This is a genomic window from Nocardia sp. CY15 (assembly GCF_009829295.1).
GTDB classification, from domain to species: domain Bacteria; phylum Actinomycetota; class Actinomycetes; order Mycobacteriales; family Mycobacteriaceae; genus Nocardia; species Nocardia sputi.
Genome location: NZ_VUOT01000015.1, coordinates 1 through 57671, shown reverse-complemented (window position 1 = coordinate 57671; position 57671 = coordinate 1). Strand labels below are relative to the sequence as shown.

At 68.8% G+C, this 57671-nt stretch carries 47 protein-coding genes and 1 pseudogene (1 of these 48 running past the window's edge); 26 read left to right on the top strand and 22 right to left on the bottom strand.

Annotation, left to right across the window (positions count from 1 at the left end):
- The 7 genes from recC to GVY39_RS18090 form a co-directional block, all read left to right on the top strand.
- On the top strand, positions 1–834 hold the 3' end of the coding sequence (gene recC / locus GVY39_RS18120) for an exodeoxyribonuclease V subunit gamma (protein ID WP_159925996.1). It extends 2535 nt beyond the left edge of the window; 834 of the gene's 3369 nt are visible here — the last part of the coding sequence; its start codon lies beyond the left edge, outside the window; the stop codon is at positions 832–834.
- A gap of 226 nt (positions 835–1060) precedes the next feature.
- Positions 1061–4459: a UvrD-helicase domain-containing protein gene (locus GVY39_RS18115; protein WP_370523803.1), complete on the top strand. Its 3399-nt coding sequence runs from the start codon at positions 1061–1063 to the stop codon at positions 4457–4459.
- Positions 4456–6354 (top strand): exodeoxyribonuclease V subunit alpha, encoded by a 1899-nt coding sequence (recD, locus tag GVY39_RS18110; RefSeq protein WP_159925992.1) that lies wholly within the window; start codon positions 4456–4458, stop codon positions 6352–6354. The genes GVY39_RS18115 and recD overlap by 4 nt, the downstream gene beginning before the upstream one ends.
- A gap of 46 nt (positions 6355–6400) precedes the next feature.
- Positions 6401–6874, top strand: a complete 474-nt coding sequence (locus GVY39_RS18105; RefSeq protein ID WP_159926225.1) for an RNA polymerase sigma factor — start codon at positions 6401–6403, stop codon at positions 6872–6874.
- Positions 6874–7491: a methylated-DNA--[protein]-cysteine S-methyltransferase gene (locus tag GVY39_RS18100; RefSeq protein ID WP_159926223.1), complete on the top strand. Its 618-nt coding sequence runs from the start codon at positions 6874–6876 to the stop codon at positions 7489–7491. Before GVY39_RS18105 ends, GVY39_RS18100 begins: the two co-directional genes overlap by 1 nt.
- Complete coding sequence (locus tag GVY39_RS34990) at positions 7488–7793, top strand: 2OG-Fe(II) oxygenase (protein ID WP_255466210.1); 306 nt, start codon at positions 7488–7490, stop codon at positions 7791–7793. The genes GVY39_RS18100 and GVY39_RS34990 overlap by 4 nt, the downstream gene beginning before the upstream one ends.
- A gap of 515 nt (positions 7794–8308) precedes the next feature.
- On the top strand, positions 8309–9082 hold the full coding sequence (locus GVY39_RS18090) for a hypothetical protein (RefSeq protein ID WP_159925990.1): 774 nt from the start codon (positions 8309–8311) through the stop codon (positions 9080–9082).
- Between the two features lie 332 nt (positions 9083–9414).
- Here the strand turns inward: GVY39_RS18090 and GVY39_RS18085 are convergent, their stop codons facing one another.
- Positions 9415–9951: a hypothetical protein gene (locus tag GVY39_RS18085; RefSeq protein WP_159925988.1), complete on the bottom strand. Its 537-nt coding sequence runs from the start codon at positions 9949–9951 to the stop codon at positions 9415–9417.
- 203 nt (positions 9952–10154) lie between these two features.
- Here GVY39_RS18085 and GVY39_RS18080 point away from each other — a divergent pair, with 203 nt between their 5' ends.
- The gene (locus tag GVY39_RS18080) at positions 10155–12767 is read left to right on the top strand and encodes an AAA family ATPase (RefSeq protein ID WP_159925986.1); all 2613 of its coding nucleotides are present in this window, start codon (positions 10155–10157) and stop codon (positions 12765–12767) included.
- Positions 12768–13124: 357 nt separating this feature from the next.
- Positions 13125–14543, top strand: a complete 1419-nt coding sequence (locus tag GVY39_RS18075) for an MFS transporter (protein ID WP_159925984.1) — start codon at positions 13125–13127, stop codon at positions 14541–14543.
- A 63-nt stretch (positions 14544–14606) separates the two neighbouring features.
- Here GVY39_RS18075 and GVY39_RS18070 read toward each other — a convergent pair whose 3' ends face one another.
- Positions 14607–15128: a hypothetical protein gene (locus tag GVY39_RS18070; RefSeq protein WP_159925982.1), complete on the bottom strand. Its 522-nt coding sequence runs from the start codon at positions 15126–15128 to the stop codon at positions 14607–14609.
- Between the two features lie 175 nt (positions 15129–15303).
- The gene (locus GVY39_RS18065; RefSeq protein WP_159925980.1) at positions 15304–17502 is read right to left on the bottom strand and encodes an MMPL family transporter; all 2199 of its coding nucleotides are present in this window, start codon (positions 17500–17502) and stop codon (positions 15304–15306) included.
- A gap of 268 nt (positions 17503–17770) precedes the next feature.
- Here GVY39_RS18065 and GVY39_RS18060 point away from each other — a divergent pair, with 268 nt between their 5' ends.
- From GVY39_RS18060 to GVY39_RS18050, 3 genes are read left to right on the top strand one after another with little or no spacing between them, the layout of a single operon-like run.
- A complete protein-coding gene (locus GVY39_RS18060) occupies positions 17771–24187 on the top strand; it encodes a type I polyketide synthase (protein WP_159925978.1) in 6417 nt (2138 codons plus the stop codon).
- A 31-nt stretch (positions 24188–24218) separates the two neighbouring features.
- A complete protein-coding gene (locus GVY39_RS18055) occupies positions 24219–25616 on the top strand; it encodes a condensation domain-containing protein (protein WP_159925976.1) in 1398 nt (465 codons plus the stop codon).
- 10 nt (positions 25617–25626) lie between these two features.
- Complete coding sequence (locus tag GVY39_RS18050; RefSeq protein WP_159925974.1) at positions 25627–26310, top strand: hypothetical protein; 684 nt, start codon at positions 25627–25629, stop codon at positions 26308–26310.
- 142 nt (positions 26311–26452) lie between these two features.
- Here the strand turns inward: GVY39_RS18050 and GVY39_RS18045 are convergent, their stop codons facing one another.
- The 8 genes from GVY39_RS18045 to GVY39_RS18010 form a co-directional block, all read right to left on the bottom strand.
- On the bottom strand, positions 26453–28567 hold the full coding sequence (locus tag GVY39_RS18045) for an MMPL family transporter (protein ID WP_159925972.1): 2115 nt from the start codon (positions 28565–28567) through the stop codon (positions 26453–26455).
- Positions 28564–29763, bottom strand: a complete 1200-nt coding sequence (locus GVY39_RS18040; protein WP_159925970.1) for a peptide synthetase — start codon at positions 29761–29763, stop codon at positions 28564–28566. The genes GVY39_RS18045 and GVY39_RS18040 overlap by 4 nt, the downstream gene beginning before the upstream one ends.
- Positions 29764–29789: 26 nt before the next feature.
- Entirely contained in the window at positions 29790–30836 is a 1047-nt protein-coding gene (locus tag GVY39_RS18035) for an NAD(P)-dependent oxidoreductase (protein WP_159925968.1), read from the bottom strand.
- The gene (locus tag GVY39_RS18030; RefSeq protein ID WP_223513770.1) at positions 30833–31117 is read right to left on the bottom strand and encodes a hypothetical protein; all 285 of its coding nucleotides are present in this window, start codon (positions 31115–31117) and stop codon (positions 30833–30835) included. Before GVY39_RS18030 ends, GVY39_RS18035 begins: the two co-directional genes overlap by 4 nt.
- Entirely contained in the window at positions 31117–32790 is a 1674-nt protein-coding gene (locus tag GVY39_RS18025) for a fatty acid CoA ligase family protein (protein ID WP_159925966.1), read from the bottom strand. The genes GVY39_RS18030 and GVY39_RS18025 overlap by 1 nt, the downstream gene beginning before the upstream one ends.
- Positions 32787–33701, bottom strand: coding sequence for a hypothetical protein (locus tag GVY39_RS18020; RefSeq protein WP_159925964.1), 915 nt, complete (start codon positions 33699–33701; stop codon positions 32787–32789). Before GVY39_RS18020 ends, GVY39_RS18025 begins: the two co-directional genes overlap by 4 nt.
- An 8-nt stretch (positions 33702–33709) precedes the next feature.
- On the bottom strand, positions 33710–34786 hold the full coding sequence (locus tag GVY39_RS18015) for a 3-oxoacyl-ACP synthase III family protein (RefSeq protein WP_159926219.1): 1077 nt from the start codon (positions 34784–34786) through the stop codon (positions 33710–33712).
- A gap of 566 nt (positions 34787–35352) precedes the next feature.
- Positions 35353–36015, bottom strand: coding sequence for a TetR/AcrR family transcriptional regulator (locus tag GVY39_RS18010; RefSeq protein ID WP_159925962.1), 663 nt, complete (start codon positions 36013–36015; stop codon positions 35353–35355).
- 104 nt (positions 36016–36119) lie between these two features.
- Between GVY39_RS18010 and GVY39_RS18005 the strand changes: the two genes are divergently transcribed.
- The 4 genes from GVY39_RS18005 to GVY39_RS17990 are packed head-to-tail and all read left to right on the top strand — an operon-like array spanning position 36120 to position 40484.
- The gene (locus tag GVY39_RS18005; protein ID WP_159925960.1) at positions 36120–36995 is read left to right on the top strand and encodes a metal-dependent hydrolase; all 876 of its coding nucleotides are present in this window, start codon (positions 36120–36122) and stop codon (positions 36993–36995) included.
- Positions 36992–38062, top strand: coding sequence for a PDR/VanB family oxidoreductase (locus GVY39_RS18000; protein ID WP_159925958.1), 1071 nt, complete (start codon positions 36992–36994; stop codon positions 38060–38062). The genes GVY39_RS18005 and GVY39_RS18000 overlap by 4 nt, the downstream gene beginning before the upstream one ends.
- A 38-nt stretch (positions 38063–38100) precedes the next feature.
- On the top strand, positions 38101–39567 hold the full coding sequence (locus GVY39_RS17995) for an NAD(P)/FAD-dependent oxidoreductase (protein WP_159925956.1): 1467 nt from the start codon (positions 38101–38103) through the stop codon (positions 39565–39567).
- Between the two features lie 5 nt (positions 39568–39572).
- A complete protein-coding gene (locus GVY39_RS17990) occupies positions 39573–40484 on the top strand; it encodes a short-chain dehydrogenase/reductase (protein ID WP_236565523.1) in 912 nt (303 codons plus the stop codon).
- 15 nt (positions 40485–40499) lie between these two features.
- Here the strand turns inward: GVY39_RS17990 and GVY39_RS17985 are convergent, their stop codons facing one another.
- Positions 40500–41183, bottom strand: a complete 684-nt coding sequence (locus tag GVY39_RS17985; RefSeq protein ID WP_159925952.1) for a TetR/AcrR family transcriptional regulator — start codon at positions 41181–41183, stop codon at positions 40500–40502.
- Between the two features lie 149 nt (positions 41184–41332).
- On the opposite strand from GVY39_RS17985, the gene GVY39_RS17980 reads away from it, so the two are divergent.
- Together GVY39_RS17980 and GVY39_RS17975 are read left to right on the top strand one after the other, a co-directional pair.
- Positions 41333–42904 carry a succinic semialdehyde dehydrogenase gene (locus GVY39_RS17980; protein WP_159925950.1) on the top strand — a complete coding sequence of 524 codons (1572 nt, stop codon included), beginning with the start codon at positions 41333–41335 and terminating at the stop codon, positions 42902–42904.
- Between the two features lie 33 nt (positions 42905–42937).
- A complete protein-coding gene (locus GVY39_RS17975; RefSeq protein WP_159925948.1) occupies positions 42938–43768 on the top strand; it encodes an SDR family NAD(P)-dependent oxidoreductase in 831 nt (276 codons plus the stop codon).
- 6 nt (positions 43769–43774) lie between these two features.
- Here GVY39_RS17975 and GVY39_RS17970 read toward each other — a convergent pair whose 3' ends face one another.
- Entirely contained in the window at positions 43775–44578 is an 804-nt protein-coding gene (locus GVY39_RS17970; protein WP_159925946.1) for a putative protein N(5)-glutamine methyltransferase, read from the bottom strand.
- A 96-nt stretch (positions 44579–44674) separates the two neighbouring features.
- A complete protein-coding gene (locus GVY39_RS17965) occupies positions 44675–45544 on the bottom strand; it encodes a YdcF family protein (RefSeq protein ID WP_159925944.1) in 870 nt (289 codons plus the stop codon).
- A 181-nt stretch (positions 45545–45725) separates the two neighbouring features.
- On the opposite strand from GVY39_RS17965, the gene GVY39_RS17960 reads away from it, so the two are divergent.
- Complete coding sequence (locus tag GVY39_RS17960) at positions 45726–46571, top strand: bifunctional 5,10-methylenetetrahydrofolate dehydrogenase/5,10-methenyltetrahydrofolate cyclohydrolase (protein WP_159925942.1); 846 nt, start codon at positions 45726–45728, stop codon at positions 46569–46571.
- Positions 46572–46635: 64 nt separating this feature from the next.
- On the opposite strand, the gene GVY39_RS17955 is transcribed toward GVY39_RS17960, so the two are convergent.
- The 5 genes from GVY39_RS17955 to GVY39_RS17935 all read right to left on the bottom strand — a co-directional run bounded on the left by GVY39_RS17955 (position 46636) and on the right by GVY39_RS17935 (position 49752).
- Positions 46636–47376, bottom strand: coding sequence for a hypothetical protein (locus GVY39_RS17955; protein ID WP_159925940.1), 741 nt, complete (start codon positions 47374–47376; stop codon positions 46636–46638).
- 300 nt (positions 47377–47676) lie between these two features.
- On the bottom strand, positions 47677–48015 hold the full coding sequence (locus GVY39_RS17950) for a hypothetical protein (protein ID WP_159925938.1): 339 nt from the start codon (positions 48013–48015) through the stop codon (positions 47677–47679).
- 99 nt (positions 48016–48114) lie between these two features.
- Positions 48115–48324 (bottom strand): nucleotidyltransferase domain-containing protein, encoded by a 210-nt coding sequence (locus tag GVY39_RS17945; protein WP_159925936.1) that lies wholly within the window; start codon positions 48322–48324, stop codon positions 48115–48117.
- A gap of 54 nt (positions 48325–48378) precedes the next feature.
- Positions 48379–49131: a L,D-transpeptidase family protein gene (locus GVY39_RS17940; RefSeq protein ID WP_159925934.1), complete on the bottom strand. Its 753-nt coding sequence runs from the start codon at positions 49129–49131 to the stop codon at positions 48379–48381.
- 189 nt (positions 49132–49320) lie between these two features.
- Positions 49321–49752 (bottom strand): helix-turn-helix domain-containing protein, encoded by a 432-nt coding sequence (locus GVY39_RS17935; protein ID WP_159925932.1) that lies wholly within the window; start codon positions 49750–49752, stop codon positions 49321–49323.
- 65 nt (positions 49753–49817) lie between these two features.
- Between GVY39_RS17935 and GVY39_RS17930 the strand changes: the two genes are divergently transcribed.
- Entirely contained in the window at positions 49818–50720 is a 903-nt protein-coding gene (locus tag GVY39_RS17930; RefSeq protein WP_159925930.1) for an NADP-dependent oxidoreductase, read from the top strand.
- Positions 50721–50760: 40 nt separating this feature from the next.
- Here GVY39_RS17930 and GVY39_RS17925 read toward each other — a convergent pair whose 3' ends face one another.
- Positions 50761–51420, bottom strand: a complete 660-nt coding sequence (locus GVY39_RS17925) for a cyclodeaminase/cyclohydrolase family protein (protein WP_159925928.1) — start codon at positions 51418–51420, stop codon at positions 50761–50763.
- Between the two features lie 149 nt (positions 51421–51569).
- On the opposite strand from GVY39_RS17925, the gene GVY39_RS17920 reads away from it, so the two are divergent.
- Positions 51570–52607: an LLM class F420-dependent oxidoreductase gene (locus GVY39_RS17920; protein ID WP_159925926.1), complete on the top strand. Its 1038-nt coding sequence runs from the start codon at positions 51570–51572 to the stop codon at positions 52605–52607.
- A gap of 49 nt (positions 52608–52656) precedes the next feature.
- On the opposite strand, the gene GVY39_RS17915 is transcribed toward GVY39_RS17920, so the two are convergent.
- Positions 52657–52995: an STAS domain-containing protein gene (locus GVY39_RS17915; protein WP_159926218.1), complete on the bottom strand. Its 339-nt coding sequence runs from the start codon at positions 52993–52995 to the stop codon at positions 52657–52659.
- Positions 52996–53920: 925 nt separating this feature from the next.
- On the opposite strand from GVY39_RS17915, the gene GVY39_RS17910 reads away from it, so the two are divergent.
- From GVY39_RS17910 to GVY39_RS17890, 5 genes are all read left to right on the top strand, one after another.
- Entirely contained in the window at positions 53921–54124 is a 204-nt protein-coding gene (locus GVY39_RS17910) for a hypothetical protein (protein WP_159926217.1), read from the top strand.
- Between the two features lie 197 nt (positions 54125–54321).
- Positions 54322–55140 (top strand): RNA polymerase sigma factor SigF, encoded by an 819-nt coding sequence (locus GVY39_RS17905; RefSeq protein ID WP_159925924.1) that lies wholly within the window; start codon positions 54322–54324, stop codon positions 55138–55140.
- 454 nt (positions 55141–55594) lie between these two features.
- Positions 55595–55999 carry a hypothetical protein gene (locus GVY39_RS17900; RefSeq protein ID WP_159925922.1) on the top strand — a complete coding sequence of 135 codons (405 nt, stop codon included), beginning with the start codon at positions 55595–55597 and terminating at the stop codon, positions 55997–55999.
- 350 nt (positions 56000–56349) lie between these two features.
- On the top strand, positions 56350–57105 hold the full coding sequence (locus GVY39_RS17895) for a TetR/AcrR family transcriptional regulator C-terminal domain-containing protein (protein ID WP_321209963.1): 756 nt from the start codon (positions 56350–56352) through the stop codon (positions 57103–57105).
- A complete protein-coding gene (locus GVY39_RS17890) occupies positions 57102–57512 on the top strand; it encodes a DUF5994 family protein (protein WP_159925920.1) in 411 nt (136 codons plus the stop codon). The genes GVY39_RS17895 and GVY39_RS17890 overlap by 4 nt, the downstream gene beginning before the upstream one ends.
- 10 nt (positions 57513–57522) lie before the next feature.
- Here the strand turns inward: GVY39_RS17890 and GVY39_RS17885 are convergent.
- Positions 57523–57671, bottom strand: a pseudogene (locus GVY39_RS17885) (TetR/AcrR family transcriptional regulator); the annotation flags it as partial.

Sequence of the window (57671 nt, the reverse complement as noted above, 5' to 3'; positions counted from 1 at the left end):
GACGAGCGGCTGCCCATCGAACTCGACGGCCTGGCCAAATGGGAGCTGGGCGAACGCCTGCTCGCGGCCCGCCTGACCGGCGCGGACCCGGCCGGATTGCGGGCGGCGGAGTGGCGCCGCGGCACGTTGCCGCCCTTCGGTTTCGGCGCCGCCGTGCTCGACGAGGTCGAGTACACCGTGGACCGTTTGGTGCGCGCCGCGCAGGCGGACTACGCGGGCGCGGCGCGGGCGGTGGACATCGCGATCGATCTGGGCAACGGACGCAGGCTCACCGGCACCATCCCGCAGGTGCGCGGCGAAACACTGGTCCGCACCACCTTCTCCCGATTGGCTCCCAAACACCGCATCGCAGCGTGGGTCTCGCTGCTGGCGCTGACCGTCACCGAGGACCGGTCCTGGCGCGCCGTGAGCACCGGGCGCGGCCAATTCGGTCGTCCCACCTGGCGTTGCGAGCTCACCGCGCCCGATGTGCCCGCGGCCAGGGAGATCCTGCGCGAACTCGTCGCGCTGCGCGACGCGGGCCTGACCGAGCCGCTGCCGGTCGCGCCCACCGCCACCGCTGTCTACGCCGAGCGTCGTTTCCGCGGCGCCGGAGTCGACGACGCGATCGCCGCGGCCGAGCGCGAATTCAACGGCGGCCCCAACGGTCCGGGGCCGTTCGGCGACCACACCGACCGTCATCTGCGCTATGTGTGGGGCCCGGCGCCCCGGCTCGACGACCTCATGGCCGCGCGGGCCCCGGCGGGCGAGCCCGGGGAGAGCACCCGCTTCGGCGCGCTGGCCCGGCGCGTGTGGGTTCCGCTGCTGGCCGCGGAAAGCCAGGGCCAGCCGTGACCGATCACGAGACCGATCGCAGACTACGGTGCCGCGCGATCCGGCGCGGAAAGCCGGCTCACACCGCCACGGCGCGTGTCGGTGGCCGGTGGGCGGCCGGGAGCGCGGCAGAATGTCAGCGCGGACAGTCGGATCGGCACCGGGACCGTGCCGAGGGGCCGGTGGCTCGGGCGCTCGCGACGTCCGCAGATCGCGTGAGCGCAGGCCGCGCAGGAGGGAGATCCGCGTGACTGTGCAGCAGACCTCCTTCGACGCCGCGTTCGACGCGGCCGCGTTCGAGCCGTACGGCCCGTTACCCACCGGCACGACCGTGCTGGAGGCCAGCGCGGGCACCGGCAAGACCCACGCCATCGTCGGTCTGGCCGTCCGCTACGTCGCCGAGGCCGGGATCGATGTGTCCCAGCTGCTACTGGTGACGTTCAGCCGGGCCGCGACCCAGGAACTGCGGGAACGCACCCGCGACCGATTCGTCGCCGTCGCCGCCGGGTTGGCCGATCCGGCCGCGGCGCGAGCACACGCCGACGAACTGGTCCGGTATCTCGCGCAGGCAGGCGAAGCCGAGGTCCGGCTGCGGCAGCGGCGGTTGCTGACCGCACTGTCGGATTTCGACGCGGGCACCATCGCCACCACACACAGCTTCTGTCAGCGCATGCTGGACGAGCTCGGGCTCGCGGGCGAACACGACCCCGGCACCCGACTGGTGGAGACCGTCGATGACCTGGTCGGCACGGTTGTCGATGACCTGTACCTGAACCGCTACGCCCGCGCCGAACCGCCGTGCGCGCTGAAAGAGGCTCGCACGCTGGCGCTGGCCGCGGTGCGGGACCGGCACGCGGCCCTCGTGCCCGACGGCGAATCCGGGGCGGGCGAGCGGGTGGCGTTCGCGCAGGCAGTGCGCGCGGAGACCGAGCGCCGCAAACGGCTGGCCGGGTTGCGCGACTTCGACGACCTGCTGGTGCTGCTGCACGACGTGCTCGCAGATCCCGAGCACGGCCCGCTCGCGTGCCGCCGTATCCGCGCGCGCTACCGGGTCGCCCTGGTCGACGAGTTCCAGGACACCGACCCGCTGCAATGGGACATCCTGCGCAGGTCGTTCCACGGACACACCACCTTGGTGCTGGTCGGCGATCCCAAACAGGCGATCTACGCCTTCCGCGGCGCGGAAGTGCTCAGCTATCTGGACGCGGTCGCGCACGCCGACACCCGGAAAGAGCTCACCACGAACTGGCGCAGCGACGCGGGACTCCTGGCCGCGCTGGACCACCTGCACGGGGGCGCGGCGCTGGGGCACGAGGAGATCCGCGTCTATCCGGTCGCCCCGACCAGGCCGTGGTCGCGGCTGTCCGGACCGGCCGAGCTCACCACGCCCATGCGGTTGCGGTGCCTGCCGCGCACCGGCGCGGGGCCGCTGAACAAGTCCGGTTTCCCGGCGGTCGGCCGCATGCGGGCCAAGGTCGCCGACGATCTCGCCGCCGACATCGTCCGCCTGCTGGAATCCGGCGTGCTGCTGGACGCGAAGGCCGAACCCGCTCTCGCCGAAGCGGATTCGGTCTCGGACCGGGCCGTGGAGGCGGCACGCAGGCCGGTCGGGCCCGGTGACATCGCGGTGCTGGTGCGCACCCGCTCGCAGATCGACGTCGTGCGCGCCGCGCTGGATCGCGTCGGCGTCGCCTCCGTGCTCGCCGGCGGGGTCAGCGTCTTCGCGACCGCCAGCGCCACCGACTGGCTGTGGGTGCTGCGCGCGCTGGAACAGCCGCACCGGGCCGACCGGGTGCGGCTGGCCGCGTGCACACCGTTGCTCGGCGTCACCGCCGCCGAGATCGACAGCGGGGGCGCGGATCTGGTCGGGCGGGTCAGCGCCCAATTGCGGGAGGCGGCGCGTCTGTTCGCCCGCGCGGGATTCGCGGCCGTCTTCGAGAAGATCGCTGCCGAAGCGCGCCTGGCGCAGCGACTGCTCGCCGTGGAGAACGGGGAGCGGCAGCTCACCGACCTGCGGCACATCGCGCAGTTGCTCGACCAGGTCGCGCTCACCGAGGGCCTGGGGCTGACCGCGCTGACCCGGTGGCTGGCCGACCGGGTGCGCGATCCCGCCTCCGGCGCCGTCGCCGACCGCAGTCGCAGGCTGGACCGCGACGCCGCCGCCGTGCAGATCGCTACCGTGCACGCCAGCAAGGGACTCGAATTCCCGGTGGTCTACTTGCCCTTCGCGTGGGACAGCGCGAAGAACCCCTATCCGGCGACATTGCTGTTCCACGCCGACGACGGTGCGCGCGTGCTGGACGTCGGCGGTCCGGATGCTCCGGGATACGCCGAACGCAAGGCGCGCAGCGAAGCCGAGGAGGCGGGGGAGGAGCTGCGGCTGCTCTACGTCGCGCTGACCCGGGCCATGTGCCAGATCGTCGCCTGGTGGGCGCCCGCGATCACCACCGCGGCCTCGCCGCTGCACCGAATGGTCTTCGGCCGCGCCGATCGCGGCGCCGTCATCGCCAACCGCGCCCCAGTGCCCGTTGATGCCGTTGCCGCGCAGTCTCTTTCGGCATGGGCACAGGACGCGGCCGTCGCCATCTCCGTAACCGCGGTGGCCGGAAGCGACGACGTCGCGATCCGGTGGGCCCGCACCGAGCCCGCGCAGGGCGAACTGGCCGCCGCACGCTTTCACCGGGTGCTGGACCAGCAGTGGCGGCGCACGTCGTACTCGGCGCTGACCGCCTCCGCCCACGGTCCGGTGGTGCCGGCGTCCGACAGCGAACCGGAGGACCCCCGGGGACCGGGCGACGAGCCCGCCGGCACCTCCCTGGTGGGCGCGGGGGAGCCGGAGCTGACCGGCGCGGCCTCGCTGATGAACACGCTGCCCTACGGCGCTGAGTTCGGCACGCTGGTGCACGGCGTCCTGGAGCGGATAGACACCGGCTGCGCGGATCTGGCAGCCGAGGTGCACGACCGGTGCCGCGAGGCGGTGGGCGAGCTCATGGCCGAGATTGACCCGGAACTGCTGGCCACCGCGTTGCTCGCGGTGCTGCGTACCCCACTCGACGGCGCCTGCCTGGCCGACGTCGCCCCTCGGGACCGCCTCACCGAGCTCGAGTTCGAATTGCCGTTGGCGGGCGGGGACCGGGTCGGCGCCACCACGGCGACGCTGCGGCGCATCGCCGATCTGCTGCGCGACCACCTTCCGGCCGACGACGACCTGAGCACGTACGCCGACCATTTGGCGGCGCTGGAGGACATCCCGCTGCGCGGCTACCTCACCGGCAGCATCGACGCCGTGCTGCGCGTGTCCGGCGGCGCGGCCCCGCGGTTCGTCGTCGTCGACTACAAGACCAACCGGTTGGGCGCCGGTGACCTCACCGTCGCGCATTACACCCGCGATCGCATGGCCGCCGAGATGCTGCGCTCCCACTATCCGCTGCAGGCCCTGCTGTATTCGGTTGCCCTGCACCGCTACCTGCGCTGGCGGCTGCCCGGCTACGACCCCGTCCGGCACCTCGGCGGTGTTCGGTACCTGTTCGTGCGCGGCATGATCGGACCGCGGACACCCGACGGCTGCGGCGTCTTCGACTGGTACCCGCCTGCCGATCTGGTCGTCGCGCTGTCGGCGCTGCTGGCGGGGGAGGCGCCGCAGTGACCTCGATCCAGGTGGCGCAGCGGGGGACCGGTCTGCTGCGCACGTTCAACGAGGCCGGTGTGCTGTCGGCGGCCGACGTGCACGTGGCGCTGCGGCTGGGCCGGCTGGGCCGGGAATCGTCGGAGCCGGTGCTGTTCGCCGCGGCGCTGGCCGTGCGAGCGGTGCGTTCCGGCTCGGTGTGCCTGGAACTGCACCGGATGCGGGAAATCGGTGTCGACGCCGACGAAACCTGGGACGCGGGCATCGATCCGGCGACGCTGCCGTGGCCGGACATCCCGGCGGTGGTCGCCGCGCTGCGGGCGAGCCCGCTGGTGCGCGGCGGACCGGCGGGGCCGTTGCGGCCGCTTCGCCTGGTCGAGTCCCGAGGACCGGACGATTCCGGCCCGCTGCTCTACCTCGACCGGTACTACCGGCAGGAGCAGACGATCCGGCGCGTGCTCACCGAGCGCTCCGCCCACCACCCGGTGGTCGACCCGCGCATCGTGCGGCGCGAACTGGACCGGCTGTTCGACGCGCCGGTCGGCACGGCGCCGGATCGCCAGCGGCTGGCCGCCGCGCTCGCCGCGACGCACTGGACCACGGTGGTCGCGGGCGGGCCGGGCACCGGCAAGACCCACACGATCGCGCGGATCATCGCCTTGCTGTCCGCGCATCGGGAGGCCGAGCCGAAGCTGCCCGCGCTGCGCATCGCGCTGGCCGCTCCCACCGGGAAGGCGGCCGCGCGATTGCAGGAAGCCGTGCGCGAACAAGCCGTTTCGCTCGGACTGCCCGAACTCACCGCCGCCACCCTGCACCGGTTGCTCGGCTGGCAGCGTGGTCGCAGCACCCGGTTCAAGCATCACGAGTTCAACCGGCTGCCCTATGACGTGATCGTGGTCGACGAGACCTCGATGGTCTCCTTGACCATGATGAGCAGGCTGCTGGCCGCGCTGCGGCCGGACACCCGCCTGGTCCTGGTCGGCGACCCGGACCAGCTCGCCTCGGTCGACGCGGGCGCGGTGCTCGCCGACCTGGTCGCCGGACCGGTCGCCGCTACCCCGAACCCCGTCCTGGACGACATCCTCGGCCCGGAAACGACCGCCGATCACGCGGAGGCGCTGACCGCGCTGGAGCGCACGCGCTTGCGCGGCGGCATCGTGCGGCTGACCCGGGGCCGCAGATTCGGCGGCCGCATCGCCGACCTGGCCGTGGCGGTGCGGGCGGGGAACGCGGACGCCGCGCTCGAACTGTTGCGCGCGGGCGGCGACGAATTGTCACTGAGCGCGCCCGAGGAGCTGACCGCGGTGCGCGCCGACGTGGTCGCAGCCGCGAGCGCGGTCACCGCCGCAGCGCTCGACGGCGACGCGGCGGGCGCGCTGACCGCCCTGGAATCGCATCGTCTGCTGTGCGCGCACCGGCAGGGGCCGTTCGGCGTCGAGCGCTGGGACCGAATGGCCGCGGAGTGGGCCGCCGCCGGAGGAGCGGGCCCCGACTCCTACCAGGCGCCGTGGTACCCCGGCCAACCGCTGCTGGTCACCGCGAACGATCACGAGGCGCGCATCTACAACGGCGACACCGGGGTCGTCGTGCGTATGCCCGACGGCTCGCTGCGCGCGGCGCTGCAACGCGGCAGCGAACCGTACCTGGTGCACCCCACGCAGTTCCCCGCGGTGGTCACCGTCTTCGCCATGACCATTCATCGCAGCCAGGGCAGTCAGTACGACACCGTTTCCGTCGTCTTGCCCGAGCCCGAATCGACCCTGCTGACCAGGGAATTGCTGTACACCGCGATCACCAGGGCACGCCGCCACGTCCGGATCATCGGAACCGACGAGTCCATCCGCGCGGGTATCGCACGCCGGGTGCTGCGCGCCAGTGGCCTGTCGCGCCGGGAAGAGGAACCGGGAATCGGGTGACCGAATCTCACGTTCGCGACGCCCGCGGCGTCTACCCGGTGTGAGCCTGCCCCCGTTCGAGGAAATAGTGGCCGAGTACGGCCCGATGGTGTTGCGCGTCTGCCGGGCGGTGCTCGGTCCGTCCGACGCGGCCGACGCCTGGTCGGAAACGTTTCTCTCGGCGCTGCGCGCGTTTCCCGGGCTCTGTCCGGACACGAACATCGAGGCATGGCTGGTGACCATCGCGCATCGCCGCGCGATCGACGTCGGCCGGGCGCTGACGCGCGCACCCGTACCTGCCGAGACGCTGCCGGAACGTCCCGCTCCCGCTCCCGGCCCCGCCGATTACGACCCCGACCTCTGGGCCGCCCTGCGGGCGCTGCCGACCAAGCAGCGCCAGGCGGTCGCCTACCACTACCTGGCCGGGCTTCCCCACGCGGAGATCGCCACCTTGCTCGGCAATTCTCCCGACGCCGCCCGCCGCGCCGCCGCGGACGGCCTGAAGACCCTGCGCAAGCTCTACCCGAAGGATGAAGCATGATGGCCACCCTCGATCGCGGCGACCTGAACGGGTTGTCGCGCGCACTGAGCCCCGACACCGACCTGCTGGCCACCCTGCACGCGCGACTGGCCGCCGAGGCCGAGTCCGCCGGACTGCTCGATGTCGCCTACCGGCTCCTCGACACCCCGGTGGGGTCACTGTTGCTGGCCGCGACGCCCGCCGGGCTGGTCCGTGTCGCCTACCCCGCCGAGGACCACGAGGCGGTGCTCGCCACGCTGGCAGCCCGGATCAGCCCCCGAATCCTCGCCGCCCCCGCCCGGCTGGACTCGGCCGCGCGGGAGATCGAGGAGTACTTCACCGGCCGCCGGACGCATTTCGACCTGCCGCTGGACCTGCGGCTGACCGCTGGCTTCCGCCGCCAGGTGATCGAGCATCTGCCCGCCATCGGCTACGGGCAGCGCGCCAGCTACGGCGCGGTGGCCGCCGCCGTCGGCAATCCGCGTGCCGTTCGCGCGGTCGGCTCTGCCTGCGCGCACAACCCGCTGCCGGTAGTGATTCCGTGCCATCGGGTGGTTCGCGGCGACGGGTCCATCGGACAGTACGTCGGCGGCGTCAGCGCGAAGCACACGTTGCTCGATCTGGAGGCGGCGGCATGAGCGAACGAAGGACAACGCACGACAGTCACTGGACGCAGCGTCGTGGGGACGCGGATCCCGCCGCGCGGACATCCGACCGAGCGCAAACCGGTGCTTCCCTGGCCGACCGTGTCGCCGCTCAGCCCTGGCGGGCGCTGCTCGAGAAAGTCGACGCCCACGGCTGCGCGGCGACGGGGCCGACCCGAGCCCGGCCGACGCCGTCGAGTCGAGGCTGGTCCCGCGCCCCGGTTCGCCATGGCGTCAGCCGCGTGCGCGGCGGGCTGCGGCACACGTTGGGCCTCGTGCTGCACGACGCGGAGTAACCGCACGTTGCACTGTCGCCGACAGGCCGCGCAAGCGGATCGTGTACCGCCTCGGTGCCTCCTCTCGAAGGTGGTGTCGACATCGGGTGCGGGGTTCCCGCCATCGGATCGACCTCGCTGTCGACCGGCCGACTTCGTCGTCGGAGGCGGGGAGGGGCCGGGTGACCCCTCGCCACCCGAACCCCGTCCCTCGCGGCGACAAGCATGCATGGATAGGGGTGGCCTTCCGCATCGGTAACCAAAAGATAGCGGTACGAGTTCTACCTATGCGGCGCGCACCGGCGCGGCGAACGCGAGGTTCGGACCGTCGGCGACGGGTTGCCTCGACCGGTCTATCGGCGCGTCCGAGATCGGGTACTGTTCCTGCGCCGGGATCGCGCGAGGGCCGTGCGCACGGCCCTCCGTAGGCAGAAAAGCGACATGAGACCCAGGTTTACGTACAGGTACCGATGTGGCGGATCTACCTACAACTCTTAGCCTTGCCGAGACGTAGCGCCGTTGAGAGAGACACACCGATGGTCAGCATCATTCGAACCGCAGCTCGGCTCGGCAACCACTTCTCGCCTTTCACCCACACTTCTTCTCCCGGACGGACGGCCGAGGCGGCAGCGTTTCCACCGGCCGCATCAACCGTCTACCCTGAGCTCGCGCCGCAGATTCATCTGCCATTGGTCACGCGAATGCTGCTGTACGGCGATGGCGCCACCACGTTGCTTCTCCAGCAGATCGCCGGGTCGAATATCGTAGCCGACGTATTGCCCTCCCGTACCATCGAGGCCGGGGAGCTCCGGATTTTCCGCGAAGTTTTCCGTGATCCCGCCATCGGTACGCTCAGGGTACGGCACACCAGATTGCAAGATTCGGCAGGGAACGTGATCAGCGAAAATCTGATCACTTACCGGGAAGCGGACGAGCCGACGTTGATCCCCCCGGACGGTGTTCCATTCGGCATCCATATCCGTCGGCTCGGCGTATTCGAACGAAGACGCATTTTCGTCACCGGCGTGACGTGCCATCCATTCGGGCTCTTCCCCGCAGCTGCCGCGGCGCGCGTGTACGAAATCGAGTTCTCGACGCACCAGAGTGTGCTCGTGCACGAAGTTTTCAATCCCGCGCTCGTCGACACTCGAAACCCGGATCACCGCAGGTCGACTTCGGTAGTCTTCGCACGTGCGCTCCGGGCTTCGGGTGCGGGCACCGGGCTGCGCAGCATCGGGGTGAATGCTTCGGGTGCGCTTGGAGCGAAGTCCCGCAAATCGCTGCCAGAAAGGTCGAGTAGGACTCCGTGAACGCGGCACGGTGAAACGGAATGCGCTTGCCGGTAGATCTTCGGCAAGCGCACTCGAAACTATTCCGGTCCCATCTGTCCTGGCAGGTGACTTCCGCTCGGATCGAGCCAGCCGGCTACCGCTCTCCAATCATCCGCTGTCATGCGGAGTGTCACCTTTTCGGTCGAGCCGGTACAGGTGATGTGCATGCGGCGACGTTGATCGGCACCCGACAACAGTAATCGTCCGCATCGTGAGCAATTGATCTCGATCACGCTTCAACCATTCATCGGTGAATTCACGTTTTTATCGGCACAATCGGCGACTGTTCTGTGCAGTACGGCGTCGCGACGTCATCCGAGCGCATGTCTGCGCACCGAACCCGCTGCCGAGGGAAATCTGAGACGCCGGTGCCGTACCTCGTCCACCATTCCCGCGTAACCTTGGCGCACCTCGCCCAAGTGGAACCACGCCCGGTGCCGTGCCTCGACATCCTTGGAATGCAGGACCATCCACCATGCCTCGGCATACGCCTCGGCGATGTGGCTCATCACCTCGCCGAGCGAGTGGGTGTGCATACGCGCGCCACTGGAACACCGCAGATTGCGGACGGCCCAGGCGTCCACCGCGACGACGACTCGATCGATTCCCGCGCGCACTTGCTCGCAGTCGAAGCCTTGTCGCCGTGCGGCCCCGACTTGCTGGAAGGGTATGAGCTCGGCATGGAGGTCGCCGAGCTCGCGTGCCCACGCAACGAGGGAGAACCGGCCGGTGAGGTGGCCGGAGATTGCGAGGAACAGCTGCTCGGGCTCCAACAGGGGCGCCGTCACGGTCGACGGCGACAGCCCGTCCGTCTGGTCGACCGTTGATATACATACGTTGGCATACATCGCTCACCTCCTCGGCCATCCAGCCTGGGGCTCTAAGGTGATGTCGCACATCGGTAGGCTTTAAGTGGGCTGCCCCCGACTACCTACGAACTCGGAGGCCGAGGCTTGTCACGGCCCGCCGGTGACCGGCACGGGTCACGGGGAGTTTGCCTGAATGATCGTGGACCGGCAGCGCCGATGTGTGAAGACTACGATTACGTCGCGTGACGATCAGAAGTCGGGATCGCGCCGGTGGCTTGCCAGCAGCCGGCGCGAACTTTGTCGGTCGTGACCGTGAACTGGAGAAGATCAGCCTCCTACTGTTGGAGCCTGCCCGGTTGGTCACCTTGACCGGGCCGGGTGGTATCGGCAAGACCCGATTGGCTGCCGAGGCTGTGCGCCGATTGACCAAAGCCAAAGGCACGCCGGTGTATTGGGTGCGATTGGCGCGGTTGGCCAGAGACTGCGATACGGCGGCCGTCGAAGAGGAGATCGCGCGGTCGGTGGTCGAGGCCGATTTCTCCGGGCGATCGGCCTGGGAGTTGCTCATCGATACCTTCGCCCGCGCCGCCGCTGCCGGACGCAGGCGGCGAATCGCGTTGGTACTGGATAACTGCGAGCATGTACTCGCAGGCGCCGCCGCCGTGGTAGCGAAATTGCTCGATGCCGTGCCCGAGCTGACCATCGTGGCGACCAGCCGTGAACCGATCGGCTGGGTCGACGAATACTTGATCACCGTTCCCTCCCTGGCCCTTCAGCACGCGGTGACCTTGTTCCGGCAGCAGGCCGACCTCACCGGGCATCCCATCGCCGGAAGCGAGCAGAACACGACGGCAGCCGAGATCTGCCGCCGCGTCGACAACCATCCCCTCTACATCCAATTGGCGGCAGCGCGACTGCGTCATCAACCGCTGTCGGTGATTCTGCGCGGGCTCACCGGCCGCGCCGACGACGCACGGTTGCGGTGGTCCCACGGTCCCCGTTTCGGTGCCGACTCGCGACATCGCGGGGTCAGCGACGTCATCGCCTGGTCGTATGAGCTGTGCACCGAGAAAGAACGCCTGCTCTTCGACCGGATGTCGGTGTTCGCTGCGGGCTGGGACACGAATCCCGACGACAACGGCAGCAACCTTTCGATCGATGTGGGTGTAGAGCTGGAAGCCATCGAGGCTGTGTGCAGTGACGACCCCGCCCTGGGCCCCGGCGAACCCGCTCGGCCCGGCGGCAGCGATATGAGGTTGACGGCCGAGGAGATCGGGGACTTGCTCGAGTCGCTTGTCGACCACTCGCTGGTGACGGCGCACATCACGCCGACAACGGTGCGGTATTCCCTGGTGGAAAGCCTTCGCGTGTACGCACAGCAGCGACTGCGCGAACGTTCGAGCCGCGAGATCGACGAGCCCGCCCAGTCGGCCGACCGTCACCTTCGCTATTACCGGGACAAAATCGCCTACGCGGCCGCGAACTGGTTTCGTTCCGACGGTGAGCAGAAGCTGGTGACCTGGGCACGGTCGGCTTGGGCCAACGTGTTGACCGCGATCGAGAACAGCCTGACCACGGGCCAGGCCGGTATCGGTCTGGAGATCTGTCTCGGGCTGATCAACTTGCGCATGCCTTTCATCAGAGGCTCGCTGCGCGGAATGCGCCAATGGACACAACGATGCCTCGACGCCACGCGCACGTCGGCCTCGGATGTCACCGGTCTTCAGATCGACGCCATGGCCGCCATCGCATGGCTTGCCCTGACCCAGGGGGATCACGACAACGCCGAGCGTGTGCTGGAGGAGTGTGTCGCCGCTTGCCTTCCGGACGCGCGGGACAGAGCGAATTGGCGCGACACCTGCGAGAAGGATATCGGCTTGCCCGCCGCCGTCGAATTCACGTGGGGGATGGAACTGCTGTTCGTGCGCCGCGACGCCCGTGCCGTTGCCGTGTTCACCCGCGCCGAAGCCAAACTGAACGATCTAGGCCACCACGGCACCGCGTCGCTGAGCGAGCTGTACGCGGCCATGTCCGCGGGCCTGCTGGGAACCGGGCAGCAGGCCCACGAGATCACGCAGCGTTTTCTCGAGGCGGCGGCTGCTTCGACGACGCGGGTGAGAGCCTGGGCCGAACACGCCCGCGAAATCGCCTTGGCCAAACACGGCGATCCCACCGAAGCGCTGGCGATCGGACGGTCCTCACTGCTGTGCCAGAAACTCGCGGGCGGCGATCAGTGGGCCACCATGTGGGGCGTGGAGTGCCGGACCTGGTCGTTGGCGCGCCTCATCACCGACTTGCTCACCACCGGCGACGAGATCGACCGTGCCGAGCTGGTCGCGCCGGCCACCGAAATAGCTCACCTGGCCGGGGGAGTCAGGACCCTTCGCACCAAGCTGGGCGTTGACATCGACAGAATGGGTCCCTTCGCAGACGAATCCGCCAAGGCCATCGCCGTCGCTCGTCAGGTACTCGGGCCCGACGCATTCGCCGCGGCGCAAGCCCGAGGATCGCGGCTACGTCCCGAACACGACGAGGTGCAGCGCGTCGCTCTGGGCACACTCACCATCGAGGAAACGCCGAGAGAAGACACCCGCGGCGCGGGCGCCACGTCACGCTGGCGGCAACTGACCACCGCCGAGCAGCAGGTCGCTGTGCTGGCGGCGGCCGGGTGGACCAACACCGCGATCGCCGCACGCCGGGGAAGTTCGGTCCGAACCATCGACGCGCAGGTCGCCGCCATCCTGCAGAAACTCGCTCTCGCCACCCGCGAGGACATCATCGAAACGGTTCCCCGCAGCGTCATCGACGAAGTCCGCGTCGAAGCGACCCGCAGGCCGCAGCGAGGCAAAGGCTGAGGGAAGATCCGCACCATGAAAGCGGAAACGCGCTTTGCCCGGTGCCGTAGTGCCCACAGGTCTGGGCTTCGGAGCGATCGCGCGCCGTTCTGCACCGTTGCGTGAGGCCTGAAATACGCGCAGCGGATCTGCAATGATCGCTGCCCGGTTTGGTAATCGCGGCAAAGGTCGCCGAGAAGAATTGGTACGAAGCACAGGATCGCTCGGAAAACTGGCGGGCTGTCCACGCGATGTTATTGACTGCGAATTCGTGGATGTCGCGGCGGCTTCCATTTCCGGCCGAACGACGCCCTCTCCTGAAGCTACGGGCAACAGGATACGCACAATTCTGGGGCCGATGATCGAGGTGGCGATTCGATGACCCGCAAAGAGGCGACGGTGGCGCTCGGATCGTTGGGGGCGTGCCTGATCTCGGTCTTCATGCAGATGATCGATGTGACGATCGTCAACACCGCGCTGCCCGTCGTCACCGCGCAGCTGCGGGCGTCGCGGTCCGCGCAGCTGTGGGTGGTGGCCGGCTACTCGCTCGCGTTCGCCTGCGCGCTGCTCACCGCGGCCCGCGTCGGCGCGATCGTCGGCCGGCGTCGGATGTTCCTGTGGTCGGCGGCGGCTTTCACCGCCGCCTCGGTCTGGTGTGGATTGTCCGACACCGCGACGGAACTGGTGATCGCCCGGATCGTCCAAGGCGTGACAGGGGCGGGAATGGCGGCACAGACCATCGCCATCATCACCGCGAGCTTTCGGCGCGAGCACCATCAGTACGTCTTCGCCGTGTACGGAGCGACAGCCGGTTTCGCCGGAATGCTCGGGCCGATCCTGGGCGGCGGGCTGATCACCCTGAATCCGTTCGGGCTCGGCTGGCACGCGATCTTCCTGATGAACCTACCGCTGGGCGTGGTGGCCATCGCGCTGGCCGCGGCGTACCTGCGGTCGGGCCCGGCGACGGATCGGGACCCGCTGGATCTGCGCGGGGTCGTGGTGGCCACCGCCGCGCTGTTCCTGCTGCTGTTCGCGCTGTCGGACAGCCAACAGGCGGGCTGGCGTCCGCCGCACGGGGTGTACATCGCGGCCGCGGCGGTGCTGAGCGCGGGCTTCGTGGCCCACGAACGTGCGACGCGCCGCCGTGGCGGCCGCGCGCTGGTGCGGCTGGACCTGTTCTCCGATCGGGGGTTCGCGGTCGGATCGGCGCTGGTGACGATCTTCTTCGGTCTGTTCACCGCGTTCGTGTTCACTGTCTCGATCCTGCTGCAGGACGTGCTGCGGTTCTCGGCGTTGCGGACCGGTGTCGCCATGACACCGTTCGCCCTCGGCGCGGGTGCGGGTGCGGTGCTGTCGCCGATATTGGTGGGTCGCTGGGGGATTCGGGCGCTGTCCGCCGGTATCGCCGTCTTCGGCGGTTGCGTCGTGGTGGGGGTGGGATACCTGTACGTGGAATCGGGCGCGGTGAACCTGCCGCTGGTGGCCGGGCCGGTGTTCCTCGCGGGCTTCGGGGTCGGCGTGTTCGGGGTTCCGCTGCAGCCGCTGATGCTGGCGGAGCTGGACGATCGAGCCATGGGCGAGGCGTCGGGCTTGCTGCCCACCATCGAACAGATCGGCAATTCGGTCGGACTGGCGGTGCTCAGCGCGCTGTTCTTCCGCGCGCACACGCTGTCGGGCAGCATGATCATGCTCTCGGCCATCGCCGCCGCGGCCTTCGGCCTGGCCGCACTCACGCTCGCTCTGCCGGCCCGCGCGCGGGCGATCACGAGTCCGTGGAATTGGTCGGCCGCGAATTGACCCACGCAGCGCCCGCAGCGGCATCGGCTCCGGACGCCGTCTTGTTCCTCGCCCCGTGGATCACTAACCGTGGCAGTAGACCCGGGCGAGCACCGTGCTGTCGGGCAGCGCCTCCAAGTAGGCTTCGTTGCCGCCAGGCGGGATCGGGCGTGCGGCGGTGTGCTCGCACGGATCATCGTCGTGGTCGCAGCCCGCGTAGAAGGCGAAGCCGTCCTTGATGCCTTCGATCCACCAGCCGTCGAGAGTCAGCACGTCTGCTGATCGGACCGTGTGCACGGCGACCTCCAGCAACTCTTTCGGGCCGCCTGCGCACTGCCCGAACTCGGTGGGGAGCACGAAGCCGTCGTCCCGGGGCGAGTCGTGTATGAGACGTGGATCGTTCTCGAACCCCGGTCGCACGTAGAATCCGCGACCTTCCCCGCCACCGCGAGTCCGCCACGCGTCCCATACCCCTCGATTCGGAGGGACGTGGTACATCTCGAAGGGCGCGAGCGCCCGAGCGAGTGCGCCCATGGGTTCGTCCACCGCCTCCGGCGACAGACACACCGTCACCCAGATATGCGCCATCACCAGACCTTTCACCATGTCCGCTCCTGCACAGGCTATCGGCCGGGCACAACGCTGCGCACCGCGATTCTCTCGCCTCGGACTTGCCGAGATATCACCGGTCCGCCGATGCTCTGCCAGGCAGGGGCAGGGATGTGGTCGTGGACGAGTCCCGTTCCCGGTGCGCCAGTAGCAGGCACCCTGCCGGTCGGCACTAAGGACGTTCGAAGACCTGGACCGCCTCGGCGGGGGGCTCCTCGGGTGCGGCGGCGGTGCGGCGACGCCCGTCACGCCGTAGCCAGGACGGGGCCCACCAACTGGCGTCGCCGAGTAGGCGCATGCTCGCGGGGACCAGCAGCATGCGCAGGACCGTCGCGTCGATGAACAGCGCCGCGACCATGCCGAAGGCGATGTACTGCATCATGACCAGATCCGACCACGCGAAGGCTCCGGTCACCACCAACAGGATCAGGGCTGCGGCGGTGATGATCCAGCCCGTGCGGGCGATGCCGACGCGGACCGCCTCGGTGGTCGTCGCGCCCGCCGCCCGCGCCTCCACGATGCGGGCGAGCAGGAATATCTCGTAATCGGTCGACAAGCCGTAGATCACGGCGACGATCAGTACCAGCACCAACGCCATGATCGGCTGCGGGGTGAACTCCAGCGGCCCCGCGCCGTGACCTTCGACGAAGATCCAGGTGAGGATGCCGAGCGTGGAACCGAGCCCGAGCAGATTCAGCACCGCGGCCTTGAGCGGCAGCACCAGTGAGCCGAAGGCCAGCACCATCAGCACGGTGGTGACGAGAAAGACGAGCACGATCATCAGCGGCATCCGGCTCAGCAGCGCCTCGACGCTGTCGCGCTGAATGGCGGGCTGCCCGCCGACCAGCACGGTCGTGCCCTTCGGCATGGGCATGGAGCGCAGATAGTCGATGGTCGCGTTCGCGTCGTGCGCATCACGCATCACGGTCGAGGTGGTGAAGACATTCGGATGCGCCGGTCCCTGCACCGCACGCGGAAACGGCGCGATGAGTCCGGGGGCCCGGCCGGCCTGCGCGACCACCGCGTCGATATCGGCGGTGTTGTGAGTGATCAGCACCAGGTCGACGGGATTGATCTGACGCAGGGGGAAGATTTGATCGAAGTGCTGCTGCGCCGTGCGCGCCGGATGCTGCGGGGGCAGGAAGCGCTCGGAGATCCCGCCGAAGGCCACGTCGCGCACCGGGGCGATCAGCACCACCAGGACGGCCACCACCGGAATCGCAACAGCCAGCGGCCTTCGCATGACCCACCCGGCGACGCGGCCCCACGGATTGTCCGGCTCGCGGTCGCTCGCCCGACGGGCGTGGAAGCGGTTGAAACCCAGCCGGTCCACGCGCCGGCCGAGCACGGCCAGCATGGCGGGTAGCAGCGTGATCGAGATCAGCGCCGCCAGCGAGACCGTCACCATCGCGCCGCAGGCGAACGAGCGCAAAAATCCCTGTGGGAACAGCAGAATGGCGCCCGCGGCTACGACCACGATGGTCGCGGAGAACACGACGGTCCGTCCGGCGGTCGCGACCGCGCGCCGTACCGCCTCGGGCACCTCGCGGCCGTCGGCCAGCTCCTCGCGGAACCGGCTCACGATGAACAGACCGTAGTCGATGGCCAAGCCGAGGCCGATCATCGAGACCACCGGCGAGACGAAGGAGTTCACTTCCATGACGGTGGTCAGGGCGCGAATGATCCCCCAGGCACCCAGCACGGTCAGCCCGCCGACGATGAGCGGGAGCGCGGCCGCCACAACGCCGCCGAACAAGAAGAACAACAGCACCGCCACGGCGGGAACGGCGAACAGCTCCATACGTCGCTGGTCGTGGGCCATGGTGTCGTTGAGTGCGGCCGCTACCGGCTGCCCGCCCGCGACCTCCATCTCGATGCCCGGTATGCGGAACCGGTCGGCGACCGTTCGGTAGTTGCGCATCACCTCCGTGTCGTCGTCGCCGCGAATGGCGATGGAGGCGAAGGCGTAGTCGCGGTCCTCGGAGCCGAAGATATCCGGTAGATCGAGCCCCGTGTCGGTCGGCCAGTAGGTGCCGTTGATCTTGGTGATCTGGCCCGGAAAACGTTGCGGCAGGCTGTTCAAGTGGCCGACGATCGTGGCGGCGAAGGCCGGATCATCGATCGTCTTGCCCGCGGGCGCGTGAAACAACAAGATCACATCGGCGATGTGATCGTGGCCGAACGCTTCGTCTCGGAGCCGAGCCGCGCGCGCCGATTCCGAAGTCGGATCGTCCCACCCGCTGACGCTGAGGTGATCGCCCAGCCCGAGGCCGTATACGCCGAGCGCGAGCAGTCCGGCGACGACGACCCCGATGACGGTGAATGGCCGCCGGACGAGCGTATCGGTCCAGCGCGTGAACTCGGCGAACAATGCCGCCTCCTAATCGATGACATCATAATTCGACGAGGCTCGCAAACAGTGAAAACGTAGCAATCTCAACAGATTTCATCGACGAAGGCGTCAGGATTTCGAGATGACACAAATCGGTCTTCGCGGGATTGTGAAGTCTCCCTGAGCTCGCGACGGCCGGTGGGGTGGCCGTTACGCTGAGGCGATCGCAACTGTGCACTGTGCACACCGCATTCGTGAATCGCCGTAGCAGAATGGCGTTCAACTAGATCCGACCCGGAGGATGTGCATGTCGGATATTGCAATTGTCGGCATCGGCTGTAGATTTGCGGGCGGAATCGATTCGCCCGATACCTTTTGGGAATTCGTCCTGGACAAACGCGACGGCGTGATCGAGATGCCCGCCGATCGCTGGGACTATCGCCGTTACTACGATCCGGAACCGCGCACGCCGGGGCGCAGCTACACCAAGCACGCGGCATTCATGACGACCGACCCGTGGGAGTTCGACCCGGATTTCTTCGGCATCTCCGCCCGCGAGGCGACCGTGCTGGATCCGCAGCAGCGCTTGATGCTCGAGGTGACCTGGGAGGCGCTCGACGACGCCGGGATCGCGCGCCACGCGGCGGGTGGGTCGATCGGCGTCTACGTCGGCGGGTTCGTGGTGGACCAGTCGGTGATCGGCGTGGTCGGCCCGGCCCTGTTCCACACCGACATGCACACCCCGGCCAGCGCGTCCTACACCATGCTGTCCAACCGGATCGCTTACGCGCTCAACCTGGTCGGCCCCGCTCTCACGGTCGACACCGCGTGCTCGTCGTCGCTGGTCGCCTTTCATCTCGCCTGTCAGGCGCTCGAGAACGACGACTGCGAGGTGGCGCTCGCCGGCGGCGTGAACGTGATGCTGCAGCCGGAGACCTTCGTCCTGATGTGCAAGGGCGGCTTCCTGGCCGCGGATGGCCGCTGCAAGTCCTTCGACGCATCGGCCGACGGTTACGGCCGTGGCGAGGGCGCGGGCATGGTGGCGCTGAAGAGACTCGACGACGCCGTACGCGACGGCGACCGGATCTACGCGGTGGTCAAGGCGACCGGCTCCAACCAGGACGGCCGCACCACGGCGATCACCGTGCCCAACGCCGAATCACAGGAAACCCTCGCCCGTTCGGTATGCGAGCGCGCGGGGCTCGCGCCGGACACGATCACCTATGTCGAGGCGCACGGCACCGGCACGCTGGTCGGTGATCCCGTGGAGTTGCGCGCACTGGGCCGTGTGTTCGGCGCGCCGGCGGGGCGCACGCGCTCGCTGGGCGTCGGCTCGGTGAAGTCGACACTCGGGCACACCGAGGCCGCGGCCGGTATCGCCAGCGTGATCAAGTCGGCGCTGGCGATCCACCATCGCACCATTCCGCCGCAGGGCTGGCTCGACAAACCCAATCCCGACATTCCGTTCGACGAGTTGGGATTGCACGTCCAACTCGAGGCGGAGACGCTGCCCGACGACGCCGAGCCGATGACGATCGCGGTCAACGGCTTCGGCTACGGCGGCACCAACGCCCACACCATCCTCCGGGAGTTCCGGCAGGTTCCCACCCAACCGGCCACGCCGCCCCGGCATTTCGGCATCCTGCCGATCTCGGCACGCAGCGGCGGCGCGGCACGCGCGCTCGCCGACCGGTTCGGCGACCTGATCACCGCGGGCGCCGACCCGGACCGGCTGGCCGAGGCCGCCTGGACGCGCATGGCGCACCATCAGTACCGCACGGGCATGCTCGTCGGCGACACCGCCGAGCTGGTCGGGGACCTGCGCCGGTTCGCGGCGGGAGAGGGCCGCGACGCCGCGCGGACGATCGTGGCGCGGACGGCCGAACCGGTGTTCGTGTTTTCCGGCATGGGCCCGCAGTGGTGGGGAATGGCGCGCGAACTACTCGGCGGCGAAGGCGTATTCACCGACGTGGCCGAGACGGTCGACGCGGAGTTCCGTTCGATCGCGGGCTGGTCGATCATCGAGGAGCTGCTGCGGCCCGAGGAAGAGTCCCGGGTCACCAGCACCGAGGTGGCGCAGCCGGCCAATTTCCTCGTGCAGGTGGCGTTGGCGCGTGAGCTGGCCGAGTACGGCATCCGGCCCGCGGCAGTGGTCGGGCACAGCGTCGGTGAGGTGTCGGCGGCCTACGTGAGCGGCGTGTTGTCGCTGCACGACGCGGTGCTGGTGGCTTATCACCGGGCCCGTTTGCAGGCGACGACCGCCGGATCGGGTGGCATGCTCGCGGTCGGGATGTCGCCCGAACAGGCCCGTGAACTCGTCGGCGACGACCCGCGGGTGGACGTCGCCGCCATCAACAGCGCGAGCTCGCTGACCTTGTCCGGCGACGTCGACCGCCTGGACGAATTCGCCGAAAAGCTCACCGAGGACGGCATTTTTGCACGCCGGCTACGCGTCGAGGTGCCGTATCACAGCCGGTTGATGGACCCGATCCTCGACGAGCTGCGCGAGGCGCTGGCCGAGCTGAAGCCGATGACGCCGACCGTGCCGCTGTACTCCTCGGTCACCGGCGAGCCGGTTGCGGGCCCCGACTGGGACGCCGAGTACTGGTGCGCGAACGTGCGACAGCCCGTCCGGTTCGCCGACGCGGTCACGAAACTGATCGGCGCGGACAGCCGCGTCTTCCTGGAGGTCGGCCCGCACCCGGTGCTGTCGGGCAACATCCGGGAGACGCTGCTGGGCGCGGACGTCAACGGCACGACGGTGGCGACACTGGATCGTAAGCAACCGGATTCGGTGAGCATCCGCCGCACCCTCATCGGGCTCTACGGCGCGGGCGTGCTCGATCTCGACGAGCTGTTCCCGGCGCATTCCGCCACCCCGCACGTGCCGCTGCCGCGCTATCCGTGGCAGCGCACGCGGCTTCACTCGGCGCTGCCGCTGTTCGAGCAAGCGCGGTTGGGTACCCCCGGCGCCTACACCATGCTCGGCGATCCCGACGTCGAGGGCAGGCCGGACTGGCTGCTACAGGTCGGCACCGAGCTGCTGCCGTGGCTGGCCGACCATGTCGTCAACGGCGTCAAGATCATGCCGGGCGCGGCCTACCTGGATGCCGCGCTGAGCGCCACGGCCACCCGCTTGGGTGTCGAACGCGTTGCGCTGGAACAGGTTCGGTTCGTGGCCCCGCTGATCATGGCCGCGCCGGACGTGCCGCTGGTGGCGCTGACCATCGAGGAGGCCAGCGGCCGCTTCATGATCCGATCGCGATCGGCGACGGGGACGGCGTGGACGGTGCACGCGTTCGGCCGCACGCTGACCGGCAGTTACAAGCCTACGAAGGTCACGGTGCCCACCCTGGACGTCGGTCTCGACATCGACCCGCAGATGTTCTACAGCGGCCTGGCCGCGGCGGGGCTGCAGTACGGTCCGGCCTTCCGCCGCGTCACCTCCGTGCGCGTGGGCGCGGAGGCGGTGGTGGCCACCGTCGACGGCACCATCGCCGCGGACGCCGGACACCTCGCCCATCCCGCGGTGGTCGACGCCGCGATGCAGTCGGCGGCCCTGCTGTTCGCCGACGCCCGGATCGATGTGGGCACGCTGGTGCCGGTCGGTGTCGCGGCGGTACGGCTGGTCGCACCGCTGCCCGAGCGGATCACCGTCGTCGCGCGTCGTGATCCCCGCGCCCGGCTGCGCGCCGATGTGGATCTGCTCGACGGCGAACACAACCTCGTGATGCGGTTGAGCGGCCTGCAGATCGGTGCGCTCGCGCCGGGCCAGGATCCGCTGCACCGGATGGTCGACTTCTACTACGCCGAGACGTTGGAACAGCGCGATCCCATCGATCCCGCGACCCTGCCGCAGGATTCGGTGACCACCGTGATCGTCGCGCTGGGCGGTAACTGCCGCCGTGCGGGGCAACTGGCCGCCGCGCTGCCGGGCTCTCGGCTGTACGTAGCCGCGGTGGCGGGCCGTGCACTCGCCTCCGATCTGGCCGCGACACTGGCGGCCGCCAAGGCGGAGGGCGCCGACCGGCTGCACGTCTGCGTGGTCGCGGGAACCGTCGAGGACGATGTCGCCGACCTGTGGGCCCTGGAGCGGATCGCGGTCGCCCTCGACGAGTTCGTCCACCCCGACACCACCGAACAGGGGCCCGAGAGCGTCTTCGGTGAGGGGTGGTGCCATGCCACCTTGGTGACCGAGCGGGCGTTCGCGTTGCCGGACAGTCCGGTCCCGCCGGACTCGAGTCATGCCGCGCTGGCCGGTGCGCGCCGGGTGCTGCTCAACGAGCAGTCGGCGCTGCGCTGGCGGCTGATCGACGCGGAACCCGACACCCAGATCGCCGATCTGATCGCGGAACTGGCCGTGCCGGGCGCGTTCTGGAACGACAATCTCGACGAGGTCGTGCTGCGCGCGGGCAAGCGCTGGGTCCCGCTGGTGATCAAACCGCTGCAAGAGCGCCTCGACGCCCTCGACACCGCCGAACCGCTCACCGACCCGGAAGCCAACTTCACGCTGGAGCTGCCCCGGACACGCCTGCTGTCGGCGTTGGCGTGGCGGCGATGCCCGCGCCCCGAACCCGGACCGGGCCAGGTCGAGGTGCGGATGAAGATCATCGGCCTCAACTACAAGGATCCGCTCAAAGTCATCGGCCTGCTCGGCGAGCGTGAGCTCGCGCCCACCTATTTCGGCACTGTGCCGGGGATGGAGGGCGTCGGTGAGGTGGTGCGCGTGGGCGATGGGATCACCGACCTCGCGGCGGGCGATCTGGTCGCGGTCGCCGCCAAAGGCATGATGCAGCGCTACGTCGTCGTCGACCGGCAGCTGACGATCCCGCTGCCCGCCGACGCCGATCCCGCCTACTGCACCAGCACCATCGCCTTCGGCACGGCCGAGTACGCGCTGCTGGATCTGGCCCGGCTGGAACCGGGCGAGACGGTGCTGATCCACGGGGCCGCGGGCGGCGTCGGCACGGCCGCGATCCAGGTGGCCAAGGATCGCGGGGCGCGCATCATCGGCACCGCGAGTACGGACGAGCGCCGCGCCCACGTGCTCGCTCTCGGCGCCGATCACGCGATCGACTCGCGTTCGCTCAACTTCGTCGACGACGTAATGGAGCTGACCGGCGGCAAAGGTGTGGAGGTCGTGCTCAGCAGCGCGCCGGGCGAGATCTTGCGCCAGAACTTCAACGCGGTAGCGGAATTCGGCCGCATCGTCGAGGTGGGCAAGGCCGACATCTACACCGGTGGCCTGCTCGAGCTGGCCAACTTCGACAAGAACCTGGCGTACTTCTCCATGGATTTGGACCGCCTGGTCGCCGTCGACGCGCAGCGGCTGGCCAAGCTGCTGCAGCGGGTCTACGAGAAGGTGCTCGCGGGCACCTACCAGCCGCTGCCCTACCGGCTGTTCGAGACCGACGAGGTGGGCAGGGCCTTCGAGGAGACCATCCGCTCGACCGGGCTGGCGCGGATCGCGCTGCGCATGGATTCGTCCACGGCCGCGGTGCGGCCGTACCTGCCGGAGATCGAGATAGACAGCGCCGCGAGCTATCTCGTGACCGGCGGATTCGGTGGGTTCGGGATGGCCATCGGGCGCTGGCTGGTGCTGCGCGGGGCGCGGCGGGTGGTGCTGCTCGGCCGCGGCGGCGCGAGCACAGCGGAGGCGCGCAGGCAGCTCGAGGCGTGGCGGACCATCGGTGTCGACGTGGTCGAGGAGCGTGCCGATGTGACCGACCCGGAGGCCGTCGCCGCGATCGTGGCGCGGTCCCACAGTTCGGAGCACCCGCTGCGCGGGGTGTTCCACGCGGCGGGCTCGGTGGCCGACAACCGCTTGGCGGCAATGTCGTTCGAGGAGCTGGCCACGGTCTACCGACCGAAGGTGCACGGCGCTCGGGTACTGCACCAGGCCGTGGCCGAGGCCGGGATCCGGCTGGACATGTTCGTGTTGTGCTCCTCGGGCGGTTCGATGTACGGCATCTACGGCCAGTACAACTACTGCGCGGCCAACGTGGCGGTGGAGTCGCTGGCCGAGGAATGGTCCCGGGCGGGCGAGCGGGCGCTGTGCGTCGGCTGGGGTCATCTGTCGGGCGCGACCGGTGGCATGGCCGCCGACGAGACGGCCCTCAAGTATCTTGATCTGGTTGGCTTCGATCCGATCGACATGGCCGACGCCACCGCGTACCTGGAGCAGACCCTGCGCCTGGGGGTGGCCCGGGCGGCGATCATTCCGACCGACTGGGCCAAGCTGACCGGCACCTTCCCGCAGCTGACCCGCACCGGCCGCACGAGCGCGCTCGCGCAGGCCTCCGCCAAGGACACCTCCGAACTGGCCCGGCTGCGAGCCGAGGTGGCCGCGATCGAGGACAGCAAGCGCGGGGCCTTCGTCGCCCGCAAGATGGCCGAGGAACTGGCTGTCGTCATGGGTGTGCCCGTCGAGTCCATCGACATGACCGTTCCGGTGCCCGAACTCGGGCTGGATTCGCTGATGGCGGTGGAGCTCGGGGCGCGGGTCACCAAGACCCTCGGTATCGACCTGATGTCGCTGCAGATGGGCCGGTCGTTCAGCCTGGAGCAGGCCGGCCCGAAGGTGGCGGAGCTGATCCTGGCCGCGGATACCGGTCAGGCGCAGTCGGCGCCGGACCCGGCCACGCCGATGTCCGAGCCGACGGCTTCGAACGGTCTCGCGGCCGAACCGGTTCTGGCGATGGCATCGGCCGAGGCCAGGCCGTGACCACCCACCGTCGTCGAATCGAGGTATCCCCGTGGTCGGTTTCGGGCTGATCGATGAATGGGAGCCGGGGCCCGGCCGGCTGGTCAGCTGGGCGGCGTCACCGGAGTCGGTGGCGCGCGCCCGGCGGGCGCCGGTTCACCCGGCCCCGCCCTCGCACCAGCAGGAGCAGTATCTCCGGCTCGCCGACCGGCACGCGGAGGCGGATTTCCGGTACTCGGGCCTGTGCCTGGTGACCGCGGAGATCCCGACCGGCGATCTCGACTTGGACGCGATGACGCGGGCGGTCAACGCGTTCCTGTTGCGCCACGACACCTTCCGGACCTGGTTCCGGGTTGACTCCGCGGGTGCGATCGAGCGTCATCTCGTACCCGCGGAGGACGTCGAGTTCGTGCCGGTCGATTACGGCCGCGTCGACGAGGCGCGGGCCATCCGCGATCATGTCCAGAAGACGACGCCAGGGCCCTTCGACTGGGACTGCTTCACCTTCGGGGCGATCGAGCGCGAGGATTCGACCACGGTCTACCTGGCGGTCGATCATCTGCACACCGACGGATTCGGCCAGTATCTGTCCGGATTCGACCTCGCACTGCTGTATCTGCGGGAGGTGTGGGAAGACGTCGGCCTGCTGGCCCCCGCGGCCAGCTATCTCGACTACTGCATCGCCGAGCGGGAGTACACGGGCCGGATGACGCTCGCCTCGCCAGGCGTGCGCAAGTGGCTGGAGCTCATCCGCGGCAACGACGGCGAACTACCCTCGTTCCCCTTGGATCTGGGCAGGCGCACCGATGTGTACAACCGCAGCGCCCACCGCACGGTCACCCTGTTCGACGAGCACACCGCGCTGCGATTCGAGCGGGTCTGCCGCGACAACGGCGCGGAATTCGTCGGTGGCATCTTCGCCGCGGCGGCGCTGGCCGAGCGTGAGCTCATCGGTGCCGACTACTACTTCGGCATGACGCCCGTCAGCACCCGCAGCACCGCCGCGGAACGCGCGTCGGTCGGCTGGTACGTGACGCTGCTGCCGGTGACCTTTCCGATCGGCGCCACCACCACCTTCGCGCGCGCCGCGACCATCGCGCAGCACGCCTACGAGAACGGACTACGGCTGGCCCCCACCTCGTTCCAGCGCGTGGTGGAACTGCTGCCCGCGGACTCCGATCTCGACCTGAAACCGGGCTGGTCCACGCCGATGATCTCGTACGTGGACGCCAGGGAGCTGCTCGGCAACGAGTTGTTCGACCTCGCGTCGTGCGGGCTGTACGCCAATCGCGCCGCCTCCGAGCAGGTGCTGATCTGGATCAACCGGCTGGCGTCGGAAACCACGCTGAGCGTCATCTATCCGGACACACCGGTGGCGCACGGCTCCGTCGAACGCTATGTGGCCACGCTGCGAGCGGTGTTCACGGCGGCGGCCGCGGACACCCACTAGAGGAGGATTGGTGGACAACGCTTTTCGTGACCCGGGAATCCCGGACGGAGAGAAGTCCGTCTACACCGTCACCATCGCCGATCGGCCGTCGAAGCTCGACGTGGTCAGCGTGGTCGCCCATGACGGCGACGGTTACCGCTCGACGCTCGAGGCGGGCCTGGGACACGGGATTTTCGCGATGACCATCGAGCAGCGGTTCCAGCGCTCCGGCGATCGGCTGCAGGCCGAGCACTACCGCGCCGAGACTCGCTCGGGCACAACGGTGGTCTCACGTGAGGAGGCCAACTTCCTCGATACCGTCCACCTTCGATTCGGCGGCGGGATCGCACCCTTTCCCGCCAACGTGATGCCGCTGGCCGCTGGCCTGACGCTGCTGCGTGGCCTGGACTTCACCGAGGGCGCCGAGGAGTGCGTGGATCTGTGGCTGGCCTTCTCGGTGCACGTTCCGCTCGGGGCCAAGGTGGAGCAGCGCACCGTCGTCGAGGTTCCGGCCGGGCGCGTCAGCAGCTGGCAGGTCCGGCTGCGGCCGCGGTTGTCCGGACTGAACACCATGGTGGAGAAGGTGGTCGGCGGGTTCCTGCCGCCCGCGGTGGCGCACTTCGAGACGGCTGCGCCGCACCGGCTGGTCCGGCTCGGCTTCCCGACCGGGCCGATGCCGTGGGATCCGCGTGGAGTGATGGAACTGGTCGCTTAGGCCGGTCGGCTCAGCGGCCCCGTGCGGTCCCACGCCGTCGTGGTCCCGGGCCCGAGTACCGCCGGTAGCACACCGGCGAAGCCCCGTTCCCTGACCCGGAGGGTAGGTGGACACACAGGGCCACGCCGGTCGGCAGAGCCGGTCAGCGCGTGGCCGACGCGCGTTCTCGGATCCGGTCGACGGTGGCCGCAACGACGCGGCGGCGGCGCGGGGACCACCAGTTGGCCGGGCCCATCAGCTGCACCAGGGCCGGTACCAGGAGCATCCGGACCAGAGTGGCGTCCACGACGAGCGCGATGATCATGCCGAGGCCGAGGAAACGCATGGGGGTGAGCGGCGACAGGGTGAACGCGCCGGTGACGATCACCAGGAGAGTGGCCGCCGCGGTGATCACTCGCGCGGTCTTGACCGTGCCCGCGCGTACCGCCGCCGCGGTGTCGGCGCCCGCCTCGTGCGCTTCGACCATGCGTGAGAGCAGGAACACCTCGTAGTCGGTGGAGAGCCCGAAGACGACCGCGATGATCAGTACCAGCATGCCCGCGGTGATCGGGCCGGTGCTCACGCCGAGCAGGCCTGACAGATGCCCGCCGCAGAAGATCCAGGTGAGCACGCCGAACGTGGCGGCGAGGCTCAGGAACGCGAGAACCACGGCCTTGAGCGGCAGTACGATCGAGCGGAACGCGACGGACAGCAGCACCACCGTCGCGGTGACCATGACGAGGATCATCCAGGGCATGGCCGCGACGATGGAGCGCACGCTGTCCACGGTGGCCGCGGTGTCGCCGCCGATCCACAAGACGGTGCCGTCCGGTGGAGTCAGGCCGCGCATGCCGCGCACCGTGGCAGTGGCAGCTTCGGTGCGGTCGGTGTAGCGCAGGAACGCGTGGAAGACGACGAAGTCCTCGGCGCGACCCACTTGAACGACCTGCCGCACCCCGTCGACCTCGCCGAGCGCCGCCGCGGCCGCGTCGACGGCGGCCGACTGCGGCGGCCCGTCTGTGCCGTGCAGCACGGCGGTTACGCCGCTACCTGCCGCGGGGAACTGCGCGGTGAGTTCTTCGACGGTGACGCGCATGGGATTGCCCGGGGGCAACGCCCGATGGTCTATGTCGCCCAGCCGCAGACCGGCCAGCGGCGCCGCGAAGACCAGCAGGACGGCGCCGACCACCACGGTCACCAGACCCGGCCGCCGCAGCACCCGATCGACCAGGCCGCCCCAGAACCGGTCGCTGCGTTCGATCGCCCGCGCGGTGCCGATACGCGCGCCGAACAGGGCCAGCAATGCGGGCAGCACGGTGAGCGAGATCCCGGCGGCCAGCGCCACCGCGGTGATCGCGCCGATGCCGAGCGACCGCAACACCGCCTGCGGGAAGACGAACGTCCCGGCGAACGCGCAGACCAGCAGCAGCGCCGAGAACGCGACGGTACGGCCGGCGGTCGCGTAGGTGCGTGCGATCGCGGACCGCACCTCGTGCCCGTCGGCGACTTCCTCACGGAACCGGGTCACCAGGAACAGCCCGTAGTCGATGGCCATTCCGAGGCCGAGCAGTGAGGCGATGTTCATCGCGAACGTGCTCACTTCGGTGAGCTCCGCGAGCACCCGGATGGCGCCCATCGCGCCGAGCACCGTCAAGCCGCCGACCACCACCGGGAAGGACGCGGCGATGAGCCCGCCGAAGACCAGCACCAGAATGAGCAGCGTCAGCGGCAGGGAGACCGATTCCGCCCGCAGGAGATCGTGCTGGGACTGCGCGTTGATCTCGGTGGAGATGGCGCTGTAGCCGGACAGGTCGGTCGGCACACCCGGCACCCGGAGCTGCGGCTCGATCGCCGGGTACGCGCTGACTCGCCGGTTGGCGTCACCGGCGAGGTACACCACGGCGAGTGCGTGCCGGTTGTCCGCCGAACGCAGGAATTGCTTGCGGGCGATTCCGGCGTTCCAATAGGTTTCGATCGGCCGTTGCAGCATCGCCGCGTCGATCCGTGCGAGCGATTCCTGCACACGAGGCCCGATGTCGTCGAGGGTCTGGCCCTCCGGCGCGGTGTATCGCACGACCACGTCGGGATTCTGCGGTCCGAAGTGGTCGCTCACGAGCCGATCCACGTGCGCGGACTCGCTGCCGGGATCGATGAACCCGGCCGCCGTGACCTTCTCGGACGCTCCGATCCCCAGCAGGCCGGACAGCAGCATCACGCCGGTCACGATGGCCAGCACCGCTTTCGGCCGCGCGAGGACGATCCGGGCGAGCGCGTTCATCGCACGGCCGTATCGTGCGGCGCGAGGTCGGCTTCCAGCCGCGCGGTGATCTTGTCCAGCAGCGCCTCCAGCCGCGGCTCGATGCCCGCGCCGTTGCGGCAGGAGACGGTCAGCTCCAGTTTCCCGCGCGCCTGGACCATGGCGAACAGCAGCGGCATCGCGCCGCTGTGCTGCGGCAGCGCCCGCATGGTGGTCGGCGTCCAGCCGGGGACGGCCATCTCGTCGAGATCGACCGCGCCCATGTGGGAGACGGTGGCCGACACCATGTTCCGGTTCAGCCGTGCCCCGAGCCAGTTGCTGCCGCGCAGTATCCCGCGGATCACAGCGGCCGGGAACATCGACAGCTTGCCGTTGTCCAACTCGTTCAGTTCCCGTTTCTCCCGCAGCCCGGTACGCATCCGCGCGCTGATCGTCTCCCAGCTCTCGCCGGGGGAGACGTCGAGGAACAGCGGCAGCGCCAGGTTCGCGGTGGAGCGCAGCGCGGGATCGTGCCTGCGCAGATCGACCGGGATCATGAAGCGCGATCTCGCGCCGGATTCGGCGGCCAGGACCGCCGCGACCCGTGCGGGGATGCCCTTCCCGGAAGCCTCGATGGTGCGGTGGCGCAGCAGCCAGCGCGGGCCCGCCGGATTCTGGCGGCCGCGGCCGGTCGGCGCCGGGAACCTCGGCAGGACCAAAGTCGGTTTGCCCGGCGCGCCGATCCGGGCCACCAACTCGGCGTCGGCGATCGGGTCGGCCGCGCCGAGGGGCGGATGCCCGCGCAAGGCGCGGAATACGTCGTCCACCCACATCCGCAAACCCATGCCGTCCATCACGCCGTGGAAGGCGCGGAACAGGACGGTGGTCTGCGCGCCGGTGAGCAGCAGCACCTCGGTGGTCCGCTCCGGCGTGGGACCGATCGGGCTGTCGAGCACCGCGTCGTGCTCCAAGGCGTCGTAGTTCAGCGACCATCCCGGCACGACGCGCACGCTCGCGCCCAGACCGCTGTCCACCCAGTCGCCGCCGTCGCGGACCAGGCGGGCGCCGGGTGTGGCCGCCGAGGCCACGTCGACGGCCCGCTGCAGCGCGGCCGGGTCCAGGCTGCCGTCGCCGTGGACGGCGAGGTGCATGACGAACGGTGGGGTCACCCTCCGCGTGGAGAAATAGAGGTGTTCGGTGGGAGTGATCTTCCGACGGAAGACAGAGGCGTTGCTCATGCTGATCTCCGGGGCCGATGTGGTGTTCAGCGCACATTCCGGGTGAGTTCGACCGCCCCGCCCTGGGTTTCCAGCCAGGCGAGGAAGGCGGTCAGTCCGCTGTCGCGGTCCACGACCGGCCGATAGCCGAAATCGCGCGCGGCGGCGGTGGTGTCATATGTGGCGCTGCGGGTCAAGAGGGCGACCGTGTAGCGCGACAGCGGTGGTGACCAGCGGGTCGCGATGGCCGGAATACGCCAGATCGTCTCGATGACGCGCACCGCCGCGTTGATCACCCGCGGGTGGGGTCTCCTGGTCGGCGGCTGGTATCCCAGCCGGGTGGCCACCTCGCCGAGGAATCCCCAGACGTCGGTCTTCTCGGCGTCGGCGACGAAGTACGCTTTGCCGCCGACCGCGTCCGAAGCGGCCGCCTTCACACAGGCGTCGACGACGTTGTCCACGTGGCACAGCGAGGCGTACACGGTGCGACCGAAGGACAGATCCGGCAGCGTCCCCGCTCCGGTCCGGCCGAGCAGCCGCACGATGGGACCGGTCCGGTCGCCCGCGCCCCAGATCGCGCGCGGGCGCAGGGCGCAGGTGCGGAACCCTTCGGTGTCGGCGGCCAGTACCGCGCGCTCCGCCGCGGCTTTGGTCTCGGCATACAGGTTCAGGTAGCGCCGCGGGTACGGCACCGATTCGTCGACGTCGAGCTGGTCGCTGCCGTAGTAGTCCATCATCGCGCTCGGGCTGGAGATGAACACGAATCGCGCCGTCCCGCCGCGCCGGGCCGCCTCGAGCAGTCGCTCGGTGGCCCGGACGTTCTCGTTCCAGAACTGTTGCCGGGTGCCGCGCTCGTCCACGCGGGCCGCGCTGTGGAACACGATGTCGACCCCGCGGGTCGCTTGCTCGAGCGAAGCGGGATCGGTCAGGTCGCCGTAGACGAGCTGGACCTTGTCGACGTCGGCGCCGAGGTCGTTCAGGTTGCTGGTGCGGCGCACCAGGATCGAGACGTCGTGCTCACCGTCGCGCATCAGCCTGCGCACGAGTGCGCCGCCCAGAAATCCGGACGCGCCGGTCACCAGGACTTTGCTCATTGCCCCTCCTCCTTGCCGGGTTGGGTTCGCCACCAGGTCAGGCCGAAGATCTGTGTCAGGACCGCCGTCGCGAACCGGCTGCGGCCGGAGCCCTCGGCGGCGCGAAGGGCCACCGGAATCTGCGCCGCGTGCACGACGACGCTGAGGAAAGCGTCGATCCACCAGACGGTGCGCAGGATCCGGTTGTCCGGGATACGGTCGGTCGCCGCGGCGAGCACGCCCCCGGCCAGATACAGCCACCCGAGTACGGGAATCGCTCGTATTACTGTCGTTTTCGTCATCAGTCGTCCGTTCCGAGCTGCCGGGCCGCCCACACCGTGAGCTGCTCGCGCCCGATCTTGGCGTTGTGCCGGATGTCGACGGGGAAGGACGGGTGGACCAAGAAGTCGGCGATCGTCCTGGTGAGGTCGAACCGCGCCCCGTGGGCCCGCAGCGCGACTTCGACGAGGTCGGTGTCCGCGCCGGGCTTCGGTTCGACGCAGAGCACCGGTCGCTGCGCTCCACGCGCCCCGATCCCGACCAGCGCCGTGCGGGCCACGCCCGCGACGGTGTTGAAGATCTGCTCCACCTGGACGGTGAACATGGGTCCGTGCGCCGTCACCACGCGCTGGCTCTTGCGTCCGCAGAACCAGATCCGCCCTTGGTCATCGATCCACGCGAGATCGCCGGTGCGGTGCCAGATCCGGTCGCCGTCGACGATCTTGCCCAGGGTGTTCGCCTGCTCCGGCCAGTGGTAGCTGGTGCTGACGTTCGGCCCGGCGACCACGAGTTCGCCGATCCCGCCGGTGTTCTCCAGCTCGCCGGCGAGTTCCTCGGCCCGCGCCCACGTCGGTATGGCGTCGTCGGTGATGGCGACGATGCGCGCCCGCACCTGGTGGGAGGGCCTGCCGATGCATGTTCCCGCGCCGCGGTGTGCCCGTTCCACCAATCCGTTCAGCAGTTCCCGGGACTCGATGGTGGACATCGGCAGCGCCTCGGTGGATCCGTACCCCGCGACGATCTTCGCGTCCTCATGGAGTACCGCACGCAGTCCGGCGATGCACCAGTCCGGCACCGGCGCACCGCCGGAGTAGACGCTGTCCAGCGACTGCAGTGCGGCCGGGTGGGCGCGCAGATACTCCAGCAACGGGATCAGCACGGCGGGGGAGGCGAACATGGTTCGCACCCCGAACCTCTCGATCGCGTCGACGACGTGCGCGGGATCGGTCGCGCCCACCTTGCTCGGGATCAGCGGCGGCAGCACGCATCGCGAGCCGAGCAGCAGATCCAGCACGCCGACCAGCGGAAGGGTGATCAGCGAGGCCTCCGGCGCGACCTCCGCCCGCGCCAGGTGCACCTGCTCCACCATCGCGGCCAGGTTGCCGTGCGTCAGCCGCACGGCCTTGGCCGGGCCGGTGCTGCCGGTGGTGAACGCGATGAGCAGCAGGTCGTCCTCGGCGGCCGGGCGTACCCCGGTGACCGCGCCGGTGGGGGTGCGGCCCCAGTCCCGCAGCGACTCGCCGCGCCAGAACCAGCGCCTGCCGACCGTGACCGTGGTGCGGACGGTGCGGAAGCCGTGCCGGAACAGCACGCGCAGCGCGTGCGCCTGCGGGATGCCGATGAACGCCTCGGCGTCCACGGCGCGCAGGCAGCGCAGCATCTTCCGCACGCCCATGCCCGGGTCGATCACGACCGCCACCGCTCCGAGTTTGAGCAGGCCGAACATGATCGCGTACAGCTCCGGGCTCGGCAGCACCAGCACGATGGTGCGGGTCCCGGTGCCGACACCCGACGCGGCGAGCCGCTGGGCGATGGTGTCCGACCACGCGTCCAGCTCGCCATAGGTCAGGTGCCGGTAGGCCGGCAGGCCATCGAGGTCGATCCCATCCGCGTAGCGCACGGCCACACGGGTGGGGTCGGTGCGGACGACCGCACGAAACCGATCGATGGCCTGCCAGTAGGTTCCCGTTGTCACGCAGGCGCCCCGGCGAAGACGGGCAACCGGTAGAGCACCGCCGCCGCCGCCGGACCCGCGCCCGCCGCGACGAACAGCACTTGGCGGTACTCGGCGAGCCCGTCGTCCACGATCGCCGAGTCGTAGGCCGCGGTGAGCGCGGCCGTGTGCGGGTCGCCGTCACGCAGATCCGGTAGGCGGACCGATCGCTGGTCGATGCCGAGGGCGGCGGCCAGCTTCTTCGGGAACTCCGGGCTCGGCGTCGACGCGATCAGCGCGATCTCGCTCAGCGAGGCGTGGTCCGATTCGGCGAGCGCTCGGCGCGCGGCGCCGAGAGCCACCTCGAGTAGGCGGTCCTCGAAGCCGGGCTCCCGCTCCACGGTGATCAGGCTGCGGCCGCGGTCGCCCATCGTCGAAATGTCGAGATAGCCCTCGACCGCCGGCGTGCCCTCACCCTTCACGGTGTGCACCGTGCCGAAGCCGTCCGGTTCGTCGGTGCGCTCCAGCAGCAGCGCCGCGCCGCAGGTGGAGTACGGGAACTCGTCGTCGGCGACCGAGCGGGTCATCGACGGATGGGTGTCGCCGGACACGATCAGCACGTGCTCGGCGCTACCGGTCTCCAGGACCGAGGTGGCGACCTGGATCGCGTTGACGACACCGATCGCCCCGTTCATCAGATCGAACGAGAAGGTCCTCGGGTCGTCTTTGGCGTATTCCAGGCCGATCCCGGCCGCCTTCTGGATCAGCGCCGACACCGCGGGTTCGACGGTATTCGAATCGCGGAAGATGCCCGCGTTGATCAGTAGGCCGACCTGATCGGAACGAATTCCGGCGCGCTCCAGACTCTGCCTGGCAGCGCGGGTGGTGTGCTCGACGATGCTGTAGGTGTCGTCGGATCGGCTGATGCCGGTGGACTTGATGCGCACGCTCATGACTGACCTCAGACCTTCAGCGACGAGATGGTGGTGGACACGAACCCGGTGACGATGCCGGAGGCCGCGGGCACCAGCAGCAACTTCGATCCCGCGGGGAGGTTCTGCTGGCTGAGCTGATCGTGCAGGACGATGAAATGCGAAGTGGTGGAAGTGTTTCCGTACTTCTCGATGACCCGCAGATCCGGCGGCATCGGGCTACCGAACTCCCGTTCGGCGATGGCGTTCATCCACGGAATGGCGGCGGCGCCGAACTGGTGGTGGATGACGTAGTCGAACTTCTCGTCGGCGAAGGTCTTGCCCCGCGCCTCGAGGAATTTACGCTGAGTATTGGTGCCGAGCAGGAAGCGGTCCTCATTGTGCATCCGGCGGTTGTCGGTGTACATCGCGACGCCCTGGGATTTGTCGCTCGGCATGCCGAGGCACAGGTGCGCGTACTCCGCGGCGGTCATCATCTCGATGTAATGGATAACGTCGTTTTCATCGACGGCCTCGTCCAAAACGATCGCGCATCCGGAGTCGCCGACGGTCAACGCCGCAAACTGCGGATCGTATTTCTCGGAAATCTCGCGGACCGCGGTGTCGGCAATTTCGGTAATCGCCTCGCCGCTGACAACGAGTCCGTTCCGGACGGCGCCGGATCGGATCATCCGGTCCAGGATGTAAGTACCGGTGAGCATTCCGGCGCAGGCATTGGAAATGTCGAACACAATGGCGTTCTTAGCGCCGATAAGACGGCTGATCGACATGGCGAACGAGGGCTCCATATACATGCGGGTGGCATGCTTGCCGCGCGAGATCGAGGTGGAGATGATCACGTCGATGTCCTCTGGACCGTGCTGTGACCTGGACAGACAGTCCTCGACAGCCTTCATCGCCAGAGTGAAGGAGTCTTCGTAACTTTGCGGTCGAGTATCGCGCACCCGGCGTTCACGAACGCCGGTGATTTTCTCCAGATCGAACGAAGGGGGTTCCTTCATCCGGGACAGCAGCTCCTCGGTGGTAACGACAGTCGAGGGCAGATAGGCGCCGATGGATTCGAAGCGAGAATGGGGAGACACGAGCGCTCCTGAAATCGTTGACATATACGGTTCCGGATCGACTCTGATCGTCGGTGCATTGAACACTACCCGACAGTAACAACAAATGGCTATATCCCGCGCCAGCCATGTCTCTGAGACGGGAATCACTCGCGCGGGTATCTGTTTCGTGAGGTATCACTAACCGGTGACACCCTGGCTATGGCGTTCGCAGTATTGCGATGTGAGTGGCCGTTTCGGTTTGTCGCGGGTTTTCGGGTCCGAAGCGCGGCCGGCCGCCTCGGGTGGGTCGATGCATCGCTTTCGGAATGGCAACTGATCGGCTATTGCCGAATGGTGGCAATTCGTGAGGTGGCGGTGGGTTGGGCCCCTCGATGGATGTGAGTGACCTCACTGCGAATCATGCAGGGCTGACCGGTCGGTATCGCGTCGGCGTGTGCCTCTCATGCGGACTGACCGAACAGTGTTGTGGTGGAAGCGAACTCGCGAGATTCGGTTGATCCGTACCCGCGCCGGCCGTTCGACCCGGGCATCGCGGTGGACCGAACTGCTCCGAAGGAGCTGGGCGGCTACCGATCCGAACCGTCGCTGGGCGCGGCTCGAGGGCGTGTCTAGGCCTCTGTGCTCAGCGAGGAGCGGGCCGTGGCGATCCGTTCGATGACGTCGGCGGCGTGCGCGTCGAAACGTTCCCGCGAGACAGGGATTTCACCGTCGAGCCAGGGGCGGTACAGATAGGCGAGCGCGCCGAAGATGGCGCTGGCGTTGAGCGCGTGGTCGTGCTCGTCGGGAATCGGCTCGGAGTAGTCGCCCGCGGTGATGACGAGCGCGATCGGCGCGGTGAACAGGCCGATCAATTCGTTGGCGCGCGGCATGAGCACCGGAGTGGCTTGCGATTCGATGAACATGATCCGGCCGCGGCGGCGGTCCTCCAGCAGATAGTCGGTGAAGATGCCGACCATGTGGCGGAACATCGAGTCGCGTTCGAGGGGTGCGTTGGGCAGTTCCTCGAGCAACCGGTCACGCGCGCCGAGGACCACGGTGTCCAGCACGGTCATCAGCAGCGCGTCCAGGTTCGTGAAGCTCTCGTAGAAATAGCGCTCGGTCAGCCCGGCCTGCCGGCAGACGCCGCGCATGGACGCCTCGGCGGCGCCGACGGTCGCCATCAGTTCCGTGCACGCCTCGATCAACTGTTCCCGGCGCGTGGCGACGCGATCGGCGGGGGAGAGTCCGCGCCAGCGGCGCATGCCCGGTATCGATCCGTCGCCTTCGACCATGGCGCCATCCTCTCATAGCAACCGAACAGACATCATGTGATGTTGACAGCATGTGATGTCATCAATAGATTGCGAAGACACCGATCGAGGACGAGGGGTGCGAGATGGGCTCTGCCGTATATACCGACCAGGCACACGCCATCAACGCGCGGGCGGTGGAATTCGACTTCGCCACGGTGCCGATGCACTACATCCCCGGCGAGCCGATGGCCACCCACATCATCAACGTCATGCACCTGGTGCTCCCCGAAGGGGAGCGCGCGATGGCGCAGGCGCTGGCCGAGGCGCTACCCCTGATCGAGGACGAGCGGTTACGCGAGGAAGTCCGCGGGTTCATCGGACAGGAATCCATGCACGCCAGCTCGCACGAGAAGGCGCGCGAGCAGTTGGAGCGGCTCGGCTTGGAAGTCGGCCCGATGGTCGAGCGCGTGACCTGGCTGGTCGACCGGGTGCTCGGCGACCACGGGCTGACCGGACGGGCCAGACGAGAGTGGCTGTGCGAGCGGCTCGCGCTTTTCGCGGGCATGGAGCACTACACCGCGGTGATCGGGGAGTGGCTGCTGACCAACGACAAGCTGGAAGCCAAGGGCATGCACCCGGCGATGCTCGACCTGATCCGCTGGCACGGCGCCGAGGAAGTCGAGCACCGCAGCGTGGTCTACGACGCGTACATGCACCTCGACGGCGGATACGCTCGCAAGGCCCGGCAGGCGGTGCTGGCCAGCGCGGGATTGCTCACCTTGTTCGTCGTCTCCGGCGGCTATCTGTTCCATAAGGATCCGTCCGAACGCAAGGGCCGATTCTGGCCGCTGCAACTGGCGAGCGCGTCGGTCCGCGGTGTGGTGCCGAGCTTCACCACCTTCTTCACCGAGATCCCGCGCTATCTGCGGCCGGGATTCCATCCCTCCCAGCTCGGACCGATGGACAACGCGCTGCGTTACCTGGCGCAGTCGCCCGCGGCACGGGCGGCGGGCGCGTGACCGCGGTCGGCGAGCGGTTCCAGCCCGGGGCCGCGTTGCGGCTGATCGGCTCGGCGGCCGACGCCTACAAACGACTGTTCGTCGCGGGCGATGCCGCGCCGTTGCTTTCGCGTCCCAGTCCGGTCCGTCGCACCGGGTACGAATTCGAGGTGGTCGTCGACCGGATCGGGCAGGAGGCCGACGGCGTGGTGAGCTTGTGGCTGCGCCACCCCGACGGTGGTCCGCTGCCCGCTTGGACGCCGGGCGCGCATCTGGACGTCTTCCTGCCGTCGGGTCGCCAGCGGCAGTATTCGCTCACCAACGATCCGGCCGACCGCGGGTTCTACCGCATCGCGGTGCGCCTCATCGCCGACGGCGAGGGTGGGTCGGTGGAGATCCACCGGGATCTGCGAGTGGGCGACCGGTTGTGCGTGCGCGGTCCGCGCAACGCGTTCCCGTTCGTCGAGGCCCCGTGCTATCTGTTCGTGGCAGGCGGCATCGGCATCACGCCGATCCTGCCCATGGTCGCAGCGGCCGAGCGCGCCGCAGTGCCGTGGCGGCTGATGTACCTGGGTCGGACCAGGTCGCGCATGCCGTTCCTGTACGACTTGGCCCGCTACACCGGCGGCGACGTGGTGGTGCGTCCGGACGACGAATTCGGCCCGCCCGACGCGCGGATGATCTTCGAGCAGACCCCGCCCGGCGCCGCGGTCTACGTCTGCGGGCCGCCGCCGCTTGCCGAGGCCGCCCGGGCGGTTCTCGCACTGCACGATCCCACGGCCTCGCTGCACACCGAGCGGTTCTCGCCGCTGCCCGTGCGGGACGGGGAGTCGTTCCGGATCAGGCTGCACCGCAGTGGTTTCGACGTGGAGGTCGCCGCCGACGAGTCCGCGCTCAGCGCCATCCGCCGGGTGCTGCCCGGTCTGGCCTACTCCTGTCAGCAGGGATTCTGCGGCACCTGCAAGACCCGGGTGCTCGCCGGCGCGGTGGACCACCGCGACCGGTCGCTGCTCGAGTCCGAGCGCACGTGGGCGATGCTGACCTGCGTCTCCCGGGCGCGCGGCGGCGAACTCGAACTGGATCTGTGAGCTCAGCGGGCAACGGTGCGCGCGGGTGGGAGGAAGACATGACAGTGGCCACGGAACATGTCCCGATCGCGGTGATCGGCGCCGGGATAGCCGGGATCGGGCTGGCCGTCTCGCTGCGCGAAGCGGGCATCGATGATTTCGTGCTGCTCGAGCGCGCCGGTGACCTCGGCGGCACCTGGCGGGCGAACACCTACCCCGGCTGCGCGTGCGACGTGCCCTCACACCTGTATTCGTACTCCTTCGCGCCCAATCCGAACTGGTCGCGCACCTACGGCACGCAGCAGGAGATCCTCGCCTACCTCCGGTCGGTCGCGACGCGCCACGACGTGGTGCGCCACATGCGGTTCGACGTCGAGTTGCGCGAGGCTCGCTGGGACGATGCGGCCACGCTGTGGCGGTTGCGCACCAGTCGCGGCGACCTGACGGCGGATGTGCTGGTATCCGCCGTCGGGCCGTTCAGCGAGGCGCGGATCCCTCGGCTGCCGGGCGCGGAAACGTTCGAAGGGACGCAGTTCCATTCGCTGCATTGGGATCACGAGCACGATCTCACCGCAGAGCGAGTGGCGGTGATCGGCACGGGGGCGTCGGCCGTACAGTTCATTCCCGAGATCCAGCCGCAGGTCGGGAAGCTGACCGTGTTCCAGCGTTCCGCGCCGTGGATCGTGTCGCGGCTGGATCGCCGCACCCTGCCCGCCGAACGCGCGCTGCTGCGCCGGGTACCCGCGCTCGGCAAAGCGATCCGCGGTCTGTACTACACCGGAATCGAAGGGTTCGGCCTGGTCGGTTTCGTGGACAAGCGGTTCCGGCACCCCTACGAGGCGCTCGGCAGGCTCCAGTTGCTGCGCCAGGTCCGGGATCCGGCTCTGCGCTGCAAGCTGACGCCCGACTACGTGATCGGGTGCAAGCGGGCAATCTTCTCCGACGCCTACTATCCGGCCCTGACCCAGCCGAACGTCGAGGTCGTCACCGAGGGCATCCAGGAAATCCGCGCCCGGTCGATCGTCACCGCCGACGGCGCGCGGCATCCGGTGGACACGATCATCTGGGGCACCGGATTCGGTGTCCCTCCTGCCATTTTCGACCGCGTGCACGGCATCGACGGCGAGTCGATCGGAGACCGCTACCGGGAGCGGCCGAGTAGTTACCTCGGCGCCACGATGGCGGGCTTCCCGAATTTCTTCTGCACGCTCGGTCCGTTCGGGGCGGCGGGCAATCAGTCGGCGATCTATATGATCGAGGCGCAGGCACGCTATATCGTCGATGCCGTGACCACCATGCGTGCGCGGGGAATCCGGCGGATCGATGTGCGCGAGGAGGTGCAGCGAGCCTTCCTCGACGAGGTGACCGAGCGCAGTCGTGACACCGCCTGGCTGACCGGCGGATGCCGCAGCTACTACCAGACCGCCGACGGCGGCAACGCGGGCCTGTACCCGAACTGGAGCTTCGAATACCGGCGGCGCACAAGTCGTTTCGATCCGGAGTCCTACCGGCTGCTGGTCGGGTGAGCGCCGTGGTAACCGACCTGCTGCGTCAGCTGCTGTCCCAGCCCGCCGAGAACCGGCTCGACGTCCGTGACCGGGTGGTGGTGATCACCGGAGCGGGCACGGGCATCGGCCGGGCTCTGGCCGGAAAACTCTATGCCTCGGGCGCTTCGGTGGCGTTGATCGACATCGACGAGGCCGCCGCGGCAGCCGTCGGGCGTTCGATGGGGGAGCGTGCGCTGGTGGTGCGCGCGGACGTCTCCGATCGGATCGGCATGCGCGAAGCCATCTCCCGGGTCCGCGAGCGGTTCGGCCGGATCGATGTCGTGGTGGCCAACGCGGGAGTGGTGCCCGAGCCCGCGACGATCCGGACGATGAATCCCGGCGATTTCGATCGGGTCATCGGCATCAACGTGACCGGGGTGTTCAATACCGTGCACCCGGCGCTGGAGGACATCGTCGCCGCGAAAGGCCACGTCGTGGTCGTCTCCTCCGCCGCGGCGTTTGCGCCCGGCATGGGCGGCTCGCCCTACATGGTGAGCAAGGCCGCGGTCGAGCAGTTCGGGCGTGCGCTGCGTGTCGAGCTGGCCGCGGTCGGGGCGACTGCGGGCGTGGCGTACTTCGGCATCGTCGACACCGCGATGACACACGGCACCCTCGACGAGGACGAGTTGGGCGCGGACCTGGGCGCACTACTGCCGTGGCCGCTGAACCTGCGCATCACAGTGCACGACGCGGCGCAGTCCGTCGCCGATGGCATCGCCCGCCGGGCGGCGCGCACCATCGCGCCGCCGCAGTGGGAGCCGTACGCGCTGCTGCGGGGCGTGATCAACGTGGTGCTCGACAGCAGGCTGGCGCGCGACTCCCGGGTGCACGACCTGATCCACCGTGTCGAACAGCGCGTCATCGACAGCCGCGCGGTCACCCCGGTACCGCGCTGACGCGCGCGAGCCGGTCTATGACTCGGCGGGAAAGATCGCGGGCAGCGTCAGCGCGTATTCCAGATCGGCCCGGGTGCCCAGAGTGGTGAGCAGGACCCGGATCATCGTCAGGCGCGCCGCCGACACGGTTTCCGTGTCCGGTTCGGCGCCGGGCGCGGTGCCCGCGGAGATCCGGTAGACCACGTACTCGCACAGGTGCAGCGCGGCGTCCAGATCCAGCGGGCTCGGCACCGGGCGGCCGAGCCCGGCGAACGTCTCGCGCACCAAGCCGCGGATGTCGTCCAGCGCACGCTCCCGGTATGCCGACACCGGCGAGCCCGGGTCGTGCAGCTCGGCGAACAGCGGCCGCAGCATGGGGCCGTGCCCGCGTGCCCAGTCCAGGTACGCGTCGATCAGCCGGATGCCCAACTCGACCGGCTCGTCGGTGCCGGTCAGCGCCGTGCGGATACCGCCGACCAGACCGTCGTTGGAACTGTCGAGCACCGCGAGCAGCGGTTCGTTGGCGTTGCCGAAATAGCGGTAGAACGTCGGCCGGGCCAGCCCCGCCTGCTCGATGATCTGCGCGACGCTCAGCCCGCGAGAACCGGTGCGGGTGAACACTTCCGCGGTCGCGAGCACGATCCGGGCGCGGACCTCCTCGGCCTGTTCTTGTGTCTGCGGCGGTCGCCCGCGCCGCGCGGTGGTGGACTCACCCGTCATCGTGCCGCCTCACAACGCGGCCCCTTGGATACCTGTGCGCCACGACGAACAGCTTGACACGAGGTGTGACATAGATATTAATCTAACACTGCTGTTCAATTAAAGGGGCGCGCATGCGGCGCGGCCCACCGTTCTCGAGAGGGCCGACCATGACGACCGCCTCCCAACCGGCCACCGCCGACGCGCTGCCCTCGTCGCTGTCGCAGCCGTTGCTCGCGCACGCCGTCGCGGGCGGCGCCCCCGCGGTCGAGGTGTTCGCCCCCGCGACCGGCGTGAAGATCATCGACCTGCCGCAGTCCTCCTCCGAGGACATCGAGACCGCGTTCGCCACCGCCCGCGAAGCGCAGCGCCAGTGGGCGCGCCGCCCGGTCCGGGAACGCGTCGCGGTGCTGCGCCGGTTCCACGACATCGTGCTGGCCGAGCAGGACACCATCCTCGACATCGTGCAGACCGAGACCGGCAAGTCACGAGCGCACGCCTTCGACGAGGTCGGCGACGTGGCGGTGAACGCCAGGTATTACGCCTCGGTCGCCGCTCGGCTGCTGGCCACGCGCAAACCGCGCGGCGTGCTCCCCGTGCTCACCCAGGTCGACGTTCGGCACCGGCCCAAGGGCGTGGTCGCGGTCATCTCGCCGTGGAACTATCCGCTGGCTCTGGCCGCCTCCGATGCGCTGCCCGCCCTCGTCGCGGGCAACGCGGTGGTGGCGCGACCGGACAACCAGACCGCGCTCACCGCGCTGTGGGCGATCGACGCCGCCGTGCGCGCCGGGTTGCCGCGCGGGCTCTGGCAGGCGGTGCTCGGACGCGGTTCGGTGATCGGCGGTGAGGTGATCGCCCGCGCCGACTACGTCGATTACACCGGCTCCAGCGCGACCGGACGGACCATCGCCCAGCAGGCGGGCGAGCGGCTGATCGGTTACTCGCTCGAACTCGGTGGCAAGAACCCGCTGTTGGTGCTCGCCGACGCGGACGTCTCGCGCGCGGCCAAGATCGCCATCCGGGCCTGCTTCGCCTCGGCCGGGCAGCTGTGCGAGTCGATGGAGCGGATCTACGTGCACGACAGCGTCTACGACCGCTTCGTCGCCGAATTCGTCGGCCATGTCGAGGCGATCCGCCTCGGCGGCGGTCTGGACTACGCCGCCGACATGGGGTCGCTGACGTTCCAGCGCCAGCTCGACACGGTCGTCGCGCACGTGAACGACGCGGTGGCCAAGGGCGCCACGGTGCTGACGGGCGGTCGCGCGCGCCCGGACCTCGGTCCGTACTTCTACGAGCCGACCGTGCTGGCCGGTGTGCGGCCGGGCATGACGGTCTACCGCGAGGAGACCTTCGGGCCTGTGGTCTCGGTCTATCGCGTGAGCAGTGACGACGAAGCCGTCGAGCAGGCCAACGACACCGCCTACGGCCTCAACGCCAGCGTCTGGACCAAGGACACCGTCCGCGGCCGCGCGGTGGCGGCGCGGATCGACGCGGGCTCGGTGAACGTCAACGAGGGCTTCATCGCCGCGTGGGGCAGTGCCGACGCGCCTTCGGGCGGACTCGGTATCTCCGGCACCGGACGCAGGCACGGTCCCGAAGGCCTGCTCAAGTACATCGACACCCAGACCATCGCGGTGCAGCGGGTGCTGCCGATCGCGCCGCTGCCCGGTATGTCCGAAGCGGTCTGGGCGAAGACGATGACGCTGTACTTCGGCGTCATGAAAGCGCTTCGGCAGAAGTAACTCTCACGACTCACGGATCAGGAATCGGTACGGATGAAATTGGACACGGTTGCGGGCAAGAGGGTCCTGGTCACGGGCGCCGCGATGGGCCTGGGGAAGCTGTTCGCCCAGCGTGCGGTGCGCGAAGGCGCCGCGACGGTGGTGCTGTGGGACATCGACGAGGCCGCGCTGAAGGACACCGCCGCCGAACTCGCCGGCCGTGGCAGCGCCATAGTTCACCACGTGGTCGACGTCGCGTCGTCCGAGACGATCGCCGAGGCGGCGGCGAGCGTGCGTGAGCAGGTCGGCGGCGTCGACATCCTGGTCAACAACGCCGGCATCGTGCGCGGCAACAACTACTTCTGGGAAACCGAGAACCGCGCCGACATCGACAAGACGATGGCGATCAACTCCCTCGGCCCGATGTACGTCACGCTCGAGTTCCTGCCCGCCATGGTCGCCGGTTCCACCGAGGGGCGGGTGCTCACCATCGCCTCGTCGGCGGGCCTGGTCTCCAACCCGCGCATGAGCGTGTACGCCGCGTCCAAGTGGGCCGCGCTGGGCTGGTCGGACTCGGTGCGGATCGAGCTCGAGCAAGCGGGCCACGACCACGTGAAGGTCACCACGGTCTGCCCGACCTACATCAACACCGGAATGTTCGACGGCGCGAAGGGATTCCTGTTCACGCCGATCCTCGACCAGCAGAAGGTGGTCGACACCTCGTGGCGCGAGATGAAGAACGGCACCCCGCTGGTCGTGCTGCCGTGGACCTCGCGCTTGAACAAGGCGCTCTCCGGACTGCTGCCGATCAAACTGCGCGACCTGTTCCTCGACACGGTCGGCGTCTACCACTCGATGGACGAGTTCACCGGTCGCAAGAAGTAGCGCGCGTCAGCGCGGGCGGGTGCCGATGACCACCGTCGCGTAGTGCTCTTCCGATGCCACGACGCGTCCGGCGAGTCCGTGCTCGGCCAAGACGGCGAGCGTGAGCGGCGCCTGGTTCTCGCTCGACTCCACGAGCAGATGCCCGCCAGGGGACAGCCAGTCGGCGGCCTCGGCCGCGACCCGGCGCAAGACGTCCAGTCCGTCCGGGCCGCCGTCGAGGGCGGTGCGCGGTTCGTGGTCGCGCGCCTCCGGCGGCATCCGTGCGATCATCTCGGTGGGCACGTAGGGGGTGTTGCAGAGCAAGATGTCGATGCAGCCGCGCAATTCCTCCGGCAACGGCTCGAAGAGATCGCCTTGGTAAACCGGGGCGCCGAGCGGCGTGAGGTTGCGGCGGGCGCACTCGACCGCCACCGGATCGATGTCGGCGGCCGCCAGGGTGACCGGACGCCCCTCGGCGGCCGCGGTCGTCGCCGCCGCCAAGCCCAGTGCGCCGGAACCGCAACACAGATCGACCACCACAGGATGACCGGACCGGGCCTGGATCAGCTCGACCGCCCGGTCGACGAGGAACGCGGTGCGCTGCCGCGGCACGAAGACGCCGGGGGAAACCGCGACCCGCAGCCCGTGGAAATCCGCCCAGCCCAGCAAGTACTCCAGCGGACTGCCGGTGACGCGTTGGAGGACGAGCGATTCGAGCGCCACACCCGTCTCCGCGGCCGCGGCGATCAGTAGCCGCGCCTCGTCCTCGGCGAATACGCAGCCCGCCGCCCGGAGCCGGGCCACCACATCGGCACTTCCCGCTGACGTCACCGGGCCATCCTGCCGTGCGCGCGTCAGATCCCGCCAACGGTTTTCCCCGGCGATCGGGACCCGCGCCCGTGGAGGCGGGTCCCGATCGACCGGCAATCAGCGTGCCGTGCTCAGCTGGAAAGTGCGGGTGGCGTCGAGATAGATGCCGCGTTGGGCCGGTCTGCCGGGCGGCGGTAGCTGCGAGACCAAGTGCTCGAGCGAGGTGGTCGCACCGACCACGCGGGTGCCCGCGACGATGAAGTCGGCGACGGCCCGGCGGATGTGGTTGGGGGAGGTGACCACGATCGCGCTCGTCGCCCCGACATCACGCAGCAGCCTCGTGCTGAACAGGGCGTTCTGCACGGTCGAGCTCGCGCGGCCCTCCACGTGGATGCGCGTCGGCGGTACGCCGTGGGTGACCAGCCAGTGGCGCATGGCCTCGGCCTCGGTGACGCCGTTCTGTGGGTTGCCTCCGGTGACGACGATCGGCGACAGCGGCGCGGCGATCGACTGCAACCACGCCGCGGTGAGCCGGTTCACCAATTCGGGGCGCAGCGCTCCGTCCGGCAGCAGGCCGTAGCCGAGAACGACGATGCCGGTCTGCGGCCCCGCCAGCGCGGGCAGCGGATTCGGCAGGGTGCCCACCGCGGCGCGGATGGCGCCGAGCACGTTGTCGGTGCCTCGCGCCAAGGCCGGATCCACCATGTGCAGCCGGGCCATGGCGTCCAAGAACGCGGGCAGGTCACCGGCGTAGTCGGACCAGATCGCCTGGAGGGCGAGCGCTTCGGCGTCAGCGGGATCGGCGCCGATCAGGTGGCGCAGGTCGGCACGCCCCGCGGCGTCGTCGCCGTTGGCGAAGTGGCGCTGGGCGGAGTTGTACAGGGCGGCTGTATCCGGCGCGGCGTGCACGGGGACACCGGCCAGGCCGCTGAGGGAGAACGCGGCGAACGAAGCCGCTACCAGAAGTTTCCAATGCCTCGAGATCATCACTACAGTCGTCACCTTTCCGCCGAGAACGGGTTGGCACGTGCTAGCAGTTAGCTGGGGGCAAGCACGGATTACGATACGGCCCGATTTCGCCGTTATCCCGCAATTGCCGGGCGGATTCTCGCTGGGGTCGGTGGTGCTTCGAGAATCCGCCCGGCCGTGCCCGTTAGGCTGTGTCAACGTGGATACCGTTTCGCTGTCCGGCAAGGAACTCGCCGCCGCCATCAACGCCGACACCAAGGCCCGCGCCGCCGCGCTCACCGACGGCGGGGCCGCCGCGCGCCTCGCCCTGATCGTGGCGAACGACGACCCGGCCAGCGCCTGGTACGTGAACTCGCTGCGCAAAGCGGCCGAACGGCTCGGAATCGTCTGCGAAACAGTGGATCTCGGTGCGCAGGCCGGCGCGGCGGAGATCCGCGCGGAGCTGACCGCGCGGGGTGCGGACTCCGCGACCGACGCGATCATGTTGCAGACCCCCCTTCCGGCGGGCGTCACGCTCGACGACGTGAGTTCCGCGATCGTCGCGTCCAAGGATGTCGACGGCGTGAGCCCGCTGTCGCTGGGCCTGCTGGCGGCGGGGCTGGACGGCTTCGTTCCCGCCACCTCGGAGGCCGTGGTCGAACTGCTCGAGCATCACGGGATTCCGCTCGCCGGTCGCCACGTCGCGGTCGTCGGCCGCTCGAACGTCGTCGGCAAGCCGCTGGCCCAGTTGCTGCTGGCGAAAGACGCCACCGTCACGGTGTGCCATTCCCGCACCGCCGACCTGGCCGCCGTCACCGCCACCGCCGACATCGTCGTCGCCGCGGCGGGCCGCATCGGCCTGATCTCCGGCAAGCACGTCCGCGAAGGCGCGATGGTCATCGACGTCGGCACCAACGAGGCCGCCGACGGCAAGATCGTCGGTGATGTCGACGCCGACTCGGTACGCGGCAAGGCCGCCGGACTCAGCCCCGTCCCCGGCGGTGTCGGCCCGGTCACCACGGCACTGCTCATGCGCCACGTCGTAGCCGCCGCCGAGTCCGACTGACCGGTCACCCCGGGCCGCTTACCCGCGACGACAGAGGAAGCGATGGGGGGTGTGAGAACTGTCTTCACCCGCGGCTGATGGCGCTGATGAGGGTGCGATCGCCGTCCTTGGTGGTGGTCACGATCTGCGGGTTGTAGGTGACCGGCTGCTGCCCGGGGCGGTGCTCGGTGACCACGACGAGGTATTGGCCCGCGAACGCTCCGGGGCTGATCGCCAAGCAGTGGGTGGTGCCCGCGGGAATGCTGTCGATTCCGCGCTGGATGGCGTCGGCCGCTTGGACGGCGGCGTCAGCGGTGGTGGTGGCGCGGACCTGTTCGCCGGAGCGGGTCACGTAATAGGCGTGCTGGAAGGCGAAGATCACCGCGGGGCCGGAATCGAAACCCCCAACGCCATTACCTTGGATCCTGTTTCCGACCCGCTCGGCGGGGCACTGGGCGGCAGGCGCCGCAGGGGCGGAGGCCTGGGCGGACGGGGCCGGTGCGGCGGCCTGCCGGTCGGAGCCGCCGGTCCCGAACTGCATGTAGGCCGCGAAGCCCAGCGTCGCGACGCCGAGCGTGCCGAGCATCGGTACGGCCCACCGCCTCGCGCGCGGGGCGGGGGAGCGGTCGATCAGTCCTGCGAACTGATCCTCGTACCGGTCCGGATCGGGCGGCGTCGTCTGCACCGGTCCCGGCGCCTGCGCCCCGGTGGGCAGGTTATCCACCCAAGTGGACCACTCGCCCCGGTAGTCCTCCCCGGCCGGCGCCTGCCCCGGCCCCCCGGTGCCGGACTGATGCCCCCGGTCGTAGCCGGGTCGTGCGCTCATCTCCGGTCGATCCATCGCCCCGCCCTTCATCAGGTCCCCCGTCAGCGTAATAGCGTCCCCACGATGCGGGAACCGTCTGCCACGTTCACAATTGAGCCGTTCCGACCCCGTAGGCTACTGCCCGGTACCTCGATCGAGCACGCCCACAGGCAATTGCCGAGTGCCCGCTCCGCTCAGCTCAGCTCAGCTCACGAAATGCTATTGCACCGCCCTGTTCTCGCTGTCGCGCAGGGACCGGGGTAGACGGCACGCCGCTCGTGCCGACCCGCCGAGTAGACGCGACCTGCCCAGATGTGGGCATCACTCCAGCAGAGCCAGCCATTCGTGCTCCGGGTAGTGGTCGGACACGTACGTCCGCACCGCCGCGCGCTGTGTGGTGTTCAGCTTCGGCCATGTCCGCTCTAGATCCTCGTGGTCCTTGGGTCTGCGCTGTTTGGCTTTGAAGATCAGGACGAATTCGGGATTCAGATATCTGACGCCGTCCTCGGCGACCCACGTCACCTCGTCGAGTGGTGTGACCAGGGACGGGTCGCGCCGGTTGACCCACGACCCGGCCTCCCCGGGGTTGAGCTGGAGGTCGATCAGCCACGGTGACCGCGCGTTCGCCCGCAGCCAGACCTGGTCGGCGCTCTCGGCCACGTGTGGGAAACGGTCGTCGACGGGGCGGATGCCGTCCGGCCCCGCCGACCAGATATGCAGGCGGCCTCGCGCCGCCGTGCGAAGTGCGGGCAGGTCGGATCAGAACATCGCCACGTCGATATCGCTGTGTTTCCGGCGGGTTCCGGTGAACGCGTCGATGGCCCAGCCGCCCGTGACCCACCACGGGGCCTCGACGTCGCCGAGGATCTCGCAGGCATCGCGGGGCGTGACGAATGCCCACGAGCCCCAAAGATCTCGGAACTGGGCCTCTTGCGTGTTACGCGGCGGTGGGACCGGGAAATCGCGCACGCGATGGCCTTTCGTCGGGTACGCCTCCCGACGCTACCCGGGTGAGGTCACCGCTCACCAGTGCGTGACGACCGGGTCCCCGATACCGATCGTGCGGTAGACCCATTCGGCGTCGGCGGGCGCGAGGTTGACGCAGCCGTGGGTGACGTTCGCATTACCCTGCTGGTCCACCGACCATGGGGCCGAGTGGATGAAAACCCCTCCCCACGTGAGGCGTTCGGCGAACTCGCCGTTGATGACGTAGCCCTCCGGCGAACTCAGCGGAATGCCGATGGTCCGGGAGTCGAACACGATCGAACGGAACTTCTCCAGGACGGGCCAGGTCCCGGTGGGCGTCTCGAACCCCGGTTTGCCCATCGAGGCGGGCATCGTCCGGACCACGATGCCGCCGATGGTGACCGTGAACGTATGCGCGGACATGTCCGCGTCACCGAAAACGCCCGCGTTGGTACGGAATTCCGTCCGTGCGCCGCCGACCGAGACGAGAATGTGGGCGTTGGCGGGCAGGAACCCGCTCGGCGTCCACACCACTTCGCGATCGTCGTTCCACGCGAAGGTGCCCGGCAGTGGCTGGCTCGTTGCGATGTCGATGGATTGTTCCGTCTGTGCGCGATCCGTCACAGGTGCGGCGAAACGAATGGTCACCGGATGAGCCACGCCCACCACTTGGCCGTTCGAGGGTCCGATCGCAGCGACCGGAGGCGCCGATGGCTTTCCGATCATCGTCGCTGCCGCCGCGCCCGACCCGAACGCGGCCAGTGCCACGATCACGGTCGCGAGGAACAGGTACCGAATGGCGCTCCTCATGGCGTCCACCCCTTCGAGATGGTGTGGTGGGCAAGGGACAGTCTAGGCCCGCATGATCAACTCAGCCACGGATGGAAGTGGTCCGTGGTCCGGTTTGGATCGGGGGCAAGCCCACCACAGACCGCGTACCCGGTCGGGTTCGTTCGAAACGGGCGAGGAGTTCTGCCGTCGGGCGACGCCGTGATCCGTTCAGGGTCGGCCGATGGGGAGCGGTTCGGGCTCGGTCGCCGCGCGCGCGTCGAATGCCGCTCGCGCGGCGAATATTTCGTCCTGGTGCTCGGTGGCCCAGATGCCCATGGCGTGACTTATCGCACCGATGCTCGCGCCGAGTGCGGTGAGCGAATACTCCACTCGCGGCGGCACCGTGGGATAGACCGCGCGGCGCACCAAACCCTCCCGTTCCAGGTTGCGCAGGGTGCGGGTGAGCATCTTCTGGGTGATGCCGTCCAGGCGGCGGCGTAACTCGTTGAAACGGATCGGCCCCTCGTTGTCCCGCAGGACGCCCAGGACGAGCATCACCCACTTGTCGGCGAGGACGGCCAGCACCTCCCGGGCGGGGCAGTGGTGCAGATAGCTCTGGACCAGGCTGGGAGTCACGGGCCGGTCACGGGTGGTATCCATGGGGAACCTCGATATCGGAAAGGTGCCTTCTTCTCGAAAGATACCAGGGCCGACAGAATCGGTGCATGCTCGCAATCACGCAGTACGCGTTCGGCGGCCCGGAGGTACTCGAAGTGGTCGAGGCCGATCGGCCGCGACCCGGCCCGGGGGAGGTGCTGGTACGGGTCACCGCCACCAGCGTCAACGCGGCCGACTGGAAGGTGCGTGCCGGGTTGATCCGGGAACTCGGCGATCCACCGCTCACGCTGGGATTCGACGTGGCCGGTGTCGTCGACGAACTCGGCCCCGGCGTGGACCGGTTCGCGGTGGGAGATGCGGTGTACGGCATGGTGTTCGGCGGAGCCAACGCGGAATACGTCGTGGCGCAGGCGCACATGCTGGCGCCGAAGCCGAGGAACATCGATCCGGTACACGCCGCGGCGCTGCCGACGGCGGCGCTGACCGCGTGGCAGGCGCTGGCCGCGCTCGGCGCCGGGCAGCGGGTGCTGGTGCACGCGGCCGCGGGCGGCGTGGGCCATCTGGCGGTGCAGATAGCCGAGCATCGCGGGGCGTTCGTCATCGGCACCGCCCGTGCGGTCAATCACGAGTACCTCCGCGAGCTCGGTGCCGACGAGGTGATCGACTACACCGCGGTCGACTTCGGTTCCGCGGTGCGCGATGTGGATATCGTGTTCGATCTGGTCGGAGGGGAGTACGGTTCCCGCTCGCTCCGGGCACTGCGGCCCGACGGCCGGTTGATCGACGCCCAGGGTTCGGACGCGGCAGCCGACCCGCGTTACGAGCGTTTCCATGTCGAGCCGTCCGGGGTGTCGCTGCGCGAGATCACCACGATGGTCGAGCGCGGCCATCTACGCGCGACGATCGACCAGGTGCTGCCACTTCAGGAAGCCGGGGAGGCGCACAGGCTCGCCGAAGCGGGGCGGGTGCGCGGCAAGATCGTGCTGGTCGCTCGGCATCCGCCCGCCTGAACGCGCCGATGTCACCCTCGGCGCCGGAGCGATCGTGGAGTTACTTGCGGACGGCGTGCACGACGTCGGCGTGCAGGGCGTCCGCCCGCGCGGTGATCTCTTCGATCCGCATGAGTACCGGAGCGAACCGGTCGCCCTCGGCGGCGGGCAGCGACGCCACGTTGATCTCGATGTTGAGTTGTGAAGTGGCGGCAGCGGAGCGGCAGGCGCCTGCGGCCGCGCCGATGTCGGTGACGACGTTCGGGTTCCCGATCGGGAACAGTTCCGCGGCCAGCGACAGCACCTCGTCGGCCTCGTCCACGACTGCGGCGGGCACGCGGGCGGCCTCGATCAGCGCGGCCTCGATCGCGGCCTTGCGGGCGGCGAGGTCCTCCGGGGAATCCTTGGGCAGCTTGTAGGCGGCGCCGACGGCCGTGAACGCCGCGGCGTCGGCGTCGGCCAGCGCGAGCGCGCGTGCGCGGGCCTCGTCGGCCGCCTCGATGATCCGGTCGACCACCGGGCGGTTCTCGGCGTCCTTGGCACGCGTGGTGTAGCGCGCGACCATCGCCACCAGCGCGGCGCCCTGCGCGGCGTGCAACGCGGCCACGGCGCCGCCGCCCGGTGCGGGAATCCTGGCGGCCAGATCGCTCAGGTACTGCGCGAGGGTGGCCTCGCCGAAGGACGGCGCAGTTTCCGTGGACGACGTGCTGGGCTGTGACACGAGAAGGTTGCCTTTCGTTCTACGGCGAGGATGGAATTACGCATAGACGCTACCCCGTGGCGTCCATCCTCCGGTCGTGACCACGCCTTACCGGGCGTCCGCACGTGGCCGGTGCGCGGCCGGTACGTACCCGCCGTTATGTTGAGTGCATGCGGATCGGATTGAGCATCAACTACTCGGGGGGCTTCAAAGAGGCGGCGGCCGAAGTCGCCGACCTCGAGCGGGCGGGCCTGGACGTGGTGTTCGTGCCCGAGGCGTACTCGTTCGACGCGGTGAGCGCGCTCGGCTACCTGGCCGCCAAGACCACCCGGCTGCAGCTCGCCTCCGGCATCCTGCAGATCTACACGCGCACCCCGAGCCTGACCGCGATGACCGCGGCGGGCCTGGACTTCGTCTCCGACGGACGCTACGTGCTCGGGCTGGGCGCGTCGGGCCCCCAGGTGATCGAGGGCTTCCACGGCGTGCCCTACGACGCCCCCATCGGCCGCACCCGGGAACTGGTGGAGATCTGCCGGAAGGTCTGGCGTCGCGAACGCCTGGAATACCAGGGCAAGCACTATCAGATCCCGCTGCCCGCCGGGCAGGGCACCGGCCTCGGCAAGCCACTCAAGTTGATCAACCACCCGGTGCGCGAACGCATCCCGGTGCTGCTGGCCGCGCTCGGCCCGAAGAACGTGGAACTGGCCGCCGAGATCGCCGAGGGCTGGCAGCCGATCTTCTTCCTTCCGGAGAAGGCCCAGCAAGTGTGGGGCGACTCGCTCACCGCCGGTCTCGCCAAGCGCGAGCCCGCCCTCGGTGACCTGGACGTGTACGCGGGCCCTGCGCTGGCCATCGGGGACGACGTCGAGCCGCTGCTCGAGTTCGTCAAGCCGCATCTGGCGCTCTACATCGGCGGCATGGGCGCCAAGGGCAAGAACTTCTACCACACCCTGGCCACGAAGTACGGCTATGGCGCCGAGGCCGACCGCATCCAGGATCTGTACCTGGCGGGGGAGAAGGAGGCCGCGGCCAAGGCGGTCCCGGACCAGCTCGTCCGGGACATCTCCCTGGTCGGCTCGGCGGGGTACGTCAAGGAGCGGGTCGCGGCCTTCAAGGAGGCGGGCGTCACGGTCTTGAACGTGGTTCCGATGGCGGGCACCGCCGCTGAGCGCGTCAAGCTGATCGAACAGCTGCGCGAACTGGTGTGAGACATGCCGCTGCCGCCGTCGACGGGTGCGACGGCGGCAGCGGCACGGGTCATCTCTGCCGGATCGCCGCCAGCGCGGCCTCCAGCGTCGAATGCAGCGCGAACACCTGATCCAGGCTGGTCATCTTCAGCTGGCGGCTGGTCGCCGGGCCGTCGGCGACGACCGCGATGGCGGTGGTCGCGCCCGCGCGCTGGTGGGCTGCCACCAGCGTCGCCATGCCCGCCGAGGCGAGGAAGCTGACCGAGGTGAGGTCGATGATCAGGGCCGCGGGTTTGCCGCTGAGAATGGCATCGATCGCGTTCTCCAGCGCGGGGGCTGTCGCCAGATCGACCTCGCCGGCCACCGTCAGCACCGTCGCGCCGTCGTGAGCGGCGACCGTGGTGGTCATCGTGTCCGCGAGGGGATACGCGTCTCCGGAAGTGTTGGTCACCCCATCACAACACACAAATCGCGGCGGATTCGCAACATCTGAGCGTTCATAGAGCTGACGATACCTCGTTCGCCGATCGGTCTGCGCAGGTGGGAGCGGTGCAGACGGCGATAGTTGATGTGTCTGCGTGATCGGGTGCGCCGCACCGGTGGGCACGCCAGTCCGCTTCCGCCGCTCGACCGGCGACGCGCGGCCGTAGGTGACACGTCCGATCGTTCGAAGTGGTCTTCGGGGTAGCAGGGTGGGGCGGTTCGAGTCGATTCGGGTTCGGAGTTCGTTCGACCGACCGGGGGTGGAACGTCTTCTTCTGGGAAAGCACCGTAGACACAAAGTGTAGACCTACGCTGTTGACAGAACTGTCCCGGCGGCGTCTACTTAAGAGAACAACCGATCCGAGCCAAGGCTTCGAGGATCGCCATGATCATCACTGTCAGGCCGTCCGAGTCGAGCGTCTGCAAGCCGGCTCGAGCGTCACCGCTGGACGTGCGGCACAACGCGCGACACCACTCGTCGCCGACGGCCACGACCTCACGTTCTGGCCGGTTCGACTGGCTGCGGGCAGCGGTCCTTCGACTCACGAGGCGCCTTTGTTCAACCCGGCGACGCCGCCGGGCAGCAACCCGAGAGCCGGCCGAGGTCCCGCGGACATGCCCCTGGGCCGACGGCCGACGCCACTACTACTGACCGATCCTCGCGCAGCGCGGGCCGAATTACGGCTGCGCGGCGATGCGGCTTACGCGGCAAGCTGATGCAAGGAGAACACGATGCGACACTTCGCTATCCACAACACCATCGAGACGACGTCGATCCGCGGCAAACGAACTCGATGCTGCGGTCAGGTGATCACTGTGCCCGCTCCGCCGGAATGCGATGGAGGTGCATGATGGTTCGCTTAGTGTCCTTGCTTCTGCTCGTCTGGTTGATCATCGGTGTCATCGCCGCCGGTCAACGCGGATACTTCACCGAGCGTGACCAGAACTGCGCCAGCGCGGCAACCATAGCGGTCACCGTCATCGCGGGACCGTTGAACTATGCGGGCGTCAATCCCAAAGTGAACGACTGCGATCTGCCCCAACCCAGCCCGTAACACGACACCGTGACGGATGTCCGGCCCTGTTGGGCCGGCATCCCGTCCCGTGCCAGGCCGAGGCAATTTCGACCTGGCACCACATCGCGACCTGGCGACTTTCAGCGAACTCGGGTCGTCGCTCCCCATCCGGTTCACCAGTGCGGTTGTCCGGGTGTCCCACCACCGTCGATTCAGCTGGATCCGAGGCAGCACCGATGACCGATAAGCCGACCCGGACTTTCCCCGCGAGGACGGCCCACACCCGCCGCGGCACCGACAGCTACGACGACCTCGAACCGCTGTTCGCCCAGCTCGCCGAGTTGGACATGGACGACCCGCGCCGAGTTACCCTCCGGGAGGCGCTGATCGGGCGATGCCTGCCACTGGCCGAACACATCGCTCGCAGGTACGCCGGCCGAGGCGAGAACTTCGACGATCTCCTGCAGACCGCCCGGCTGGGAATGGTGACCGCCGTCGACCGCTTCGATCCCGATTACGGGGCGACATTCCTGTCTTTCGCGGTACCGACCATCATGGGCGAGATCCGCCGCCATTTCCGTGACTTCACCTGGGCGCTGCGAGTACCGCGGCGACTCAAGGAAATCCAGCAGAGCCTCGGGCCCGCGATCGACATGCTCCTGCAACGACTGGGCCGCATGCCCAAAGCCGGCGAGATCGCTGAACAGCTCGGCGTCGGCGTAGGCGATGTCACCCTGGCGATGATCGCCCACAATAGCTACCAGACCTCCTCGATCGACGCGACCGCCGACTACGACAACGACAACGCGGCGTTGTCGTTGCTGGACGTTCTCGGCGTCGAGGAGCCGGACTACCGCACCATCGAGGACTGCCTGACAGTGAAACCTTTGATCGCCGCGCTGCCCGAGCGTGAACGCGAAGTGCTGTACATGCGGTTCTTCGAAGCCCAACCCCAAACCCGGATCGCCGAGCACCTCGGCGTCTCCCAGATGCACGTCTCACGCATCCTGGCCAAGACCCTGAAATCGTTGCACGAGACAGCATTACGAGACTGAGCAGTCCGAATGCCCGCTCGAAAACAGGGAAGCGCCCGATAACTCGGCTCGCTCAGGCACCAAGGGCGTGCATTCGAGGGTGCCACCGGCAGCTCGGCTCGTCCAGCGTGGGCGAGTCGTTCGAAGACGCGGTATCGGGCCGCCCGGCTCGCCGTGGGCGACGAGTCGTCATCAGGGAGCCGACGACGATGCGCCAGAGGATGTCAAGGACCGAGTCGTGCGTCAGGCACGACGCTTCTCCGTATCAGTGGTAGTGAAGCTCTGCCGGGGTCGACCTCGGGTGTCAATGGGTGCTCGTTGGGTGGCTGCCGCGCTGTCGGCGTACCCCCGCCTTGCCTGCCGCCGGTAGATACGGGGTCGGATCGGCCTGGGCGCGTCCGATCGCTCATTTTTCCAGTTCGCAGGCGGTCGACTGGCGTTAGGGTAGAGGGGGGAGGGTGCGAGGAGTCGAAAGATGAGCACCACCGTTATCGTGATCATCGTCGTCGCGGTGATCGTCATTCTGCTTGTGGCCGGCGTATGGGCGTTGACCCGCAAACGGCACGAACACCAGCGGGTCGAAGCCCAAGGCATCCGTACCCGCGCGGCGGAACAGGAACTCGAGGTCGGTCAGCGGGAGGCGCGGGCGAAGGAGACCGCCGCCAAGAGCCGGGCGGCGAAGGCCGAAGCCGAGGCCAAGGCGGCGCAGGCCGAGCAACTTGCCCAGCAGGCGCACGCACATCGCGGTGAGGCGGCGAATTCGCGAACCGAGTTGGACAAGGAGTGGGAGCGAGCGGATAAGGTCGATCCGGACTCGAAGTCACGTGAGACGCAGCCTGGGGCTGATCCTGAACGCCCGTCGCCACCCCGAACCGGTTGAGTGCCGTGAGCGTCGGTCGAGGCCACCGGCGGAAGGGGTCAGCGACACAGTCGAGCCCCGCGCATCGAACACCTCGTTAGGCAGCCGCGCCGCGATGGCCTCGAAGGGGCAGGGGAGCGATTGCCCTACGGCTGCTCGACGGAAGCGGCGTAGGAGCGGCTCACCGACAAGTCGCGGCCATGGGCGAGGGCTGCGCTCAGCGGGACCGAAGCCGTTCACTTCTCGCAATTCCGGCCAGCTGCTGTGCTACGGGATGTTCCCCCAGGTCAAAGCCTGGCTACATGTCTGTCTACAGCGTAGACTAACAATGTTGACAGGAGGGCGTCCCGACCGAGAGGAGGCGTTGATTCGTGAACCGTGCCAAGGCTGGACCAACCGACTCCGCGGATGTCCCAGCAGACCGCGTCGCCGGTGAGAATCGCACGGGCAGTCCGCTGACCCGATCCGCGATGCTGTCGGCCGCGCTCGAGATCATCGATCGCGATAGTGTCGAGCAACTGTCGATGCGGCGCCTCGGCGAGGCGCTCGACCGTGACCCGATGGTGCTCTACCGGCACGCGGCCAACAAAGCCGCACTGCTCGACGGAGTCGCCGAGATCGTGCTCGAACAACTGACCGTCGACCCGACCGACCCGGACTGGCGTCGTCAACTGCGCATCATCGCCCGCGACTTCCGTCGACTGGCCGTAGCCCACCCGAACGTGGTTCCCCTGCTGGTCACCCATCCGTTGTCCACTCCGCTCGGACTGCGGCCACTCGGCATCCTGCGGCCACTGGAGCGCACCCTCGAACTGCTCACCCGAGCCGACTTCAGCAGCGCCGACGCCCTGCACATCTACCGCGCGCTGTTCGGATTCCTCTATGGCCACGTGCTCAACGAACTCGAGGAAATCATCGAACGCCCCGAAGAGACCACCGACTTACTACGCCTCGGCCTGCATCGCCTACCCATCGGAGAGTTTCCCCTACTTCGCGGCCTCGCCTCGGATCTGGCCGCCTACGAGGGCGGAGCCGAACTCGAACGCGGCCTCGACATCCTGATCAGCGGTCTCACCGCGACCATGGGACCAGCCGCCACGCGGCCGAGAGAGGAGCGTCGACCATGACGCGACAACTGATCACAATCGCCCCGGGTCGGCCCATGCCGTCCACCCATCGCCTCCGGCTCGAGTTCGACGCAGCGGGGACCGGCGGAGTGTGGCGGCCGCGCGGCACCGACCTCGTGACCGAGCTCCCGGACCTGCTCACAGCACTCGGGGTTCGTCTCGGCCCGATTCATCGAGTGCTCTATCACCTCGACGAATGGACCACACCACCCCGCATTCTCGCCGACGCCGGGCGTCAGGTCCGGCTCGACGGCTACCGGCACAAGCCAGCGCACACCGTCGATGTCCTCGGTGTCAGCGGTGACAGACTCACTTTGCGAGTGCGTCCCCTGTTCGCCGACAACATCGAAATGATTGCCGCGCAGCAATGTTGGGATTCCGAAGGCGGAGCCGTCGACGCGGACTGAGGCAACGCCATCACCCGGGTTCGGGCAGGGCGGCGGTGAGGCCGGTGAGCAGGATGTCGAGGCCGCGTTCGAGTTCGGCTTCGCCGTCGTAGGCGGCCAGGACGGGTGCGAGTGCGCGCAGCAGGGGGAATTCCGCGATGGGTAGGCGGTGCAGGCCGA

Coding starts and splice junctions, on each gene's coding strand:
- GVY39_RS18100 (WP_159926223.1), top strand. CDS start 6,874: ATGGCCACCCTCGATCGCGGCGACCTGAACGGGTTGTCGCGCGCACTG.
- GVY39_RS34990 (WP_255466210.1), top strand. CDS start 7,488: ATGAGCGAACGAAGGACAACGCACGACAGTCACTGGACGCAGCGTCGT.
- GVY39_RS18090 (WP_159925990.1), top strand. CDS start 8,309: ATGGTCAGCATCATTCGAACCGCAGCTCGGCTCGGCAACCACTTCTCG.
- GVY39_RS18085 (WP_159925988.1), bottom strand. CDS start 9,951: ATGTATGCCAACGTATGTATATCAACGGTCGACCAGACGGACGGGCTG.
- GVY39_RS18075 (WP_159925984.1), top strand. CDS start 13,125: ATGACCCGCAAAGAGGCGACGGTGGCGCTCGGATCGTTGGGGGCGTGC.
- GVY39_RS18070 (WP_159925982.1), bottom strand. CDS start 15,128: ATGGTGAAAGGTCTGGTGATGGCGCATATCTGGGTGACGGTGTGTCTG.
- GVY39_RS18060 (WP_159925978.1), top strand. CDS start 17,771: ATGTCGGATATTGCAATTGTCGGCATCGGCTGTAGATTTGCGGGCGGA.
- GVY39_RS18045 (WP_159925972.1), bottom strand. CDS start 28,567: ATGAACGCGCTCGCCCGGATCGTCCTCGCGCGGCCGAAAGCGGTGCTG.
- GVY39_RS18040 (WP_159925970.1), bottom strand. CDS start 29,763: ATGAGCAACGCCTCTGTCTTCCGTCGGAAGATCACTCCCACCGAACAC.
- GVY39_RS18035 (WP_159925968.1), bottom strand. CDS start 30,836: ATGAGCAAAGTCCTGGTGACCGGCGCGTCCGGATTTCTGGGCGGCGCA.
- GVY39_RS18030 (WP_223513770.1), bottom strand. CDS start 31,117: ATGACGAAAACGACAGTAATACGAGCGATTCCCGTACTCGGGTGGCTG.
- GVY39_RS18020 (WP_159925964.1), bottom strand. CDS start 33,701: ATGAGCGTGCGCATCAAGTCCACCGGCATCAGCCGATCCGACGACACC.
- GVY39_RS18015 (WP_159926219.1), bottom strand. CDS start 34,786: ATGTCAACGATTTCAGGAGCGCTCGTGTCTCCCCATTCTCGCTTCGAA.
- GVY39_RS18010 (WP_159925962.1), bottom strand. CDS start 36,015: ATGGTCGAAGGCGACGGATCGATACCGGGCATGCGCCGCTGGCGCGGA.
- GVY39_RS18005 (WP_159925960.1), top strand. CDS start 36,120: ATGGGCTCTGCCGTATATACCGACCAGGCACACGCCATCAACGCGCGG.
- GVY39_RS17995 (WP_159925956.1), top strand. CDS start 38,101: ATGACAGTGGCCACGGAACATGTCCCGATCGCGGTGATCGGCGCCGGG.
- GVY39_RS17985 (WP_159925952.1), bottom strand. CDS start 41,183: ATGACGGGTGAGTCCACCACCGCGCGGCGCGGGCGACCGCCGCAGACA.
- GVY39_RS17980 (WP_159925950.1), top strand. CDS start 41,333: ATGACGACCGCCTCCCAACCGGCCACCGCCGACGCGCTGCCCTCGTCG.
- GVY39_RS17975 (WP_159925948.1), top strand. CDS start 42,938: ATGAAATTGGACACGGTTGCGGGCAAGAGGGTCCTGGTCACGGGCGCC.
- GVY39_RS17965 (WP_159925944.1), bottom strand. CDS start 45,544: ATGATCTCGAGGCATTGGAAACTTCTGGTAGCGGCTTCGTTCGCCGCG.
- GVY39_RS17955 (WP_159925940.1), bottom strand. CDS start 47,376: ATGAGCGCACGACCCGGCTACGACCGGGGGCATCAGTCCGGCACCGGG.
- GVY39_RS17940 (WP_159925934.1), bottom strand. CDS start 49,131: ATGAGGAGCGCCATTCGGTACCTGTTCCTCGCGACCGTGATCGTGGCA.
- GVY39_RS17935 (WP_159925932.1), bottom strand. CDS start 49,752: ATGGATACCACCCGTGACCGGCCCGTGACTCCCAGCCTGGTCCAGAGC.
- GVY39_RS17930 (WP_159925930.1), top strand. CDS start 49,818: ATGCTCGCAATCACGCAGTACGCGTTCGGCGGCCCGGAGGTACTCGAA.
- GVY39_RS17920 (WP_159925926.1), top strand. CDS start 51,570: ATGCGGATCGGATTGAGCATCAACTACTCGGGGGGCTTCAAAGAGGCG.
- GVY39_RS17915 (WP_159926218.1), bottom strand. CDS start 52,995: ATGACCACCACGGTCGCCGCTCACGACGGCGCGACGGTGCTGACGGTG.
- GVY39_RS17910 (WP_159926217.1), top strand. CDS start 53,921: ATGGTTCGCTTAGTGTCCTTGCTTCTGCTCGTCTGGTTGATCATCGGT.
- GVY39_RS17905 (WP_159925924.1), top strand. CDS start 54,322: ATGACCGATAAGCCGACCCGGACTTTCCCCGCGAGGACGGCCCACACC.
- GVY39_RS17900 (WP_159925922.1), top strand. CDS start 55,595: ATGAGCACCACCGTTATCGTGATCATCGTCGTCGCGGTGATCGTCATT.
- GVY39_RS17890 (WP_159925920.1), top strand. CDS start 57,102: ATGACGCGACAACTGATCACAATCGCCCCGGGTCGGCCCATGCCGTCC.